Source organism: Novosphingobium sp. B1 (genome assembly GCF_900176395.1).
In the GTDB taxonomy this organism is placed as follows: Bacteria; Pseudomonadota; Alphaproteobacteria; order Sphingomonadales; family Sphingomonadaceae; genus Novosphingobium.
This window is the reverse complement of the sequence record NZ_FWXL01000006.1, coordinates 281,035-335,824: the sequence shown is the minus strand read 5'-3', so window position 1 is coordinate 335,824 and position 54,790 is coordinate 281,035. Positions and strand designations below refer to the sequence as shown.

General features: G+C 62.7%; 58 protein-coding genes, 2 tRNA genes and 2 pseudogenes (2 of these 62 running past the window's edge). 38 read left to right on the top strand and 24 right to left on the bottom strand.

The window, feature by feature from the left end; all coding sequences use genetic code 11:
• The 8 genes from B9A23_RS13365 to B9A23_RS13330 all read left to right on the top strand — a co-directional run.
• Positions 1-599, top strand: the 3' portion of a protein-coding gene (locus B9A23_RS13365; protein WP_139797461.1) for a hypothetical protein. 718 nt of this gene lie to the left of the window's left edge; 599 of the gene's 1,317 nt are visible here — the last part of the coding sequence; its start codon lies off the left edge, out of view; the stop codon is at positions 597-599.
• A 57-nt stretch (positions 600-656) separates the two neighbouring features.
• Positions 657-1,460 (top strand): hypothetical protein, encoded by an 804-nt coding sequence (locus B9A23_RS13360; RefSeq protein ID WP_084279536.1) that lies wholly within the window; start codon positions 657-659, stop codon positions 1,458-1,460.
• Positions 1,461-1,660: 200 nt separating this feature from the next.
• Positions 1,661-1,966, top strand: a complete 306-nt coding sequence (locus tag B9A23_RS22815; RefSeq protein ID WP_176217983.1) for a hypothetical protein — start codon at positions 1,661-1,663, stop codon at positions 1,964-1,966.
• Between the two features lie 377 nt (positions 1,967-2,343).
• Complete coding sequence (locus tag B9A23_RS13345) at positions 2,344-2,856, top strand: hypothetical protein (protein ID WP_139797459.1); 513 nt, start codon at positions 2,344-2,346, stop codon at positions 2,854-2,856.
• Complete coding sequence (locus B9A23_RS13340) at positions 2,856-3,365, top strand: hypothetical protein (protein WP_084279532.1); 510 nt, start codon at positions 2,856-2,858, stop codon at positions 3,363-3,365. Before B9A23_RS13345 ends, B9A23_RS13340 begins: the two co-directional genes overlap by 1 nt.
• A gap of 120 nt (positions 3,366-3,485) precedes the next feature.
• Entirely contained in the window at positions 3,486-4,256 is a 771-nt protein-coding gene (locus tag B9A23_RS22285; protein ID WP_139797457.1) for a MerR family transcriptional regulator, read from the top strand.
• Positions 4,253-4,435, top strand: a complete 183-nt coding sequence (locus B9A23_RS13335; RefSeq protein ID WP_084279531.1) for a hypothetical protein — start codon at positions 4,253-4,255, stop codon at positions 4,433-4,435. The genes B9A23_RS22285 and B9A23_RS13335 overlap by 4 nt, the downstream gene beginning before the upstream one ends.
• Positions 4,432-5,598, top strand: coding sequence for a tyrosine-type recombinase/integrase (locus B9A23_RS13330; RefSeq protein WP_084279530.1), 1,167 nt, complete (start codon positions 4,432-4,434; stop codon positions 5,596-5,598). Before B9A23_RS13335 ends, B9A23_RS13330 begins: the two co-directional genes overlap by 4 nt.
• Before the next feature lie 11 nt (positions 5,599-5,609).
• Here the strand turns inward: B9A23_RS13330 and B9A23_RS13325 are convergent.
• From B9A23_RS13325 to B9A23_RS13310, 4 genes are all read right to left on the bottom strand, one after another.
• A tRNA-Cys gene (locus B9A23_RS13325) sits at positions 5,610-5,683 on the bottom strand.
• A gap of 75 nt (positions 5,684-5,758) precedes the next feature.
• The gene (locus tag B9A23_RS13320; RefSeq protein ID WP_084279529.1) at positions 5,759-7,147 is read right to left on the bottom strand and encodes an RNB domain-containing ribonuclease; all 1,389 of its coding nucleotides are present in this window, start codon (positions 7,145-7,147) and stop codon (positions 5,759-5,761) included.
• A 21-nt stretch (positions 7,148-7,168) separates the two neighbouring features.
• A complete protein-coding gene (locus B9A23_RS13315; protein WP_084279528.1) occupies positions 7,169-7,975 on the bottom strand; it encodes a crotonase/enoyl-CoA hydratase family protein in 807 nt (268 codons plus the stop codon).
• 139 nt (positions 7,976-8,114) lie between these two features.
• Positions 8,115-9,314 (bottom strand): LL-diaminopimelate aminotransferase, encoded by a 1,200-nt coding sequence (locus B9A23_RS13310; protein ID WP_084279527.1) that lies wholly within the window; start codon positions 9,312-9,314, stop codon positions 8,115-8,117.
• A gap of 195 nt (positions 9,315-9,509) precedes the next feature.
• Here B9A23_RS13310 and B9A23_RS13305 point away from each other — a divergent pair, with 195 nt between their 5' ends.
• The 3 genes from B9A23_RS13305 to clpS all read left to right on the top strand — a co-directional run bounded on the left by B9A23_RS13305 (position 9,510) and on the right by clpS (position 13,010).
• Positions 9,510-11,393 (top strand): PHA/PHB synthase family protein, encoded by a 1,884-nt coding sequence (locus B9A23_RS13305; protein WP_084279526.1) that lies wholly within the window; start codon positions 9,510-9,512, stop codon positions 11,391-11,393.
• Between the two features lie 149 nt (positions 11,394-11,542).
• The gene (locus B9A23_RS23450) at positions 11,543-12,451 is read left to right on the top strand and encodes a phasin family protein (protein WP_084279525.1); all 909 of its coding nucleotides are present in this window, start codon (positions 11,543-11,545) and stop codon (positions 12,449-12,451) included.
• Positions 12,452-12,623: 172 nt separating this feature from the next.
• Positions 12,624-13,010 (top strand): ATP-dependent Clp protease adapter ClpS, encoded by a 387-nt coding sequence (gene clpS, locus B9A23_RS13295; protein WP_254895105.1) that lies wholly within the window; start codon positions 12,624-12,626, stop codon positions 13,008-13,010.
• Between the two features lie 71 nt (positions 13,011-13,081).
• On the opposite strand, the gene B9A23_RS13290 is transcribed toward clpS, so the two are convergent.
• Positions 13,082-13,528, bottom strand: a complete 447-nt coding sequence (locus tag B9A23_RS13290) for a hypothetical protein (protein WP_139797456.1) — start codon at positions 13,526-13,528, stop codon at positions 13,082-13,084.
• A 225-nt stretch (positions 13,529-13,753) separates the two neighbouring features.
• Between B9A23_RS13290 and lptF the strand changes: the two genes are divergently transcribed.
• The 3 genes from lptF to B9A23_RS13275 are packed head-to-tail and all read left to right on the top strand — an operon-like array spanning position 13,754 to position 16,727.
• Positions 13,754-14,998: an LPS export ABC transporter permease LptF gene (lptF, locus tag B9A23_RS13285; RefSeq protein ID WP_084279523.1), complete on the top strand. Its 1,245-nt coding sequence runs from the start codon at positions 13,754-13,756 to the stop codon at positions 14,996-14,998.
• A complete protein-coding gene (gene lptG, locus B9A23_RS13280) occupies positions 14,988-16,088 on the top strand; it encodes an LPS export ABC transporter permease LptG (RefSeq protein ID WP_084279591.1) in 1,101 nt (366 codons plus the stop codon). The genes lptF and lptG overlap by 11 nt, the downstream gene beginning before the upstream one ends.
• A 48-nt stretch (positions 16,089-16,136) precedes the next feature.
• Positions 16,137-16,727, top strand: coding sequence for a rhodanese-like domain-containing protein (locus B9A23_RS13275; protein ID WP_368655939.1), 591 nt, complete (start codon positions 16,137-16,139; stop codon positions 16,725-16,727).
• Here the strand turns inward: B9A23_RS13275 and B9A23_RS13270 are convergent.
• The gene (locus B9A23_RS13270) at positions 16,667-17,785 is read right to left on the bottom strand and encodes a fatty acid desaturase family protein (protein ID WP_084279522.1); all 1,119 of its coding nucleotides are present in this window, start codon (positions 17,783-17,785) and stop codon (positions 16,667-16,669) included. The two genes, B9A23_RS13275 and B9A23_RS13270, sit on opposite strands and share 61 nt — an antisense overlap.
• A gap of 171 nt (positions 17,786-17,956) precedes the next feature.
• On the opposite strand from B9A23_RS13270, the gene B9A23_RS13265 reads away from it, so the two are divergent.
• Positions 17,957-19,114 (top strand): N-acetyltransferase, encoded by a 1,158-nt coding sequence (locus B9A23_RS13265; RefSeq protein ID WP_084279521.1) that lies wholly within the window; start codon positions 17,957-17,959, stop codon positions 19,112-19,114.
• Between the two features lie 82 nt (positions 19,115-19,196).
• The gene (locus B9A23_RS13260; RefSeq protein ID WP_084279520.1) at positions 19,197-19,649 is read left to right on the top strand and encodes a response regulator; all 453 of its coding nucleotides are present in this window, start codon (positions 19,197-19,199) and stop codon (positions 19,647-19,649) included.
• A 243-nt stretch (positions 19,650-19,892) separates the two neighbouring features.
• Here B9A23_RS13260 and B9A23_RS13255 read toward each other — a convergent pair whose 3' ends face one another.
• Entirely contained in the window at positions 19,893-20,687 is a 795-nt protein-coding gene (locus B9A23_RS13255) for a Crp/Fnr family transcriptional regulator (protein WP_084279519.1), read from the bottom strand.
• A gap of 126 nt (positions 20,688-20,813) precedes the next feature.
• Between B9A23_RS13255 and B9A23_RS13250 the strand changes: the two genes are divergently transcribed.
• A complete protein-coding gene (locus tag B9A23_RS13250; RefSeq protein WP_084279518.1) occupies positions 20,814-21,215 on the top strand; it encodes a response regulator in 402 nt (133 codons plus the stop codon).
• Positions 21,216-21,262: 47 nt separating this feature from the next.
• Positions 21,263-22,057, top strand: a complete 795-nt coding sequence (locus B9A23_RS13245) for a response regulator (RefSeq protein WP_084279517.1) — start codon at positions 21,263-21,265, stop codon at positions 22,055-22,057.
• Between the two features lie 127 nt (positions 22,058-22,184).
• Here the strand turns inward: B9A23_RS13245 and B9A23_RS13240 are convergent, their stop codons facing one another.
• Positions 22,185-23,852: a CHASE domain-containing protein gene (locus tag B9A23_RS13240; protein ID WP_084279516.1), complete on the bottom strand. Its 1,668-nt coding sequence runs from the start codon at positions 23,850-23,852 to the stop codon at positions 22,185-22,187.
• Positions 23,853-24,158: 306 nt separating this feature from the next.
• Between B9A23_RS13240 and B9A23_RS13235 the strand changes: the two genes are divergently transcribed.
• The 3 genes from B9A23_RS13235 to B9A23_RS13225 all read left to right on the top strand — a co-directional run bounded on the left by B9A23_RS13235 (position 24,159) and on the right by B9A23_RS13225 (position 26,360).
• Positions 24,159-24,404, top strand: a complete 246-nt coding sequence (locus B9A23_RS13235; protein ID WP_084279515.1) for a NepR family anti-sigma factor — start codon at positions 24,159-24,161, stop codon at positions 24,402-24,404.
• Complete coding sequence (locus B9A23_RS13230; RefSeq protein ID WP_084279514.1) at positions 24,397-25,026, top strand: sigma-70 family RNA polymerase sigma factor; 630 nt, start codon at positions 24,397-24,399, stop codon at positions 25,024-25,026. Before B9A23_RS13235 ends, B9A23_RS13230 begins: the two co-directional genes overlap by 8 nt.
• 152 nt (positions 25,027-25,178) lie before the next feature.
• Positions 25,179-26,360: an AI-2E family transporter gene (locus B9A23_RS13225; RefSeq protein ID WP_254895104.1), complete on the top strand. Its 1,182-nt coding sequence runs from the start codon at positions 25,179-25,181 to the stop codon at positions 26,358-26,360.
• Here the strand turns inward: B9A23_RS13225 and B9A23_RS13220 are convergent.
• Positions 26,348-26,962, bottom strand: coding sequence for a superoxide dismutase (locus B9A23_RS13220; RefSeq protein WP_084279513.1), 615 nt, complete (start codon positions 26,960-26,962; stop codon positions 26,348-26,350). The genes B9A23_RS13225 and B9A23_RS13220 overlap by 13 nt on opposite strands.
• Before the next feature lie 127 nt (positions 26,963-27,089).
• Positions 27,090-28,376, bottom strand: a complete 1,287-nt coding sequence (locus B9A23_RS13215) for a dicarboxylate/amino acid:cation symporter (RefSeq protein ID WP_084279512.1) — start codon at positions 28,374-28,376, stop codon at positions 27,090-27,092.
• 86 nt (positions 28,377-28,462) lie between these two features.
• Between B9A23_RS13215 and glmM the strand changes: the two genes are divergently transcribed.
• The 3 genes from glmM to thiD are packed head-to-tail and all read left to right on the top strand — an operon-like array spanning position 28,463 to position 30,767.
• Positions 28,463-29,800: a phosphoglucosamine mutase gene (gene glmM / locus B9A23_RS13210; protein ID WP_084279511.1), complete on the top strand. Its 1,338-nt coding sequence runs from the start codon at positions 28,463-28,465 to the stop codon at positions 29,798-29,800.
• Entirely contained in the window at positions 29,800-30,024 is a 225-nt protein-coding gene (locus tag B9A23_RS13205) for a DUF1272 domain-containing protein (RefSeq protein WP_084279510.1), read from the top strand. The genes glmM and B9A23_RS13205 overlap by 1 nt, the downstream gene beginning before the upstream one ends.
• Positions 30,021-30,767: a bifunctional hydroxymethylpyrimidine kinase/phosphomethylpyrimidine kinase gene (thiD, locus tag B9A23_RS13200; protein ID WP_084279509.1), complete on the top strand. Its 747-nt coding sequence runs from the start codon at positions 30,021-30,023 to the stop codon at positions 30,765-30,767. Before B9A23_RS13205 ends, thiD begins: the two co-directional genes overlap by 4 nt.
• On the opposite strand, the gene B9A23_RS13195 is transcribed toward thiD, so the two are convergent.
• Both B9A23_RS13195 and B9A23_RS13190 read right to left on the bottom strand, forming a co-directional pair.
• Entirely contained in the window at positions 30,752-31,267 is a 516-nt protein-coding gene (locus B9A23_RS13195; protein WP_084279508.1) for a GNAT family N-acetyltransferase, read from the bottom strand. The two genes, thiD and B9A23_RS13195, sit on opposite strands and share 16 nt — an antisense overlap.
• A 4-nt stretch (positions 31,268-31,271) precedes the next feature.
• Positions 31,272-32,150, bottom strand: coding sequence for an LOG family protein (locus tag B9A23_RS13190; RefSeq protein ID WP_084279589.1), 879 nt, complete (start codon positions 32,148-32,150; stop codon positions 31,272-31,274).
• Between the two features lie 163 nt (positions 32,151-32,313).
• Here B9A23_RS13190 and B9A23_RS13185 point away from each other — a divergent pair, with 163 nt between their 5' ends.
• Positions 32,314-32,829: a hypothetical protein gene (locus B9A23_RS13185; RefSeq protein ID WP_139797455.1), complete on the top strand. Its 516-nt coding sequence runs from the start codon at positions 32,314-32,316 to the stop codon at positions 32,827-32,829.
• 6 nt (positions 32,830-32,835) lie between these two features.
• Here B9A23_RS13185 and B9A23_RS13180 read toward each other — a convergent pair whose 3' ends face one another.
• From B9A23_RS13180 to B9A23_RS13170, 3 genes are read right to left on the bottom strand one after another with little or no spacing between them, the layout of a single operon-like run.
• Entirely contained in the window at positions 32,836-35,028 is a 2,193-nt protein-coding gene (locus B9A23_RS13180; protein WP_084279506.1) for a CHASE2 domain-containing protein, read from the bottom strand.
• A 2-nt stretch (positions 35,029-35,030) separates the two neighbouring features.
• Positions 35,031-36,374: a FecR family protein gene (locus B9A23_RS13175; protein WP_084279505.1), complete on the bottom strand. Its 1,344-nt coding sequence runs from the start codon at positions 36,372-36,374 to the stop codon at positions 35,031-35,033.
• Complete coding sequence (locus B9A23_RS13170) at positions 36,371-37,057, bottom strand: response regulator transcription factor (protein ID WP_084279504.1); 687 nt, start codon at positions 37,055-37,057, stop codon at positions 36,371-36,373. The genes B9A23_RS13175 and B9A23_RS13170 overlap by 4 nt, the downstream gene beginning before the upstream one ends.
• A gap of 465 nt (positions 37,058-37,522) precedes the next feature.
• On the opposite strand from B9A23_RS13170, the gene B9A23_RS13165 reads away from it, so the two are divergent.
• Positions 37,523-37,930, top strand: a complete 408-nt coding sequence (locus B9A23_RS13165) for a winged helix DNA-binding protein (protein ID WP_084279503.1) — start codon at positions 37,523-37,525, stop codon at positions 37,928-37,930.
• A 93-nt stretch (positions 37,931-38,023) separates the two neighbouring features.
• Positions 38,024-38,236, top strand: coding sequence for a hypothetical protein (locus B9A23_RS13160; protein ID WP_084279502.1), 213 nt, complete (start codon positions 38,024-38,026; stop codon positions 38,234-38,236).
• 172 nt (positions 38,237-38,408) lie between these two features.
• Here the strand turns inward: B9A23_RS13160 and B9A23_RS13155 are convergent.
• A tRNA-Gln gene (locus B9A23_RS13155) sits at positions 38,409-38,482 on the bottom strand.
• Between the two features lie 158 nt (positions 38,483-38,640).
• Here B9A23_RS13155 and B9A23_RS13150 point away from each other — a divergent pair.
• From B9A23_RS13150 to B9A23_RS13140, 3 genes are all read left to right on the top strand, one after another.
• Entirely contained in the window at positions 38,641-39,936 is a 1,296-nt protein-coding gene (locus tag B9A23_RS13150; protein WP_084279501.1) for a Ppx/GppA phosphatase family protein, read from the top strand.
• Positions 39,933-40,622: an RlmE family RNA methyltransferase gene (locus B9A23_RS13145; RefSeq protein ID WP_084279500.1), complete on the top strand. Its 690-nt coding sequence runs from the start codon at positions 39,933-39,935 to the stop codon at positions 40,620-40,622. The genes B9A23_RS13150 and B9A23_RS13145 overlap by 4 nt, the downstream gene beginning before the upstream one ends.
• 99 nt (positions 40,623-40,721) lie before the next feature.
• Complete coding sequence (locus B9A23_RS13140; protein WP_084279499.1) at positions 40,722-41,162, top strand: surface-adhesin E family protein; 441 nt, start codon at positions 40,722-40,724, stop codon at positions 41,160-41,162.
• A 3-nt stretch (positions 41,163-41,165) separates the two neighbouring features.
• Here B9A23_RS13140 and B9A23_RS13135 read toward each other — a convergent pair whose 3' ends face one another.
• From B9A23_RS13135 to B9A23_RS23305, 3 genes and pseudogenes are all read right to left on the bottom strand, one after another.
• Positions 41,166-41,525: a hypothetical protein gene (locus tag B9A23_RS13135; protein WP_139797454.1), complete on the bottom strand. Its 360-nt coding sequence runs from the start codon at positions 41,523-41,525 to the stop codon at positions 41,166-41,168.
• Between the two features lie 120 nt (positions 41,526-41,645).
• A pseudogene (locus tag B9A23_RS23310) lies at positions 41,646-41,936 on the bottom strand (cytochrome c family protein); the annotation flags it as partial.
• A gap of 45 nt (positions 41,937-41,981) precedes the next feature.
• Positions 41,982-42,545, bottom strand: a pseudogene (locus tag B9A23_RS23305) (cytochrome c family protein); the annotation flags it as partial.
• Positions 42,546-42,702: 157 nt separating this feature from the next.
• On the opposite strand from B9A23_RS23305, the gene B9A23_RS13125 reads away from it, so the two are divergent.
• From B9A23_RS13125 to B9A23_RS13095, 7 genes are read left to right on the top strand one after another with little or no spacing between them, the layout of a single operon-like run.
• A complete protein-coding gene (locus B9A23_RS13125) occupies positions 42,703-43,596 on the top strand; it encodes a prephenate dehydratase (protein ID WP_084279497.1) in 894 nt (297 codons plus the stop codon).
• Between the two features lie 42 nt (positions 43,597-43,638).
• A complete protein-coding gene (locus B9A23_RS13120) occupies positions 43,639-44,301 on the top strand; it encodes a DUF4129 domain-containing protein (protein WP_254895103.1) in 663 nt (220 codons plus the stop codon).
• Entirely contained in the window at positions 44,298-45,584 is a 1,287-nt protein-coding gene (locus B9A23_RS13115) for a hypothetical protein (RefSeq protein ID WP_084279496.1), read from the top strand. The genes B9A23_RS13120 and B9A23_RS13115 overlap by 4 nt, the downstream gene beginning before the upstream one ends.
• Before the next feature lie 17 nt (positions 45,585-45,601).
• On the top strand, positions 45,602-46,558 hold the full coding sequence (locus B9A23_RS13110) for an AAA family ATPase (protein ID WP_084279586.1): 957 nt from the start codon (positions 45,602-45,604) through the stop codon (positions 46,556-46,558).
• Positions 46,559-46,599: 41 nt separating this feature from the next.
• Positions 46,600-47,883 (top strand): DUF58 domain-containing protein, encoded by a 1,284-nt coding sequence (locus B9A23_RS13105; protein ID WP_084279585.1) that lies wholly within the window; start codon positions 46,600-46,602, stop codon positions 47,881-47,883.
• On the top strand, positions 47,880-48,959 hold the full coding sequence (locus B9A23_RS13100; RefSeq protein WP_084279495.1) for a stage II sporulation protein M: 1,080 nt from the start codon (positions 47,880-47,882) through the stop codon (positions 48,957-48,959). Before B9A23_RS13105 ends, B9A23_RS13100 begins: the two co-directional genes overlap by 4 nt.
• Positions 48,959-49,933 (top strand): RDD family protein, encoded by a 975-nt coding sequence (locus B9A23_RS13095; protein ID WP_084279494.1) that lies wholly within the window; start codon positions 48,959-48,961, stop codon positions 49,931-49,933. Before B9A23_RS13100 ends, B9A23_RS13095 begins: the two co-directional genes overlap by 1 nt.
• A 39-nt stretch (positions 49,934-49,972) precedes the next feature.
• On the opposite strand, the gene B9A23_RS13090 is transcribed toward B9A23_RS13095, so the two are convergent.
• Positions 49,973-50,401 carry a hypothetical protein gene (locus B9A23_RS13090; protein WP_084279493.1) on the bottom strand — a complete coding sequence of 143 codons (429 nt, stop codon included), beginning with the start codon at positions 50,399-50,401 and terminating at the stop codon, positions 49,973-49,975.
• Between the two features lie 198 nt (positions 50,402-50,599).
• On the opposite strand from B9A23_RS13090, the gene B9A23_RS13085 reads away from it, so the two are divergent.
• Positions 50,600-51,079, top strand: coding sequence for a GNAT family N-acetyltransferase (locus B9A23_RS13085; RefSeq protein ID WP_084279492.1), 480 nt, complete (start codon positions 50,600-50,602; stop codon positions 51,077-51,079).
• Here B9A23_RS13085 and B9A23_RS13080 read toward each other — a convergent pair.
• The 4 genes from B9A23_RS13080 to sucC form a co-directional block, all read right to left on the bottom strand.
• A complete protein-coding gene (locus B9A23_RS13080) occupies positions 51,048-52,127 on the bottom strand; it encodes an energy transducer TonB (protein WP_139797453.1) in 1,080 nt (359 codons plus the stop codon). The genes B9A23_RS13085 and B9A23_RS13080 overlap by 32 nt on opposite strands.
• 36 nt (positions 52,128-52,163) lie before the next feature.
• Complete coding sequence (locus tag B9A23_RS13075) at positions 52,164-53,096, bottom strand: electron transfer flavoprotein subunit alpha/FixB family protein (protein ID WP_084279490.1); 933 nt, start codon at positions 53,094-53,096, stop codon at positions 52,164-52,166.
• Positions 53,096-53,848 (bottom strand): electron transfer flavoprotein subunit beta/FixA family protein, encoded by a 753-nt coding sequence (locus B9A23_RS13070; protein WP_084279443.1) that lies wholly within the window; start codon positions 53,846-53,848, stop codon positions 53,096-53,098. Before B9A23_RS13070 ends, B9A23_RS13075 begins: the two co-directional genes overlap by 1 nt.
• Positions 53,849-54,014: 166 nt before the next feature.
• A protein-coding gene (gene sucC / locus B9A23_RS13065) for an ADP-forming succinate--CoA ligase subunit beta (protein ID WP_084279489.1) crosses the window boundary here: on the bottom strand, positions 54,015-54,790 show its 3' portion. 424 nt of this gene lie beyond the right edge of the window; the window shows 776 of its 1,200 coding nt (coding positions 425-1,200); the start codon falls outside the window, past its right edge; the stop codon is at positions 54,015-54,017.

The following is a 54,790-nucleotide window of genomic DNA, read 5'->3' as shown; positions in this document are numbered from 1 at the left end:
CCGGTGAGATGGGCAAGGCCCTGACGATGTTCTATTCGTTCCAGTCGGCGAACTATCAGCGGTTTCTCGAATTCGCTTGGGACGCCGGAGAGGCCGTCCGCAGTCGCAATGGGAAGATGTTGCCGGAACTCGCCATGCGCGGCCTGTTGCTGGCCGTGGTGGCTCCTATCCTGCCTGCGCTGCTGTCTGGGCAAGGGCCTGACGATGACAACGAGGAAAGCTGGACCGAATGGGCGGCAAAGACTTCGGTGTATGGTCTGGCCGCTCCTATCCCGTTGGCGCGCGACATCGTGCCTGTGGTGGGCCGCAAGCTCGCGGGCGATCGTTCTTACGGCTATCGCTTCTCGCCCATTCAAGGCCTGGGGGAATCGCTTGAGCGAGTCGCTGGTGACGTTCGGAAGGTCGCTGAAGGCAAGGAGACCAAGAGGGCAACCCGCAACACTCTGGAAGCCGCTGGCTACATGACAGGGCTTGTGCCGGGTCAAGGCGCGGCATCGGCACAGTTCCTTGTCGACGTGCTGTCAGGCGATGCTCAGCCGCAAGACATGGGCGACTGGTGGGAAGGCGTGCGGACGGGGAAGTTGGATCAAGAGGGGTGACTCATTATTTCAAATTGCTAGCTTGTGCCTAACATTCCTTCGCAGATTCGGCGGTCCATGCAGCAGTTAAACGCTAAGCCATTTCTTGAGGTGGCTACAGAGCTTCGTTCCCTCCAACATTTGATCAATCAATACGAACATAAAGTTCAACTGATCGGTAATGCTGATACTGCCATCATACAGGATCATCTCGTACGTCTTTTAGATGCAATCGGAACTATTGGAGCCAACCTCGCAGAGAAATCGGTCAACCGGTTGCGCGACGCATTGGAAACTAACACCATAAATTACGACCAACTTTCATATTTTTTGCGGGAGATAGAAGGAAGATTTGTCGATCACATAGAAGACGTTCATCTGTTTATTGTGGCAGATGGGGATAAGAAGTTTTTGCTTGAGGCAAGCGATCTTTACGACTGGGAGGTTGGCTTTAATTTTCCAACAGCAATGTTTGAAATCGAAGAAGCGGCGAAATGCCTAGCGTTGGGTCGTTACACCGCTTCAGCTTTCCACTCGATACGTATCCTTGAGATCGGCATCCGTGGAGTTGCAAAGCACCTAGAAATTGACCTTTTCGCCAATGGGAATACCAAAAATTGGGGCACCATTCTCAGCGAGATCAAGCGGGGAAATGACGCAAAGTACCCCAAGTCAAACATAGCTACGATCGGCCAGCGCACTTTTTTCGAGAGCGTTCACGCTTCTCTCGATGCGGTGCGCAATCCGTGGCGAAATGCGACAATGCATGTTGAGACGATCTATGCGGCCCATGAAGCGGAACACATCTTCAACTGCGTAAAATTCTTCATGGAAAAGTTGGCGACCAGGATTGATGAGGATGGTCATCCACTAGTCACCTAGTAAACGACCACGCAGTCCCACGCCGACACGATGGCATTGGCTTCGCGGATGATGGCGTCGTGGTCGCTCTCAGGCTCAAGGACAGACTTAATGTCTACAACCTTGGGCTTGAGCGCGCGGCGCACTGTGTCATCGCTTAGACCGGTTGCTTCCGCCACCTGTGTCGTGATGCTTTTAGGCCTGCCTCGCTGGACAGATATTTGTTCCGCATTTTGCGGGACAATTCGGTCGGCCCGTTTTTGCAGCAATTCAGCATAGCGCCGGATATGCTCGTCACGCTGTTCCTTTGTCAGGTCGCAGCGGTGATGTTCAGCGTGGTTCTAGGACAGGAAGCCCATGCCATCCACTTGGATGTGAAATGGCACGATATATCTTGCCGTTTTTCATCTCATAATCTGCAAGGCCGCTCCAACCCAAAGGATGAGAAACGGTTCGATACAACCTCCCATCCCGTATCTCGTAATCGGGCAATCCGCTCCAACCCTGAGGATGGCTTACTGTCCTGAATAACTTGCCGTTCTTTACTTCATAGTCTGGAAGGCCACCCCAACCCTCAGGGTTCGAAACGGAACGATAAAGTTTCATGCTTGTTGGCTCCGGTTGCGCACGCACTAAGTTACCAACGCCGATATAATGCGTCTTACAGCTTCGGGTCTGGAGGGCTTATCGGGCTGAGCCGAAATCCAGCCATCTAGCTTTCCCAGCAGTTCTGGCGGGATGCGCACTGTAACGGGAGTGGCATTTACTGCCGGGCGTCCGCGCGCAGCTTTTCTGACATCGACAATTGACATGGCAATTTGATGATGTCAGAAATGACGAGCCGATGCAAGGATTAGGCCCCTCGCACCGGCTCTAACCAACAACGTCTGTAGTGGAGACGAAAATGGCTGACCTGTCCCTAGTGGCGGACTCTGTCCGCGACAATCCCTCGTGCTTTGAACGCGCAATGCAGCGCTATCTGTACGCCTTCAATCGGCTCCACACCGAAGCGGACGATAGTGACGAAATGAGCGGGCTTCTTACTGACGCGTTGTGTCAGGCAGAGGATGCCGTCATGTTTGAACCTGCCAGCAACATCGCAGAGCTTCGCGCTAAGGCTGACATCATCTGGTGTGACGTGGACTCGCTCCCGAAGGATCGGCACGTCCTGGCCTTCTTTGACGACCTTATCCGCCTGACCGGCAACGCGGTTTCGCCCGTATTTGACGCTGGACGCTGGCTGGCGCGGTTCGAACGCTGCGGCGGCGGATGGGTGGTGCAGGATGGCAAGGCTTGGCTGATGTGGCCTGAAAACGACCGCATCGAAGATTGCCTTGCCGAACTAAAGATGCGCGGCGGTAAACCTGCTGTCATCGAACTGATCCACGCGAGTCATGCGGCGAAGGGGGCGGCGTGATGGCGGAACTTCACACTCTCATTCCCGCCGCCGTGGTAATCCCGCTGGCTGAGTTCACCATGATCGCGGATGCCGTTGCAAGCCTTCATCAGGCAGTCGCTAACCTTTCGGCGATGCTTGTCGATCGTATCGATGCTGCCGAGCCCGACCCAGACTTGGAGGACAATGGCGACAGCGAGCCGAGTGGAGACGAGCGCGATATCTCTGCGCCTGAGTGGCACACACGCCATCACAGGCACCGCAAGGCCGGTTATGAGATGGCGGCAACAGGGGGTGGCCTTTTCGGCATGTCGGAGGACGACGAAGAGGATGACCCTGCCGGCCAGTGCGATGAGGACGGTGTAAACACCACGCTGCACGTTCTGCATGATCGTAGGGCTGGCTGCATCATCTCAGACGATGACTACGAAGACGGTGGCTTCATACCGTCATTCGGGATCGATCAGCGGGTGATGCTTAATCAGCCTAGCGACCAAGCTTATGACCCCGCGCCTGAAATGATGCCGTGACGAAGCAGAAGGGTCTTTGCCCCCGCCGCGAGTTTGAGGAGGACCGATCGTCCTACTCTCGCCGGAAATAGGTTCTTTAGACCTATTGACAAATGCTCCCCACTTAGGTCTATAGCACCTATGTTGAAAGTCTCCCCTCGCTACCCAGCTAGCCGTCTTTTCAGTCGCCAAGATTTGCAGGCGGCAACTGGCATCTCCGATGATGTGCTTGGTTACTGGTTCAAGGAAGGACTGCTAGCTGCAGTGCCCGCGAGTAATCGCAGCCACAGGCGTTTCCAATTTGACCAAGCAAATATTGCTGTCGTTCTAGAGGCAATGCGACGACTTGGTGCCAACATAGGTGTTCTTCGCAAATTTGCTGAAATTCTACAGCATGGAAAGGCAGTTGCCAGCGAGGCTAACGAACTTGACCACATGGTGGCCCGGCTTTGTGGCGATTTAGCCAGAATCCTTGGGAGATTTGACGATGGTCACACTGTCGAAATCTACAACGAAGAATGGTTGAAGTCTGCACGGGATGGGAATCATGATTTAGACATTCCGAGTCTTCGCCCCGCTAAAAGTCGACAAGAAATCATAGACGATTGGTTGTATATCAATGCTCGGGAAGGTGACGTGAAGGCGGCGCTGCCATTTGCAACTTCACTCACTTCCTACGACGCATTTTGTTTTGACGCCTACATAGATCTTATTAATCCCGAAATTGTCGGAGAACGCCTGCCTGATTGGAATTGGGTGTGGCTTACTTGGATTGATCAGTCTGGCAAGGCGCGAATTTATAGCGGTGAAGATGCGTCACCTTCGCTGGTAACCGATATGCCGGTAAGCGCTTTCTACATCTCGGTATCTCGCCTTATTCGCCCACTTTGGGTCAAAGAGGCAACAGCATGACAAACTCGGCCCGATTCAAGCAGGCCGACGTCACGAGAGCTCTCAAGGCTGCAACAGCCGCGGGACTTAAGCCGTGCGGCTGCAAGATTGATCCAACGGGCGCAATCATCGTGATGATAGGCAATGGCACCGGCAAACAAGACAGCGCCAATCCTTGGGACGAGGAGCTTGCCCAATGACCCGCAAGCGGTTGCGCTCTAATCGGTTTCTGCCCGAATACGTTTCCCGGTTTAAGGATCGGCACGGCAAGGAACGATTTCGCTTTCGGCGCAAGGGCTACCCTGATCGCTACTTTACGGCAACACTGGGCACTGAGGCATTCCGAGAGGAATACGCGCGGTTCAACAGCCTTGTCGCAGTACACGAGGGTATAGAAGAGTCTCGCGCGGCTCGAATGGTTCCCGGCAGCGTTGCAGACTTGATATGGCGCTATGCTGCGAATCCTGATCGCCTGGGACCGACGGAAACGACGCAAAAAAAGGTCCGGCGCATCTTAGAGCGATTCGCTGAAGGCAGAGAAACACGGCCCGTCAAAGGCATCCGTTTCGAGCACATTGACGCCATCATCACTAAGGCCAGGGCTAAAGCGCTCGATGAAAAAGGGCGCGAGGTGGGCGGCGTGGAAGCGGCTCGGAAGCTGCGCAAGGAATTGCGGCGTATGTTCGCCTTTGCGGTCAAGCTCGATTGGATTCAGTCCAACCCGGTAGACCTGTCCGAAAGGATCAAGGTCGCGCCTGCAGAGCGCTCCACTGGCTTCTACAGTTGGTCTGAGGATGACATAGCGCAGTATCGCGCCAAGTGGGCGCTGGGCACCAAGCAGCGGCTTGCCATGGAGCTGATGCTTTGGACCGACCAGCGCAAGGTTGATACAATCCACTTAGGCCCGCAGCACGTTCGCGGCGGCAAATTTGTGATTCGGCAGACCAAAACCGGCAAGGTTCTGCGACTGCCAATCGCCCCTCAACTGCTGACGGCGATTAACGCAATGCCCCCAAGCGATGGGCTTTGTTTCATCCTGACCGAGTGGGGCAAGCCCTTTACCGTAAAGGGCTTCGGCAATTGGTTCCGCGATCAATGCAATGCGGCGGGCCTACCTCGATGCACGGCACACGGTCTGCGCAAAGCGACCATGCGCCGCATGGCTGAGCAACAGATGCCGAACGCTACTATGAAAGCGGTTAGCGGGCATTCGAAGGATGATGAGGTAGCGCGCTACACCCAAGCAGCGAACCAAGAGCGGCTTGCCGAGGGCGCAATCCTGCAACTTTCAGACTGGGAAAAGTCTAACCTTAATCCGGAGTTAGACACCAAGTCAGCGCAAAGGGCTGAAAATGGCCAATAATCCGACAGCGGTGGAGGCCCGAGCCGGAATCGAACCGGCGTAAACGGATTTGCAATCCGGTGCGTAACCACTCCGCCATCGGGCCTCGATCGCAGGAACTGCGTGGTTCGGCGCGGTTAGCCGGAAGATCGCGCTGCCGCAAGCGGTTCTTGCGCAGACATCAGTCCGACGGGGCAAACTGCAGACGGCGCTGATTGCTGTCGATTCCGGTGAGCTTCAGGCTTACGCGCTGCCCAGGGGCGGCACCTGCAATGCGGGCGCGGGCAACGATCGGCAGATCGATCAATTGCACGCGCGCCGAATCGCCATCGGCATCGGTCACGCAGGCGCGAAACGTTTCGCCTTCCCGACCATGGAGCATGACAGTTTCGGCAAGGTCGATCACGGCGCGCTCGATCTGGCCGGACAAGGCATCGGCCTTGGCCATGACGGCGGGCAGGCGCTGGAACGCGGCGTCGACTTCCGGCGCGACGGGCTTGCCGTTGGCAACGGCCAGCGTCGCGCGAATCACATAGCGGTCAGCCAAGCGGCGCAAGGGGGCGGTAGCGTGGGCATAGGTCGCCGAGATCGCTTCGTGCCAGGGCGTGACGCCGGCAATCCACGGGGCATAGCCAGCGCCCCCGCCCGCCCGGCGCAGCGCCAGCATGAATGCCGCGTGCGCGGGATTGCCCTGGTCGAGCGAGCGTTCAAGCGTCTTGAGTTCGGTACTCTCCGGCCAATCGAGACCGAGGCCGGCGGCGGTGCTGCGCAGGCGGGTCATGGCCGCGGCGGTCGGGCCTGCCATGACCCGGAAAAGACCTGTGCCCGCCTCGTGCAAGGCCTTGGCGATGGCGAGATTCGCGGCGAGCGAAAGTGTCGCGTTGGCGCGTTCCGAGGGCAGCAGCGGGCGGAATGACAAGGCATAACGTCCGTCGCCGAGAGCTTCGACTTCCTGCTCCGGAGGGTCGACGCGCGCGGCACCGCGGGCAGCCTCGGCAACGTTCATGCGCTCGGCAAAGCGAGCGAAATCGGCAGGCAACTGCTCGGGCCGCACGCTGTCGTAAGCTAGTTTGGCGCGGCTGCGGATCAGGGCCCGGCGCGCGGCGTCCAGACGCGCCTCTCCATCCGGGCCAAGACGCACGGAGAAGACAACGGCTGGGCGCGGGCCGTCAGGCAAGAGGCTGGCGGCATGTTCGGCCAGCGCTGGCGGATAGAGCCCGGCCTTGCCATCGGGCAGATAAAGCGTCTCACCGCGCTTCCATGCTTCGGCGTCTACAGGGTCGCCATCCTCCACGAACCAGGCGACGTCGGCGATGGCATAGTGCAGGATGAGATCCCTGCCCGAAGGCTGGATGTGGAAGGCTTGATCGAGGTCCGTCGATGTCGCGGGATCGAGCGTGACGAACGGTTCGTCGGTGCGATCTTCATGCTCTGGGCCCGGCTTCCTCGCGGCGGCGTGCTCGGCTGCGGCGAGGACTTCGGGAGGGAAACCCTCGGGCACCTGATACTGCTGGCGAATGGCGGCAAGGCCAGAGGCAAGCGCACCGGAGGGATCGTGAATGGCCTTCATCGCAGATGGTCTAGCAGGCTGTTACGGATCGACAAATTCTCCAGCACGCTTTTCCATTCCGGCCCGCACGGCTTCCTGCTGGTTCCTCGAATACATCAGCTCATGCTGGGCAACCGATTCGGCCATCAGCACCTCGTCGACGTTCATATCTGGCGTGCGGTTCGAAAGCGCCTTTGCGCCGCGCACGGCAGTCGGGCTTTTCGAGGCGATCGTCCGGGCGAGCGCCATCGCATCATCCAGCGGATCAGCGCTCAGGTGCGTGGCAAAGCCAAACTGAACCGCTTCCTCGCCGCTGAACTCGCGGTGGGTATAGGTCAACTCGCGCAGCACATCGTCGCGCACGTTGCCGCGCCACAGGGCATAACCGGCCATGTCCGGAACAAGGCCCCACTTCACTTCCATCACCGCCAGCCGGGCATCGGGCGCAATGAAGCGGATGTCGGCGCCGCTCGCGACCTGCAGCCCGCCGCCAAAGCATACGCCGTGTACCGCAGCGACCACCGGCATCGGCAGCTTGCGCCAGACCATGGCGGCCTGCTGCGCGCGGTTGGCGTTGCCATGGGTGCGTGCGGTAAGCCCGTCCCCTTCCCAGCGCCCGGTGTTGCCCATGCTCGACAGATCAAGCCCCGCACAGAACGAACGGCCCGAGCCCGAGAGAACCACCGCGCGCACGCCACGTTCATTATGCAAGTGGTGACCTGCGGCCACGATCGCCTCGAACATCGCATCGTCAAGCGCATTCATCTTGTCGGCGCGATCAAGCAGGACGTGGGCGACGTGATCCTCGATGGTGACGGTAACGCGGTCTTGGAAGTTCATTGCGGGCATCCGTTGTCTGATTATCGGAAAGCAAATTGCCCGAGCGGTCGGCTCCGGTCCAGCTTCCTCATTTGACGGATCGCGCAAACGGCAACGGCCCTCCCCGCGCGGGCGGAGAGGGCCGTCGTTCAAACTTGTTGGTGCAGCGTCAGGCAGCCGAAGCGTTGACGCCCATCGACTGCAGATAACGTCTGATGTTGCGCGCGGCCTGGCGGAGGCGCTGTTCGTTCTCGACCATCGCGATACGCACGAAGCCTTCGCCGTCCTCGCCATAGCCAACGCCGGGAGCGACCGCCACTTCGGCATGGGTGAGGAGCTGCTTCGAGAACTCCAGACTGCCAAGATGCTTCAGCGCCGGCGGCAGCGGGGCCCATGCGAACATCGAGGCCTTGGGGCTCGGTATTTCCCACCCGGCGCGTCCGAAGGCTTCAACCATCACGTCGCGGCGCTTCTGGTAAAGTTCGCGGTTCTTGACGACGATGTCCTGCGGGCCGTTCAGCGCAGCGCAGGTTGCTGCCTGGATCGGCGTGAACGCGCCATAATCGAGATAGGATTTCACGCGCTTCAGGGCCGCGATCAGGCGGGCGTTGCCAACGGCAAAGCCGACGCGCCAGCCCGCCATCGAGAAGGTCTTGGACATCGAGGTGAATTCCACCGCCACCTCCTTCGCGCCGGGCACCTCGAGGATCGAGCGGGTCGGGTTGCCGTCGTAGTAGAGCTCGGAATAGGCAAGGTCGGACAGGATCCAGACCTTGTTCTCCTTGGCCCAGGCAACGAGCCGCTCGTAAAAGGCGAGGTCTACCGTTTCCGCCGTCGGATTCGAGGGATAGTTGACGATCAGGATCGACGGGCGCGGCACCGAATACTTCATCGCGCGGTCAAGCGAATCCCAGTAGCGCTCGTCCGGAGTGGTGGGCACCGAGCGGATCGTCGCACCGGCAATGATGAAGCCGAAGGTGTGGATCGGGTAGCTCGGGTTGGGTGCGAGCACTACGTCGCCGGGCGCGGTGATGGCCGTCGCAAGGCTGGCAAGGCCTTCCTTCGATCCCATCGTCATGACCACTTCGGTTTCGGGATCGAGTTCGACGTTGAAGCGGCGGCCGTAATAATTGGCCTGTGCCTTGCGCACGCCGGGGATGCCTGACGAGGCCGAATAGCCGTGCGCATCGGGCTTGCGCGCCACTTCGCACAGCTTCTCGATCACGTGGTCGGGCGGCGGAAGATCGGGATTGCCCATGCCGAGGTCGATGATGTCCCTACCGGCCGCGCGCGCGGCGGCCCGCATGCCGTTGACTTCGGCAATGACGTAGGGCGGCAGGCGCTTCATGCGGTAGAATTCTTCGTCCACGGTTGAATACTCGTCGAAAAGACGCGGCAGGAGCGCCGCAGCGCTAGCCCTTACGCCAATTGACCGACTGTGGAAACCTTGCTGTCAACCCGGATGCGTTGGCATCGCAACGATGCAACTGCGGGCTAACAAGCTGTCCCGCGGCGTGTATAGTCCGGGCCAACAAGGCCATGACGTAACGGCAGGGAACGGGAAATGAAGAACAGGACAGTGGGTGACGCTGCGGGCGATTCGGTCGTGTTCGAGGATCTTGTCCGTCAGCAGGGCGAGGCAATGCGCGCGCTTTTTGCCCCCATGGTTCCCGGTGTCGAGATGATCCCGGCCGATCCATCCGAACTGCAGCACTGGGCCATGTCCGCGGCCAAGTTGCAGAAGATGTGGCTCGACTTCAGCGCCGAGCAGGCCGGCCACGTCGAGCCCATGATGAACCGCCTTGGCGACATCGGCAAATGGACCCAGACTTTCATGGCCATGGCCGGACAACTGCCGATCGCCCATGCCGAGACACAGGCCAAGATGTGGAGCGAAGGCGTCGCGCTGTGGTCGTCGATCATGGGCCAGTTCTCGCCTTCGGCGCAGCCCGTGCCCCAGGCGACGCCTGCCCTGCCCCGGCAAGATCGCCGCTTCAAGGACAAGCGCTGGCATGAACAGCCCGCTTTTGCCTTGATCCACCAGACGTATCTGTTCCTAGCTGAAAAGCTGCAACAGATGGCTGACGACGTGCAGGGCCTCTCGCCCGAACGCAAGGAACAGCTTCGCTTCGCCACGAAAGTGATGACCGACGCGCTTTCGCCCGCGAACTTCCCGTTCACCAACCCTGTGGTGATCGAAAAGACGATGGAAACGCGCGGCGAAAACCTCGTGAAGGGGGTCGAACACCTGCTCGAGGATCTGCGCAAGGGCCAGCTCACGCATACCGACCCGAATGCCTTCGAACTGGGGCGCAACATTGCACTGACCCCGGGCAAGGTCGTGCACGAGACACCGCTGTTTCAGCTGATCCAGTACTCGCCGACCACTGCCGATGTGCTGGAGACGCCGCTGGTGATCTTCCCACCGTGGATCAACCGGTTCTACATCCTCGATCTAAACCCGCAGAAGAGCTTCATCCGCTGGGCAGTAGCGCAGGGCGTGACAGTCTTCGTCGTGTCGTGGAAATCGGCGGATGCATCGATGGCCGATGTCGTCTGGGACGATTACATACTCAGCCAGATCGCGGCTATCGACCACGTGCGAGACCGTCTCAAGGTGCCATGCGTTCACACGATCGGCTACTGCGTTGCGGGGACCACGCTGGCAGCCACGCTTGCTGTGCTGGCCCGGCGTGGCGAAGGTGAAAAGGTGGCGAGCGCGACCTTCTTCACGGCGCAGGTCGATTTCGAGGATGCTGGCGAGCTTAAGAACTTCATCGACGACAACCAGCTCAAGATGCTCGAAAGCTTGTCTACCGATGGCTATCTCGACGGACGCTACATGGCCGCGACCTTCAACGCCCTGCGCGGGACCGACCTGATCTGGAATTATGTCGTAAACAACTACCTGTTGGGCGAGGAGTATCCGGCTTTCGACCTGCTGCACTGGAACGGCGATACGACCAATTTGCCCACGAAGTGGCACCAGAGCTACCTGTGCGATCTGTATCGCGACAACAAGCTGGTCGATCCCGACAAATTGACTGTCGATGGCACTCCTGTCGATCTGCGCCGCATTGCAACACCCTGCTATATCCAGGCGGGCCGCGAAGATCATATTGCGCCGGCGAGCAGTGTCTGGAAGCTCACTCGCCATTTGTCTGGTCCGTGGAAGTTCGTCCTTGCCGGCTCAGGCCATATCGCTGGCGTCGTGAACCCGCCAGAATCCGGCAAATATCAGTACTGGCTCAATCCTGATGCGATGGGCAGCCTCGACGAATTTGTGGCCGGAGCCGTTGAAACAAAAGGAAGTTGGTGGCCAGATTGGATCGAGTGGCTGCGCCTGCAGGCTCCAGCCGAGGTCGCGGCCAAAGGGAGGCGCGTGCTTGGCGGCCGGGGTGACAAGATCATTGAGGATGCGCCGGGCCGTTATGTGAAGAGCCGCTAAGCCGCGAGAATTACATCCGGAACGAAGGCGAAATGCCATTGTGCACCGCACAATAATCTTGACAAAGGCACCCCACCACCTATTTTGTGCACTGCAGCAAGAGCGCTGTTCAAAGACGACAAGCGCTCAGGCATGCAGGAGTCAGTGTGATGGTCGACGAAATCAAGGACAGCAACCAGGACGTATCTTCCCCAGTGGCAGATGCACCGGCTGCCGTGCCGGCCGTGACCCAAGCCGATGCCCCGGCGAAGCTTGCCGATCCGACTATCGATCATGTTCCGGCTGAAACGCCCGCGATCGACAAGCCGAAGGCAGGCCGTCCGCGCAAAGCAAAGGTCGAGAAGGCTGCTCAGCCGGCTCCCGGCAAGGTCGTTACACCTGCCAAGACTCCGGCACCGGTTGCCATTGCCCCGATCGCTGCAAAGGCTGCGGTGGCGAAGGCAAAGCCGGTAAAGCCTGCTCAAAAAGTTCGTCCGGTTCGGTCCGCCCCGGCTCGCATGCCGGCCGCACCTGCGCCGACGACAGCGGTGAAGCCCGCCATCAAGCGTCCTTTCGCCGCCTCCCCAAGCGTGAAGCAAAACAGCGCCGCCTCGACGCAGGCGCCCAGGAAGGAACTGTTTACAATGGCTACCACCACCGAAATGACCGACAAGATGACCGCCGCTTTCAAGGACGCCCAGGAAAAGGCCAAGGCCGCCATGGAAAAGAGCCAGGCCGCGCTTGGCGACGCCGGCGCGTTTGCCAAGGGCAACGTTGAAGCCATGGTCGAATCGACCAAGATTCTCGCCAGCGGCCTTCAGGAAATGACCAAGGGCTACGTCGAGGAAACCAAGTCGGCTCTCGAAACAATGACGGCCGACGTCAAGGAACTCACCACGGTCAAGTCGCCGACGGAGTTCTTCGAGAAGCAGACCGCTCTGATGCGCAAGAACTTCGATGCGGTTGTTGCTGCGAGCTCGAAGAACAGCGAAGCTATGCTGAAGCTCGCCAACGAAGCCTTCCAGCCGATCTCGACTCGCGTCAGCCTTGCCGTCGAAAAGATGAAGCAGGCCGCCTGATCCAGGTCACCCGCCCCCATCGGAGCGGGGATTTGATAAAGCAGCGGACCGGAGGGCTAAGCCTTCCGGTCCGCTTCGCTTTTCGAAGCGTCGCATTCTGCCTGAAGAGCGGTGCCCTTCCCCGATGGACCTCTTGTCGGACAGGCCGTCTAATGCGATATTGTTGCCGATCATGACGAAGACCAGCATCCCCTCAACGGCTTGGCCGGACAGCGTGCGTTGCGCCGATGACGGTGACGACGACGTCCGTGGCCCCGGCGGCACTGATTCTGTCGGCATCGCCACAAAGGCCAAGGCAAAGCCGAAGAAGCCCAGCCAGTTCAAGGTGCTGATGCTGAATGACGATTATACGCCGATGGAATTCGTCGTCATGGTCCTCAAGCGCTTTTTCAACATGGACCTTGAGCAGGCAACGCGGGTGATGCTCCACGTCCACCAGCGCGGTGTCGGGGTCTGCGGCGTATATCCTTATGAGATTGCCGAGACCAAGGTGAACCAGGTCATGGACTTCGCCCGGCAGAACCAGCATCCGTTGCAGTGCACGCTTGAGAAGGCTTGAACTTCCTGCCCGGTCGCTGACAGAAAAGCCGGGTCGCCCCGGCTTTTTCTTTTCATATCAAGATCGCGCGATCAGTGCGTTCTGGACGAAAGACCTTCAGCCGCCTGACGCGCAAGTGCGCGCAGCAATGCGGCCAGCCAAGCCATCGGCAGGCTTTGCGCCTCGCGGGAGTGCGCGCCCGCGCCACCGTCGAGAATGACCTGCGCGACGAACGATCCGTCCTTCAGCCGCCCACCGGTAAAGATGGCATCGCGCGGTATCATTGCCACGGCTGCGCTTTCGAACGCGCCAGAGTCCGACAGCAGCGTGATCCACTGGCTCGCAGCGTCCTTCAGGGCTGACTCTTCCGAGCGGTCGAATTCGGCCATTTCCCGCAAGACCCTGTCGAACCCGAGGCGTTGGTCGGTCGCCGCCAAGCCTTCACACCAGTTGGCGAGCGCTTCAAGCCGCGTGGGACTCGATTCCTGATCAGGCGAATGCGCCGTCCACCAGGATGAACCTATTTGTTCGTGGGACACGCTTATGAGCCTCCAAATATCATGCGACACTGGTGCATATAGAGAAAGTACAGGACATTCTATAACTTTCGTTAATATGCAGCCAGTCAATGCTTTTCGCTTTGCCGAAATCGTTGCAACCGCTAGTCCGATTGAACGTTTGGGGTTATCCAGCCCGGCCTGTCGGACAAGTTCTCCGATCGATATAGATCCGTAATGGAACCAGAGATTGCGTAGCGCACCCCCGTGAAACTACTTACCGCCACAGATCGCTACATTGCCCGGCTCGTCTTCGTGCCGATGGTTGCCGTGTTCGTGCTTGCCGCGTCGCTGCTCATTCTCGACAAGATGCTCAAGCTGTTCGACTTCGTGGCGACAGAGGGCGGTCCTGTCAGCGTCGTCTTCAAGATGCTGGCAAACCTCCTACCGGAATATGCCAGCCTGGCTATTCCGCTTGGCCTGATGCTCGGCATTCTCTTCGCCTTCCGTAAGCTGGCGGTGAGCTCCGAGCTTGACGTGATGCGCGCCGTTGGCCTGTCCTATACCCGGTTGCTGCGCGTGCCGTATCTGTTCGCCTTGGCGCTGGGTGCGCTCAACCTGCTGATCGTCAGCTACATCCAGCCGCTCTCGCGCTATTATTACGAGGAACTGCAGTTCGAACTGCGCTCGGGCGCGCTCGGCGCATCCATCAAGGTCGGGGAGTTCAACTCCCTCCAGGATCGTACCGCACTGCGTGTCGATTCGAGCCGCGACGAGGGGCGTGACCTGCGCGGCATCTTCGCCCGGATCCAGACCGGGAACGGCGACGTCATGGTGATCTCGGCGCGCGAAGGGCGCTTTTTCGCCAACCGCGAAAGCCCGGACACGATCATCCTGCGCCTTACCGATGGACAGATCGTGCAGGACGGTCCGAAGATCGCCTCGCCGCGCGTACTCACGTTCGCCAGTCACGATCTGCCGATCGACCTTCCCAAGATCGAACAGTTCCGCCAGCGCGGTGATGCCGACCAGGAGTACTTCCTGCCCGAATTGCTCAAGATCGGATGGAACAGCAACTACTCAGAGGACATCCGCAACCAGTCCAAGGCCAGCCTCAACTATCGCCTTGTCGAGGTGGTTATGATGTTCCTGCTGCCCCTGCTGGCCGTTGCGCTGGCCGTTCCGCCCAAGCGTTCGACATCGGCGCTGGGCGTGTTCCTGTCGATCGTGATGGTCGTCGCCTATCACAAGGTGAACCAGTATGGGCAGGACGTCGCCAGTCTCGGCCGCATCGACCCGGTGCTGGCCCTGTGGGGGCCTTTCGTCCTGTTCGCTGCGCTGATCGTCTGGATGTACTGGCGCATCGCCTACGTGCCCGGTGGCCAGCCGATCGGCGCGCTTGAAACCGCCTTTGCCAAGCTTGCCCGCATCGTGCGCAAGCTTTTCCAGCGCAAGCGCCTGCGTGACGAGCCTGCGCCTGCAGATGATCAGGATGCTGTCCATGCAGCTTGAGTTCTTCCCCTCGCGCACCTTGGCCGCCTACATCGCCAAGATGTTCGCGGTGCGGATCGTTGCCGTGCTGCTGATGCTGGTGCTGGTCCTGCAGATGCTCGATCTGCTCAGCGAGAGCGGCAAGGTACTGGCCGTTCCGGGCAACGGGCAAGGTGATCTGATTACCTACGTTTCGTTGCGCATGCCCCAGCTTGTCAGCCGGTTCCTGCCCTATTCCGTCCTGCTCGCCACGATCATCACGCTGATGACGCTGAACCAGAACAGCGAGGTCATCGCCATGAAAGCCGCCGGATTGTCGGCTCATCAGGTTCTGGCCCCGCTCTTCCTCGTTGCCGGTTTGACCTCGGCTGTCACCTTCGCCTTCAACGAGCGGATCGTCACGCGATCGACTGCAACGCTCAAGGCTTGGCAGAACGTGAAGTACGGCCCGATCCCGACCGAGTCCGGGATCAAGACCAACGTCTGGCTTCAGGATGGACCCAACATCCTGTTCGCCCGATCCGTTGTCGGAGAGGGGCCTGAAATGCGCATGGAGGGTGTGGCGTGGTATCGCCGCGATCCGACCGGGATGGTGACCGAGATCGTGACCTCCCCGGCAGCATCCTATGCCAATCCCGGCTGGAAGTTTCGCGGCCCGGTCATGTTCGACGTGCAGAGCGCGCGCAAGAGCCCTGTTGGCAGCGACCAGACCTATGCCAAGTCTGTTGAACCCGTGCAGGTGACCATCAGCCGGGTCGACGCTGACACCGAATCCCTCACGCAGCTCAAGGGCTCGCTCTCTGCAATCCGTGAAGCGGGCTTCCGGACAACCGAACTCGAAGGCAAGTGGTGGCACAAACTTTCGGGTCCGTTGTCGGCTTTGCTGATGCCCTTGCTGGGCGCCGTGGCCGCATTTGGCCTTGCCCGCTCGGGCCAGCTGTTCATTCGTGCCGTCATCGGCATGGCACTGGGCTTTGCCTATTTCGTCCTCGACAACGCAGCGCTCGCCATGGGCAACTTCGGTGCCTACCCCCCGTTCCTGGCGGCATGGGCACCGTTTGTCCTGTTCTTCCTGATCGGCGAGACCGTCCTGATCCGCACCGAGGAATGATGTTTAATTAGATATTGCTAATTTGATGGATTTCTAATATAGGGCGTTATGACGCTCCCCACCATCACGCCCGCCCAAACCCAAGTGCTTATCAATGATGGCGCCCGGCTTATCGACATTCGTGACCCTGACGAGCATCGTCGTCAGAGCATTCCCGGCGCAAGCAACATGCCGCTGGCCTCGCTGCAGCCGCTGACCGGACAATCGCCGGTGATCTGGCACTGCCGCTCGGGCATGCGCACGGCGGGCAATGCAGCGGTGCTTGCCGAAAACTCAGGCTGTCCGGCCTACCTGCTTGAAGGCGGCATCGAAGCGTGGCGCGCAGCGGGGCTTCCGGTTCGAACGAACTCCAAGGCTCCGCTCGAGATGATGCGGCAGGTACAGATTGCCGCCGGACTGCTCGTCCTGACAGGGATCATCCTGTCACTGACGGTCGCCCCCGGCTTCATCGCTCTGGCCGGCTTTGTCGGCGCAGGCCTGACGTTTGCAGGCGTGACGGATGGTGCGGCATGGCCCGACTGCTCGCGCACATGCCCTGGAACCGCCGCGCCGCCTGAGCGAAGCGCGGCGGCGGCATCTCAGCGCGGCATCATGGTGCTGCGCGCAAGCCTTCCCACCAACGGCAGCAATCCGTTGTAATTGGCCTTGTGATAAGTCGATGCCGTACCGAGCTGGGCGGCAAGGCGCCGGTGCGCCTCGGCCAGCGAATGGTAGGGCATCGACGGCAGCAGGTGATGCAGGGCGTGATAGCGCAAGCCCACAGGTGCCCAAAGCGCCGCTATCGGTCCTGGTGGAGGAACGTTGACGGAATCGAGATACTGCCCGGTCACAGTCATCGCTTCGCCCTCGTTCTCCCACAGATGCGCAACCAGCGTACGGATCTGGTTGAGTAGCGCGGTGACCGACACGATCGCCAGACCGATCAGCAGCGGTCGCCATGAATGCGTCGCGCTCCACCAGACCAGAAACAGCGCCCAGGCCGACGCGCCCAGTTCCTGCCAGAAGACCTGCCGCGCAAATTCGCCCTCGGGCGGACGACGGCGAAATTCGGGATTGATCGAAAGCGCCGAGGCCCGCTCCCACACCAGCTTGCGCAGCGGCGGAATGACAGCGCCCAGTGGCACAAGCAAAGCCGAGCGGATCAGCAGGCCGATCGGTAGCAACAACGCGACCAGCGCAAATACCGGCAAAGACCAAGGCTTCATCAGCGCCAGCGGCAGGTACTCTGGATCATCAACGGTGCCATAGCGCGTTCGCGCGTGATGCAGCGTGTGCACGCCTTCGTACATGAGCGATGGCGTCAGCATCGGGATTCCGACCAGCAGATTCCAGCCCAGTCGAAAGCCAGGCAGCGCATTCTTGTGGATATGCGTCAGCTCATGGATGAACAGCAGGGCACGATAAAGCGCCAGCGCCGAGAGCACGCCGGCAATTCCGGCCGCAAGAGGGTTTTCGATAAGGATCGCAGCGGCCATCAAGCCATAGCCGATTGCCGCGGAACCGATCATGTCGGGCCAGTAAATGGCCGGTCGCGCAACCGAGATGTCGCGCGTCAGGTCGACCGCCGCGCGCAGCATCTCCTTGTCGTCAGGCGTTCCGGCCAGTCCGCGTGGCAGCGCAGGCGCTGCTGTCCGCGGAGCGGACACGCCCGGCTTGCCTTCGCCGACATTGTTATCAAGTGTATCAGACGCAATCATGCCGCAAATTCCAATAAGACCCGTAAGGTCACCTGCGGCCGGTCTGGTCCGGTCCGGGTGCCACGGCTTAACTATCAAGGCGCACCCCAACCGCGCCTCACGCTTGACAACTTGCCGTTTCGAACCGCAGTTCGCCGGCACACCCGCTTACCCGCAAACAAAGGCAAGATCGTGGCTCAGGGCGAAGTAATCATCACTCCCGTTTCCGGCAAGGCTGACCGAAAGGCCTTCGTCGACATTGTCTACCGGCTCAATCGCGCCGATCCGAGCTGGGTCCCACCGCTGCGGATGGAAGCCGAAGAGCTGATCACGCCGGGCAAGAACCCGTTCTTCGGCCACGCCGAAGTGCAGCTTTTTCTTGCCCGCGTAGCCGGAAAAGTGGTCGGCCGCATCTCGGCACACATCGACCGCCTCGCCATCGCGATGGACGCTGAGCAGGGCATGGGGCACGGCACCGGCAATTGGGGCCTGCTCGAGGCCGAGGACGAGACAGTGGCGCATGCGCTCATCGCGCAGGCAGAAAGCTGGTTGCGCGAGCAGGGCATGACCCGGTGCCTTGCGCCCCTGTCGATGTCGATCTGGGAAGAACCGGGCCAGCTCGTCTCTGGCTTCGATCATCCCCCGACCGTGATGATGGGTCATCAGCCCAAGCGCTATGACGACTATATCAACGCCGTCGGCTATGTCCCGGCAAAGCGGCTGCTGACCTACGATCTCGACATCACGAAGCCGTTCCCGCCCCTGATCCAGCGCATCGTGCAGTCGGGTGAGAAGAACGCAAAGATCCGTATCCGCGATGTCGACAAGTCAAAGTTCGCAAGCGAAGCTGCACTGATTCTCGACATCCTCAACGATGCCTGGTCGGACAACTGGGGCTTCGTCCCCTTCACCGACGAGGAAATCCAGTACGCCGGCAAGAAGTTCAAGCCGATCGTGCGCGAGGACCTGATCCGGATTGCCGAATATGAAGGCGAACCGGTGGCGTTCATGATGACCCTGCCCGATCTCAACGAAGTGCTGAAGCCGATGGGTGGCTCGCTCCTGCCATTCAACTGGGCCAAGCTCCTCCTGTGGCTTCGCAATCCGCAAGTCGGCACGGTCCGGGTCCCGCTGATGGGAGTGCGCAAGCGGCTGCAATCGTCACGGCTGGCCAGCCAACTTGCCTTCATGATGATCGAGACCATCCGCCACAATGCCGTTACCCGCTATGGTGCGACGCGCGGCGAGATCGGCTGGATCCTTGAAGACAATCAGGGAATGAACTCGATCGCCGAAGCCATCGGCTCCAAGGTCAACAAGGAATACATGATCTACGAAAAGCCGCTCTAGTCGCGGCGGCTTGCCGGGAAGCCGCAGGGGAACCTGCTGCGAAGTCTGTCCGTTTGCGCATGGTTGACGATAGGAGCTGCAAGTGCCGGAAAAGCCTGAGCGGACAAAGACCGGTGCAGTGCGCAAGTTGCGGTCACTCGGGAGCGCCCTTGTCGTTGAAGACGATGCGCTGGTTGCGATGGATATCGCCGAAGCGCTTGAGGAAGCGGGTGCCAGGAATGTGCTGACCGTGCCCAGCGTTGCCCAGGCGATGGCCGAGCTCGAAGCGCGTGTGCCCGATATCATGATTCTCGACGTTCATCTGGCCGACCGGGATGACGGGTGGGCTCTGGCAGAACTTGCCACCCAGCTCGCAGAAGCACGACCGCTCATCCTGTTCACGACGGCCGCGCCAGCGACTATACCGCCCTCGGCCGCCAGCCTTGGGCACGTCCTGCCCAAGCCGTTCCGCGCGCAGGACCTGGTTGCTCTGGTTCATCGCGAGCGTCAGCCAGGACTTCTCGGTCGTATCCGCAACGTCCTTTCCGGAAACTGACAGCAGCAATCCGCTCCTGTTCTGCAGGACGCCTGCCTTCGCCTGCGTGCTGCCGGAACGGCACCGATCTCCGTTCGCGGACAAAAAAAGGTCCCCGACGTTTCCATCGGGGACCTTTCGGGATCGTATCACCAGCCGCTTGGACGGGAGGGGGGGGTCTCGGCGGTGACAAGCTATAAACGAGCGTCTTCTGAACCGGTTCCCTAGCGACAAAACTTTTTTAAATTCTGTTTTTTCAGATACTTATATATAGGGCCGCAAAGAATTTGGCGATTGGTCGATCTTGGCGAAGCTTCTCGCAGCCTCCAGATCGGGAACCCGGATGCCGGTAAGCGTCCAGTCGACCAGTCCCATACGGCGCAGCGCCTGGATCGTGCGGTTGGTATGCACCAGCGAAAGCCCGAGCATGTCCGCGATCTGCCCCTGCGTCACGGTCAACGGCAAAAGGCCGTCACTGGCCACGCCGGATTCCATGCCCCGCTGAACGAGGAACACGGCAAGGGCAGTCATGCGCTCGCGAGCATTGCGTTGCCCGAGCGAGACGATGTGTTCCTCGAGCGCAGCCTCCTCGTGTGCAGCCATCCATGTGAGGTCGAACGAAAGCTGCGGTTGCTGTGCGGCGAGATCGAAGAAGCGCTCGCGGTTGAACATGCACAGCACTGCGCCGGTCAGCGCCTCCACGGTATGGGTCATCTCACCGTCGAGCGCCGCCTGCAGACCGATGAAGTCGCCGGGAAACATGAAATTGATGATCTGCCGCCGCCCGTCTTCAAGCAGGCGCGTACGCATCAGCACACCAGACAGGATGGTGTAGAGATGCCTTGGCCGCGTTCCTTGCGAGAATACCAGATCGCCCCGCAGGAACCGCGCCTCGCCCTGACGGAACGCAGAGATCCACTGCAGAAGTTCTGGTGCGGGCTGCTTCAGCCCCTCACAGTCCGCCAGCGGGCAACTCGCACAGCGAAGCCCCCCGTTCAGTACGACCTGCGGCGCGTCAGCCAGACTGCGCCCTTGGCCTGCGTCATCGTCCCTTGCCATCTATTCCCCTCGTGTCGATCCATCAAGCACGCACCCCGGCGCAGGTGCTATGTCATATGACAGGGTTGGCGCAGCGATTGTAGCCTAGACGGCAACCGCCGGGCGTGGGGCCTGCGAGGAAATTGCGTGGACATCTATGATTCCGATGCACCACTTGTACTGGTTGTCGAAGACGGCCTGCTGGTGGCGATGGCGATCGAGGACGCACTGGCCGAGCGTGGACTGCAGGTTGTAGTCGCATCCACGCTCGAGGCAGCCGATCGGGTGCTCACGCAGCGCATGCCCGACGTTGCCCTGCTCGATCTGCAATTGCCCGATGGCCTGACGCTGAACCTGGCAAGCGTGCTCCACGGCGCTGGCTGCAAGGTCGCGCTGTGTTCGGGGCTCGATTCCGGTGCCGTGCCGGAAAGCCACAGCTTTGCGCTTCAGTTCCAAAAGCCCACTTCGCCGGACCTTCTTGCCGACTGGGTCGTTACAGTCCTTGCCCACCCCGAAGAAACCGCTTGTTCCCGGTCGGGAACCGGATGATTATGTCGCGCGTTTGAGCGCGTGTTACTTACCGGGAAGGGGTACGAATGTCTCTGGGTGCCAAGGTTGCCAATCAACTCCCATATCTGCGTCGCTATGCGCGCGCCCTGACAGGAAGTCAGGCCGCGGGCGATTCCTTTGTTCGTGCTACCCTTGAAGCTGCGCTTGCCGATGATGATCTTCGCGCAACGATCGGCGAGGGCCGTCCGCAGCTCTATCATGCATTCAACCGCGTCTGGGCGACTGCTTTCGTCGATACTGCTGATCGCTCGTCATCGGGGATCGGCCTGCACGAAGCTGCCGCTCAGGAACGTCTTGCGGCCATGACGCCGGCGAACCGCCAGGCTCTTCTGCTGACCACGCTGGAAGATTTCAGCATCGACGAAACGGCCTATATCATGGGCCGTGATCCGTCGGATGTCGAATTGCTGGTTCAGGATGCGATTGCCGAGATTGACGGGGAATCCGCCACCTCGGTCCTTATCATCGAGGACGAACCGCTGATCTCCATGCAGCTTGAGGATCTCGTGCGCTCGCTGGGCCATGACGTGTGCGGCATGGCTGCCACGCGGACCCAGGCGCTCGAAATCGTCGCACGCGAACAGCCCGGTCTGGTTCTTGCCGACATCCAGCTCGCCGATGGCAGCTCGGGTCTCGACGCCGTGGACGATATCCTCAAGATCGGTTCCGTTCCGGTAATCTTCATCACCGCCTACCCCGAACGCCTCCTGACCGGCGATCGGCCTGAGCCGACCTACCTGATCACCAAGCCGTTCCAGGAACAGACGGTTCGTACCGCGATCAGCCAGGCGCTCTTCTTCGGATCGAGCCGTCCTCTCTGACGTTCCGACAATGAGATAAAGGGCTGATGCGGTTTGACCGCGTCGGCCTTTTTTATGCCGGGTGCAAATCACGCCTGGAACCGGGCCCACATAGCAAGCGGGTTCGGCGTTCGCATCACTCGTTCGGTCAGCGGCCCTCGCGGATCGCGAAGTTGCCACGCCGGCGCACCGGGATCATCAGGACGCAACGCACGCCTTCGGGTTCGAACTTCAGTTCGACCGGGTGGCGCAGTTCGTGCGCAACGATCTTCTCTATGAGTTCGGTGCCGAAACCCCGCTTGCGCTGAAGTGTGGGACTGATTGCGGGGCCGCCGCGCTCTACCCACTCAATCCGCGCCACGTCTTCGCCAGCCATCGCCCAGTGAACGGTAACCCGACCGTCTTCGACGCTCAGCGCGCCATACTTGGCAGCGTTGGTGGCAAGTTCATGAATGGCAAGTCCGAGGGAAAGCGCGTCGTTCGGCGCCAGTTCCACATCAGGACCTTCGATATCGAGGTGTCGGTTCGTGTCTTGCGCATAAGGTGCAAGCTCGGCCCTGATGACCAGCGCGACCGGAGTCGTGCCCCAGTCGGACTGCGTCAGCAGGTCGTGGGTTGCCGACAGCGCGCGGATGCGTCCCTCCAGGCTGTCGGCGAATTCGCCAAGCGAGGTTGCGCGTCGGCGCGTAAGCGAAATGATCGAAAGCACGTTTGCCAGCGTGTTCTTGACGCGGTGGTTCAGTTCGCGGGTCAATGAATTGCGGATCGAGGACTGCTGCTCGAACCAGGCAAGAGCGATGCGGTCCTCCACGGCCTGCTGGGTCAGCAGACGGGCCAGGACAAGCAGAAGTGTCGCGCCGAGCAGGCCGAAAAGCAAGGTCATGACCGACATAATCGACAGCATCGGAGATGCAGGTCCGGTGACCTCGATCGTGAAGCGATGCCCGCTGATATCGATCGGCCGCTTCACCACACGCCCGGACCGGACTTCAGGTGCAACCGTCGCCAACACCGATCGCCCCACGCCATCTTCATCAAGCAGGCGCACGCCAGATCCCAGCAACTGCTCGCTACGGATCGAACTCTGCAAGAACTGCTGAGCATTGAAGGGCGAGAATACGAAACCCCGCAACCTGCTACTGTCCGCCGGTCCCGAAAGAGAAAATACCGGCATGTAGACAAGGAAGCCGGACTTGCCGGCGGCACGCCCTTCCTGTTGCAGTACGACGCGCCCTGTTGCAGTAGGCTGCCCGGTGCGCTCTGCCGATTTCATTGCGGCACGCCTGACCGGCTCGGACGACATGTCGTAGCCAATGGCACGACGATTGCGCTCCGAATCCGGCTCCAGGTACATCACCGGAACCACAAAAGCCTTGTCGCCTTCGGCTTGCGGGTAGACCTTGAAATCCTCGCTGCCCCCTGCCCGCATGATTGCTTCGACAGTAGCCACGTCGCCACGCCGGACGCGCATCGCCCAGCCGATGCCATCGGAACCGACAAACCGGCCATCAAGCTGAAGCTGGCGGATGAAAGTGCGAAACAGCGGTCCCTCGACCATCTGCTGCGTGGCGAAGAGTGCCGCGCTCGAACGAAGATAGGCTGCATTGGCATTGGCCCGACGCTCGATGCCCGAAGCCACGGTCTGGGCAACCTGGGCAACCTGGCCGGACTGGCGCTGGTCTTCGGCGCGCTCGATGGCAAAGACGCTTAACACCGTTACCGCCATCGTCATGCCGAAGATACCGACAGGCACTCCTCGCGGGAACCGCTCGTACCAGCGCGGCCCCAGCTTCTTCTGTGCGAGAAGCTTCTCCATTACGCGTCAGAACCCTTCCAACATTGACCCCGGCATGCCCCAATCGACCAAGGCGCCAGCGTTCGAATTGCACACGTGCACATCGCCTTCCGAACCCTGGCCAGGTACTGACATCGCCAACGCCCCATTTCCGCGATCCCTGCATCAAAGGGACCCGCGCCACAATCTGTGACGAAGTTTGCGATATCGATCCCGCAAGTGGGAACCGACAGCCCACCATATCGTTCCACAGCGAAAGCACCAATGCGCAGGTTGACGGCTGAGCCTTTTTGGCAAAGCTGTGGAGCACGGCGCCTGGTTTGTTGTATGCGCATCTGCCGCGCCCTTGCGGTCGTATTTTTTGGATTATCCCTGGAGGGGGAGGCGTTGTCAGAGCGAATGTCGAAAGAAAAACCGATGAATCCGGGTCAACAGCGGCGTAAGAGTGCAAAGGCGCGCCCGCCCGAATGGGCGGACGGTCTGAAGCGCCTCTATGATTCAGTCCTTGACGAGCCCCTGCCCGACACCTTTGCGCAGTTGCTCGACAAGCTGGACGACCAGTCACATGGCTGAGGCCGAGCAAGGCGCGCCGAACGAAGACAAATCGCCTCGTCCGGCCAGTGATCCAATCGCTTTCAAGCGCGATTTGACCGGTGTGATCCCACACCTGCGCGCATTCGCGCGTGGCTTGTGCGGCCGTCCCGATCTGGCGGACGACCTTGTGCAGGAGACCTTGCTGAAGGCCTGGGCTGCGCAGGAGCGGTTCGAGCCCGGCACCTCGATGCGAGCCTGGACCTTCGTGATCCTGCGCAACGCCTATCTTACAGATATGCGCCGGAACCGCTTCCGTGCCGACTATGACGAGACCGTAGCCGAGCGCATCCTCGTCGCGCCGGCTGCGCAGGAAGGTCCGATGCACCTGTCAGACATGCATCGCGCACTGCTGACGCTTCCGCCTGAGCGCCGCGAAGCTCTTCTGCTCGTGGGTGCGGGCGGCTTCAGCTACGAAGAGGCTGCAACGATTTGCGGTTGTGCCGTCGGCACGATCAAGAGCCGGGTCGGTCGCGCTCGTGCGGCCCTCTCGCAGATGATAGAGAACGGCCAGATCCCTCGGCGCAGCACCGAGGACGCGGTTGCGCACGCTGCGATCATGGGCGAACTTGAAAGCACTGTCCAAGGCACCTCGCGCGGCTGATTGTTGCATCTTTCGTCCCGCGCACACTCCAACGCGTGCACGGGACAAATTTTCGGTCAGAGGCTCGTAGCGGTCTTGCCACGTGACAGGTCCGGGTGGATGAACAGGCTCCTCGCTTGACGGACCTTCACGTGACAGACATGCAGCCCACGATGGCGAAGACGCCCGAGATCATTCACCCCGCAGAGCACGACGGTTTCGTCGACCGTCGCGCGCGTCTGCAGTCCGCTATCGTTCTGCTGCTGGGCTTGGGCCTGTTTCTTGCCCTGCCTTTCGTGCTCTCGATCGGTTCGGTGGTGTTTCTACCGCCGGTCACAGCGATCATCTTCACGATCGTGCTCTCACCGCTTGCCGATCGGCTGACCCGCATCGGTCTGCCCAACACGCTCGCCTCCTTCATCGCCATCCTCGCACTGATCGCAGTGGTGCTGGTCGCCCTGCTCCTGATCCTGCAACCCGCGTTCGTGATGGTCGATCAGGTGCCAACGCTCGTCCGCACCGTCACGCTTCGCTTTGCCGAACTGCGCGGAAACCTGTCGTGGATCGCCGATGTCAACCGTCAGCTCGCGCGCATCACCGGGCATTCCGCCTCGCGCGAGGTCGTGGTCGCCAGCCCTTCGGTGATCGAGCAGGTCGCCTTTGCAACGCCCAGCGTCATCCTCGAAACGCTGCTCACCTTGCTGATGACCTTCTTCATGATCGAATCGCGCATTCGCATGAAGCGCCGCATCCTGCTCGATCGCCAGTCGTTCGGAGCTTCGGTGCGGCTCGCCCGTGTGCTGCGCGATGTGCAGGAGCGGGTCGCCAGCTACATCCTCACAGTCGCTCAGGTGAACTTCGGCGTCGGCGTGATCGTGGCACTTGGCGCATGGAGCTTCGGCCTGACCGCACCGGTAATGTGGGGCGGCCTTGCCTTCGTGCTCAACTTCCTGCCCTATCTCGGCCCGCTCATGATGATGGGCCTGCTTGCCCTGGTCGGCCTCGGCACCGCTTCGACGGTGGCCATCGGCCTTCTGCCGGTCCTTGCCTATCTCGCGCTTCATGCAGTGGAATCGAACGTCGTCACGCCGTCGATCCTCGGTGCAAGGTTCACTGTGAACCCAGTCGCGATCCTGCTCGCGATCAGCTATTTTTCGTGGATATGGGGTGTTCTGGGCGCCCTGCTGTCAGTGCCGATCCTGCTGACGATCGCCGCCCTGCTCGACCATATCGGCCGCCCCAACCTTGTGGGTTTTCTCTTCGGAGAACCCCTGTTCGAACCGGCCCGTCTTGCCGGCCTCGATGAACTCGGCACGGAAGACGGGCAGGACGAAGCGGCAAATCAGCCCGGATAGGTCCAGGTACCGTCACGACCGAAATTCTCGGCCGCAAATTCCCAGTTCAGGTGCTTCTCGATCACCGCCTTGAGATACTCGGGGCGCAGGTTCTTGTGGTCGAGATAGTAGGCGTGCTCCCACAGGTCGATCACCAGCAACGGCTTGGCATCGCCGGTGGCGAAAGTCGCGGCATCGTGCGTCTGCTCGACCGCCAGCTTGTCCCCGCGCGCGACCAGCCAGACCCAACCCGAAGCGAAGTGCGCGGCGCCCTGTGCGCTGAGTTCCTCGCGCAGACGGTCGATGGAACCGAAGCTGCCCTCGATGGCAGCGGCCAGGTCGCCGGTCGGCTCGCTGGTGGCGGGCGTCAGGCTGTTCCAGTAGAACGCGTGGTTCCAGCTCTGCGCAGAATTGTTGAACAGGCCCTTGTCGCCCTTGCTCTCGGCCGCGGCGATGATGTCCTCAAGGCTCGCATCGGCCAGATCACCGCCCTCGATCGCCGCATTGGTCTTGTCGACATAGGCCTTGTGATGCTTGCCATGGTGCGTCTGCAGCGTGGTGGCCGAAATTGCCGGCTCCAGAGCGGTATCGGCATAGGGAAGCGGGGGAAGAGTAATTGCCATGGTGTTCTTGCGTCCTTGCTTTGCGGGCTGCGCGCAACTTTGCGTCGCAGACCAACGCACAAGGTAGGCATTGGTTGCGTCAGGACGTCAGCGGTTGCGGTTGAATTTATCGAAACGGCAATTGCACTTAACGCGCATGGTCTCCGTGTGCACGATCAACCGTGGCGGTTACTGCCACGTCCATCGTCACGTTGCCGAGCGTTCGCATCAGATCAGGCAACACTTCCACGGCCACCAGTAAGGCCAGCGGCTCGACCGGCAGACCCATCGCAATCGAGATCGGCCCGATCGAGGTCACGAAGCTGATCGCACCGGGCAGGCTGACCGCACCCAGGGTTGTAAGCGTCGCCACCACGAAGCCCGCAAACAGCATCGACGGGGTCAACGCGATGCCGAACCAGTGGGCGACATAGATCGCCACCGCAAGGTTCATCGCCGGCCCGGTTGCGCGGAACAAGGCCACCGCGAGCGGCATGACGAGGTCCGACGTCTGGTCCCTAACGCCCAGCTTGCGGCACACCGTCAGCATCGCCGGCAAGGTCGCCAGCGAAGATTGCGTTGACAATGCCAGTGCCTGTGCGGGCAGGACCGCGCGGGCGAACTCGCCCAACCCGCGCCGCGCGCCGAACACCGCCACGGCATAGGCGGCAAGGAAGATCACCGTCCCGGCCGAGGTCACCACCACGACGTAATGCGCCAGCGCGCCGATTGCCGAGGTGCCGCTCTGTGCCGCCACCGCCAGGCTCAGGCAGAACACCCCGATGGGCGCTGCCAGCAGGACCCAGCCGATCACCACCAGCATCGCGTTGGAAATCGCTTCGAAGAAGGTGGTGAGCGAGCGGCGCTGTCCGTCGGCAAGGCGCGTCGCTGCCAGCGCGAATACGGCGGTGAACAGGATTACCGGCAGGATCTGGTCTGCCGCAGCCGATTGCAGGACATTGGTCGGAACCAGTGATTGCAGGAAGGCACCAAAACCCGGAACCGTAGCCTTGTCGTGAATCTGCGCCACGCTGGCGCGCAACGCCTCGGCGGCCGCCGTCGGCATCGGGAAGACCGAAAGGATTGCCGGAACCAGCAACGCGGCCATGGCGCTGCCGCCGGCCAGGATCGCGAAGAACAGCAGCAGCGCCCTGCGCGCCAGCGCTCCTGCACGCGCTGCCGCCACTGTCTGCGCAATGCCCGTGAACAGCAGGGAGACCACCAGCGGCACGATCGTCGCACGCAAGGCATTGAGCCACAGCGTGCCGATCGGCTGCGCCACGACCAGTACCGGGTCGAGCATTGCGGGATCGATGAAGGCAAGCGCCAGCCCGAGGCCAAGGCCCCCGACCAGCGCGGCAAAAATCCAGCCGGCCCGGATCGTGGGAATGGGTGGCTGCGAGATGGACGAATTTTCAGAAGGCGGTAAGGTCATCTTGAGACAACATTAGCTAGGTTGCACGGCAAGGCAACGCAGGGCGCCCGGAAAAGGGTGCGGACAACAAAAGGACACGCCGTTTCATGGCACGCAAGTTCTTCGGCACCGACGGTATCCGGGGCCGGACCAACGCCGGAGTGATGACCGCCGCCACCGCAATGAAGGTGGGCCAGGCTGCCGGCACATATTTCCAGCGCGGAGATCATCGACATCGGGTCGTGATCGGCAAGGACACCCGCCTGTCGGGCTACATGATGGAAAGCGCGATGGTAGCGGGGTTCACGTCGGTCGGCATGGACGTGGTGCTGCTTGGTCCCATGCCCACGCCAGCCGTCGCCATGCTCACCCGCTCGATGCGCGCGGATCTTGGCGTAATGATCTCGGCCAGCCACAATCCGTTCGAGGACAACGGCATCAAGCTGTTCGGCCCCGATGGCTTCAAGCTTTCCGATGATGCCGAACTGGCGATCGAGGCGATGCTGGAACAGGATCTTTCCCTTGCCGACGCTACCGAAGTGGGTCGCGCCCGCCGGATCGAGGATGCCCGTGGCCGCTATATCCATGCGGTGAAGGCCAGCCTGCCCGATAACGTCCGCCTCGATGGCCTGCGCATCGTGCTCGATTGTGCCAATGGCGCGGCCTATCATGTCACCCCATCGGCGCTGTGGGAACTCGGCGCCGAGGTGATTGCCATGGGCGTCGAACCCAATGGCAAGAACATCAATGCCGGGGTCGGCTCCACCCATCTCGATGCGATCAAGGCGAAGGTGCGCGAAGTGCGCGCCGATATCGGCATTGCCCTTGATGGAGATGCCGATCGCCTGATCGTGGTCGATGAAAAGAGCCAGACCGTCGACGGTGATCAGATCATGGCCCTGATCGGCAGCCAGCTTGCCGCGCGGGGCGAATTGCGCGGCGGCGGCGTCGTTGCCACGGTCATGTCGAACCTCGGGCTTGAACGCTGCCTCAACGGACAGGGCCTCACCCTCGAACGCACCACAGTGGGGGACCGCTACGTGCTCGAACGGATGCGCAGTGGCGGCTTCAATGTGGGTGGCGAACAGTCCGGCCACATGATCCTTACCGATCATGCCACCACCGGCGATGGCACCGTAGCCGCGCTCCAGGTGCTGGCGGCGATGGTTGCGGGGGGCAAGCCCGCCAGCGAACTGCTCCACCAGTTCGATCCCGTGCCGCAACTGCTCAAGAACGTGCGCTTCGCCGGCGGCAAGCCTCTGGACGACAAGACCGTGAAGGAGGCGATTGCCGATGCCGAAGCCCGGCTTTCGGGCAAGGGTCGTCTCGTCATCCGGCCCTCGGGCACCGAACCAGTGATCCGCGTCATGGCCGAAGGCGACGATGCTGGCGAAGTCGAAGCCGTGGTCGACCAGATCTGCAACGCCGTCAGGAAGGCCGCCTGATGCTGGAAATGCGGCCCGATTGCGAACGCTGCGGCACGGACCTTCCGGCCGAGGCGCCCGGCGCATTCATCTGCTCGTTCGAATGTACCTGGTGTGCGGAATGCGCCGAGGAGCTGGATGATCGCTGCCCCAATTGCGGCGGCGAACTGATGGACCGTCCGACGCGTTCGAAGGCGCTTCAGGCGAAGCACCCGCCCTCGACGGAGCGCAAGTTCAAGGGATGAGCCCTCCCCGCGTTCTGTCGATTGCAGGCTCGGATTCCGGCGGCGGTGCCGGGATTCAGGCTGACATCAAGACCATAACCATGCTTGGCGGCTATGCCATGACCGCCATCTGCGCCCTGACCGCGCAGGATACGACTGGCGTGCACAGTGTGCTTCCGGTCGATCCTGCGATGGTTGCGGCGCAGATCGATGCCTGCGTGAACGACCTTGGCGTCGATGCGGTGAAGATCGGCATGCTCGGCTCTCCCGAAATCGCAGCAGTGGTCGCAGGCCGGCTGGAAAGGCTCGAAGTACCGATTGTCTTCGATCCGGTGATGATCGCCACGAGCGGTGCAGCCCTTGCCGATGCCGCAACGATTGCCGCCTTCGAACGCCTCATGGCCCTCGCCACGCTGACGACGCCCAACGTCCCCGAACTCGCAGCGCTCGGTGGCGACGAAGCGATGCGGGAACGCGGCATTGCCTATATCGCCAAGGGCGGCGATGCGGATGGGCCGGACGTGATCGACCGGCTGGTCGTGCCCGGAAAGGCGGAGCGGGTGTGGACGGCACCCCGCATTTTCACGCGCCATACCCATGGCACCGGCTGCACAATGTCGAGCGCCATCGCGACGCTTCTTGCCAAAGGTGCTTCGCTGGAAGACGCGGTGCAACACGCGCGCGAATTCGTCCGTGCCGCCCTGCTCGATGCCCCCGGCTTCGGCAAGGGCCACGGCCCGCTCGGCCATCAGGCGGTGCGCTGATCCCAGTCCTCGCGGGTCAGCGCAAAATAGACGCTGTCGCACCATTCATCGCCAACCAGCCAGGTCCGCGCCGCGCGATGCGTTTCGAAAAGGCCCAGCCGCTGGAGCAGGTTGATCGAAGCCTTGTTGCGCGGATCGACGTCAGCCTGGATGCGCGGCAGGTTATGAATGGCAAAGCCGCGATCGATCACCGCGCCGACGGCTTCGCGGGCAAAGCCCTGCCCCCACACCGCGGGATCGAACATGTAACCGAGGTCGGGAAAGCGATAGAAGCCGGCCTTCCCGATTACCCTTCCGCCGTACTCGACGATGAAATCCTCGCCCTCCAGCGCAGGGATCGCCGCCATGTTGGCGAGCCATTCGGCCGTCACGTCCTCGCTGTCGTGTGGCGGCGTTGACCAGTAGGCCATCGCGCGCGGCTGGCGCATGATCGCGTGCATTGCCGCAAGGTCTTGCCCTGGGCGCACGGGACGCAATACCAGCCGCGCGGTCTGGATCATGGCTTCAGCAGTCGAGGTCGTAGAACTTGACGATATGCTCCCACGCTTCCTCGGCGGTCTCCACCGGCGTGAACAGGTCAAGATCCTCGAAGTTGATCACGCCTTCCTCGGCCAGTGCGCGGAAGTTGATCACGCGGTTCCAGTAATCGCCGCCGAACAGCAGGATCGGGATCGGCTTCATCTTGCCGGTCTGGATCAGCGTGAGCAGTTCGAAGAATTCATCGAACGTGCCAAACCCGCCGGGGAACACCGCCACCGCACGCGCGCGCAGCAGGAAGTGCATCTTCCTCAGCGCGAAGTAGTGGAACTGGAACGACAGGTGCGGCGTGACATAGCCATTGGGCGCCTGTTCGTGGGGCAGCACGATGTTGAGGCCGATCGATTCCGCGCCTGCATCTTCCGCTCCGCGATTGGCCGCTTCCATGATCGACGGCCCGCCGCCCGAACAGATCACGAACTGGCGCTTGCCGTCTTCGACAAGTCCGCACTTGCTGGCGACATAGGCAAGCTTGCGTGCCTCTTCGTAATATTTCGCCTTGGCGACGAGGCTTTCGATCACGGCCTTGCGTTCCGGCGTGGTCGCCGTGGCGAGCGCCGCTTCGGCCATGTCGGGCGACGGGATGCGCGCCGATCCATAGACCACCAGCGTCGATCCGATGCCTGCTTCGTCGAGCAGCATGTCGGGCTTGAGCAGTTCCAGCTGGAAGCGCACCGGACGCAGTTCCTCGCGCAGGAGGAAGTCCGTATCGCGGAATGCCAGCCGATAGGCCGGGTCCTGCTGCTGGGCGGTGGTCTTGGGATGGTTCTCGACAAAGCCCGCTTCCTGCTCGGCCTTGTAGAACTTGCGCTTGGTCAGCTCGTGCTGCTTTTCTTCTTCAGTCATGCCGCCATAGGTCGGGCCAACCAACGAAAAGCGCAAGGGTGCTTGTGGCCGACCGGCAGGAATGCCAGGGCCAAACCAATCCTTTCGCCAAGGGGTTTGCACCGGCACAAGGCAGGGGGTAGGTGAGCCATAGGTCGGGCATAGGTCAGAGGGGGGATCGGCCATGTTGGCGCGCAGTGGCATGATGGTTTTGGCAGCTTTGGCACTGGCAGCATGCGCTGGCCTGGTCGAAACCCGCACCGGTGCCGATGCAGCGTCTCTCCCACCCAAGATGCCGGTCGAAGTGGTGCTGGCAGGTGTGCCCGACGCGCTATCCTCTGCCACCCGCGCCGCAATCGGTGCAGCGCTTGCCGACCATGGTTTCACGCCTGCGCCAGAGGGCGCGGCCCGGCTTACCGTCGCCTTGGCCGAGCGGCCAGCCGCGATGGCCGTGATCGCTGCCGATGGCCGCGATATCTCCCCGGCAAAGCGGCAGCGCCTGTTGCAGGACTGCGCGGACCGCACGCAGCGCCTGCTGCTGGTGCTGGAAATGCCGGGTGCAGCGCCAGTGCGCGCCTGGGCGGAAGAGGCGCATTGTCACGGCACGCTTGCGCAGAGCGTTGCCCCGCTCGCCACGCAGGCCGTTGCCGCGCTCGCGGGCAAGGCCTTGCCCGTCCACGTGCGCAGCGGCCGCGACTGAGCGCGGTCAGCGCGCCGCTTCCTCCTCGGTCTGGGCCAGCGGCAAGGCCAGGCTGAACAGGGCGATGCCGTCTTCATCGTCCCGCCCGCTGCCGAGATACTCGTAGCCTGTCCGGCCGCCGTGACGCGCGGCCACCGTCTGCACGAAAGCAAGACCGAGACCGAGACTGGCAGTACCGTCGGCGTCACGTCCTTGCGCATAGAGCGCAAACGGTGCTGCAGCCCGGCCCGGCGGCATCGCCGGCCCGGTCCCGCTGACCGACAGCACCGCACAATCGTGTTGCTGTGAAACCCCGAAGGTCACGCCGCTGCTATCCTGCGGGGCGAATTTCACCGCGTTCTCCAGCAGGTTGATCGCGGCGCGCAGGATCATGCTGCGGTCACCCATCACCCAGATCTCGCCGTCCTCGCAACGGTCGGTCACCTTGAGACCCTTGGCGTGGGCGCGGGGCCAGACCATGTCCGCAGCCTCGCGCGCCACGTCGCACAGGTCCAGTGCCTCGGGCTCCATCACTCGCCGCCGCGCGCGGGCCAGTTGCACGAAATCGTCGGCCAGCTTCAGCGCATGGCGGGCGTGGAGATGGATTGCCTCGAGCATCGCTGCAGGAGGCGCGGTGCCGCTGCGCCCGGCCAGGTTCTCGGTCTCCAGCAGGGTCACGATGGCAGCGTTGGGCGAGCGTATATCGTGCGACAGGAACTGCAGGATATCGTCGCGTTCCTCGGCGATGCGCTGCAGTTCGGTAACGTCGGCATAGGACAGGATGCGCAACCGGCCGGGCAGTTCGGCTTCGGCGGCAAGATGGAAGTTTCCCGCCCCATCGCGAAGCAGCCCGTGCTCGGCATCGGGAACAGCGGACAGGCTCTCGGCAAGCAGCGCTGCGGGCTGGCCCACGATACCCGGCCCGAACAGCCCGATCGCGGCGCGATTGGCCAGCACGATGCGCCTTTCGCCGTCGATCACGCAGATTGCCGCCGGAAGGTGGTCGATCGCCTCGCTGACAAAGCGGCGCAGCGTGAGCAGTTGCTCGATCAGGTCTTCGAGGCGGCTGGCATCGCGCCCGACGAGGTCGCCACCGTGTGCCGGGCTTGTGCCCAGCATGAGCCCCGGCTCGTCCTCGAGCGAGCGCACCCGCGCCACGACGAAACGCCCGATGATAGTGAGCCGGCGCCATCCCCACAGCACATAGGCCGCCGCAAGGCCCAGCAATGCTCCGGAAGGCGCGAACCACAACTGGAAACCAGCGAGCAGGACAAGACATGCAGCCACCAGGGCAAGCGCCAAGCCAGCCGCCAGCCATGAGCTTGCCGATGGCGACAGACGCAGGAACCCGCCCATCAGCAGCAGCGCCGGAAGCATCGCCAGCCACGCCATGACAGGCGAGGGCAACGCGCGGACACCGGCCTGCGAGAGCAGGGTGTTGAGCATGTTGGCTTCAACCTCGACACCCGAAAGCAGCCCGCCGGCATGGGACGGCACCGGCTGCTGGCTGGCAAGCCCGGCGGCGGTTGCACCGACCAGCAGAAGCTTGCGGCGCACCGATGCGGCCGGCACTTCTCCCGATGCCAATGCTGCAAAGGAAATGCGGCGGAAGCGGCCGGGCTGGGCGTAGGCGATCAACTGGCCCGATTGCTGCGCGTCCCGCAAGCCGCCTGCTCGCGCAAGCTGCCGGTACAGCGGCACCAGCGCGCCCGGCGCGTCCGTTGTTGGCGGGATCCGGCGTACGACCCCGTCTTCATCTGCCGCCAGATCGACCGAACCCAGCCCTGCTGCGGCAGAAGAAAGCTGTGGCGTCGGCAGTTGCATCGCGCCACCTGCACTCTCGGAATGGCCGTTTATGGCCGCCAGATAGACATTGCCTGCCCGATGCAGACTTCGCGCCAAGGCCTCGTCCTGCGGCGACGGGTCCAGGAACAGCACGCTATAGCCCACCGCCAGGGGACGGTTGCGTGCCAGGACATCGAGCAGCCGGGCATGATCGTCGCGCGGCCACGGCCAGCGCCCGAGCGCCTCGAGACTCGCCTCGTCGATCTCGACGATCAGGATGCGCTCATCGACCGGCGGGGCGACCAGTTGCGAGGCAAGGTCGAACAGGCGGTCATCGAATTGGGCTATGCGATCGTTGCCAGTGCCGAACCAGGCGACGGCTGCCGCAATCAGCATGACCACGATCCATTCGCCATAAAGGCGGCGACGCAACATCGTCAGTCAGGCGCTGCTACAGTGAGCTTCTCGAATGGAAGCCAGTTCTCGACCACCTCGCCATCGGTTTCCTGCCGCACGCCCACGCGCCAGCGATAGACCCCCGGGCCCAGCGCGCCGATGCGGATGCCTTGTCCGCCAAGGCCGGCCTCGTTCACGAGCAGCGGCGCGTCGCCCCTGGCTTCACCCAACTGGAAGCTGTAGCTGCGCGGCCCTGCGCCCTCGCCGCCCCAGTCGAACCGCATGGTATCGCCATCGACCTGCGCCGATGCATTCACCCCTGCCAGGATACGGCGCATCGCATACGTGCTGGGCAGGCCTTCGAGACCCGATGCCGCAACCGCGCTGACCCGGACAAACAGCCTGCCATTGGGAATGCCGGCAAAGGCAAAGGCTTCGCCGGGGTGCTGCTGTTCGGCGATGATCTTGGCAAAGCCCGCATCTTCGGCAATCTGCACATGGTATCCGCCGGCACCGGGCAGCGGCCTCAATACGAGACGCACTTCGGGATCGGTCTGCAAGCGGCCTGGATTGGCGAGATCGGGTTCAGGCAGAAGCGCTTCTGTCTCCAGTGCGCCGCTTGCTGCGATGACTGCGCCAAGACCGGGCGTGAGGCTTGCCGCCTGCCCCGAGGCCTGCGAACTGGCCGCGACCTTGCCCTCGATCACTTCGGCAAGAGATGTGGTCTCATCGAATCCCACCCGGAAGCGTGTGCCGCGCACTGCCGCGATGGCGCGGGGGGTGCGAATGCGAAAGCGGTTGTTGCGATCATCGCCGAGCGGGCTTGCCAGGGTCTCGACCTTGCCCCTGTCCACGGCGAGATCGTAATCCATGCTGCCGGTAAGAATGATGCGATGCAGGCGCACGATGCGCATGCGGGTCTGCGTGGGCATCGACGTGCGGGAGCCATTGGGCAATTGCAGCGTCACGAAGCCGTCGGGGCCGGTTGCAAGCGTTGCACCGGGCGCAAGGTCGATCCCTGTTCTTGCCTCGACCGGGCGATCCCCCTGGCTCAGCACCACCTTGCCGCGAAGAGCGACGATGCGCGCGGCAAGCGGTTCGCTGCGCAGGAGAGGCACAGGGATGCGGATCACGGTCCCCACCGGGATGCGATGGGGATCCGCGATCCGATTGAGCCGCTGCACACGGCGATAGTCATCCTGCCGCGCGAGCGCCTTGCGGGCGAGGCTGAACAGGTTTTCGCCCTTGGGCATCCGGTATTCGATCACGCCCTCGCCCGAGGCTTCAGCCGGGACGGGTATGCGGCCTCCTGCAGCCAGAGCCGCAGGCGCGGGCGCAACCATCAGCACGAACGACAAGGCGCCCAGCATTGCCGCAGCTTTCATCGGCAGTCCTCCAGACGGTAACCATAGTTGAACACGGTTTGCAGCCTGAAGCCGTTTTCCGACCGCAGGCGCAGCTTGGTCCTGATCCTCGACACGTGCATGTCGAGCGTCCGCGTGGTCAGGTCAGCCAGCGATTTCCACACCGCTTCCATCAGATACCCGCGCGAGAGCGGCTTGTGCTGGTTGCTGAAGAACAGGTAGGCCAGCGCGAATTCCTTGCTGGTCAACGTGATCGGCACCCCATCGAGCGTTACCGCCTCCTCGCTGCGATCGAAGACGTAGGTGCCGAAGCGTTCGTAGCGGTCGGGGCTGGTGCGCGGCGCAGTGCGGCGCATGACCGCACGCACCCGTGCCGCGATCACGATCGCCGATTCGGGTTTGACGATGTAGTCATCAGCGCCCGCATGAAGAGCGGCGGCGACATCGTCCTTGTCCGAACGGCTGGTCAGCATGATCACCTGGGGACAGGGCTGCAGGCGAGCTTGCACCCATTGCAGGATTTCCATGCCGCTCATGTCGGGCATGTTCCAGTCGAGTATGAGCAGATCGAAAGTTTCCCGGGCGAGCGCACTGACGAGATCACGCCCGCGCCGAAAGGAGGCGCAGCGAAAACCTTCAGATTCAAACAGTCGCGACACGAATTCGATCATCGTGTCGTCATCGTCAACGATGCCGATCTTCATGCCGCCCCGGTCGGGCCCCGCGCCCTGCAAGTAAATCCCTGCGTCCTCATACGCGAGCTTCTGCAGAAGTGACAGCAAAGTCGGCGAGTTTACATCTGTTTACAACGACCGCCCGTGATTTGCGCTAACGACAGGAACGGGAGTGCAATCGGGCGCTGGAGTGGGGACCGTGGCCATACCGCATCAAGTGCTGGCCGCTGCGGCGGGCCGAAGACCTGGCCTTGTCAGACTTGTGGCAGCACCGGCTATCAGTGTTCTGCTCTGGGCGCTCATTGCCGCTCTCGTCATCCTCGCCGGCTGACCTCCCGGTCTGCCCGCGGGCCGCATACAAGCCCGAGCTATCGGGTCGCAAGGCAGCCGGGCCGCCTGCTCCTCCAGTAGGTGGTCCGGCCACCATCGGCATCACGCGCCGGTGCATCAGGCCTGACCGATCGATTTGCTCGAACCTTCGAGGAGCCTGTTGCCATGTCCGTCGTCGTTCAACTTTCCACCGCCTCGTCGCATGCGATGCATGATGACGGCACCGGCCTGATCGACTTCGCCCGCGCCTTGCAGCGCCATGCGCACCGCAGCGCCGCCATCCTGCCCGACGTGCGCGTGCTGGGCAGCGACTGGCTGATGCTCCTCGAAATCTACATAGCGCTGCACGAGGGCCGCCGGCTTTCTGTCTCGGGCGTAAGCAGCGCCGCAGGCCTGCCCTCGACGACCGGCCTGCGCCATGTCGAGATGCTGACGCAGACCGGCCTGGTGCGGCGAAGCGCGGACTGGGATGACAAGCGCCGGACCTGGATAATGCTCACCGACAAGGGCGTGCTCGCGGTTGAACGCGTTATCGATGGGCTTGCCAACGCTCTCGGCCTGCGCAAGCACTGATCACGCAAGCCATGCCCAAGCAATCGCGGGGGAACCGGACCACGTCTCGGACGTAGTTGCTCTCTAGGGGCGAAAAGCCTTTCGGAGCATTCCATGGATACGACCTACCGCATCGTCGATCACGGGCACTATGTGGCCCTTCACGCCGTCGAACTCGATGGCTCCGGCAAGGTGGTACACTGTTCGAGCAAACCGATCGACTTTGCTTTCGACGCCGACAACGGTGCTGACAAGCTGCGGAGCGAATTGCAGGAAGCCCTGCGCGCAGCAGCCGAGGCACCGGTGATCGTTCTCGCCGACGCCTGAGCGCAAGAAAACGCGCAACAGCCCTCTGTGGCGCCCCCTGAAAGCAAGCCTTGTCGTAAAGCGGAACGCGAGCCTGTGTGCGGGCGGTCAACGCGCATGCCATCTCTTCGGAACCAATGGGGCCCCGGCTCTTGCTCGACGCCGCGCGCGCCGTTGCTTTGGTGGAAGGAGATGGATGCCCCGCGAGGATTCGAACCTCGATAGACGGAATCAGAATCCGTAGTCTTACCATTAGACGACGGGGCAGCGTGAGGCGCGCAACTAGGGGGCACTGGCGACCAAGTCAAGGGCGTCTTGGGGCATTTTTGGGGCCAGCCTTGCAGACAGGGCATCTGACCGCTAGCATTGCCCTCAAGTACCCGGCTGCATCAGGTGGCGCGGGAAAACATAAGCGAATACGAGTCATGGCGGGTTCCATTCCGCCGGCAAATGGGCAAGGCGCGCATCCCGAAGCCAGAGTGGCCAACGGAAAGACGGTCGGCGGCAAGAAGGGGCAAAGAAAAAAGCCCCGCCGGCCACGCGGCAAAGCGGGGAGCGGTGTCCCGCCCACATCTGCCGGCAATATTAGTCCGCCCGCAATGCGCGGCAGCGGCAACCACGAGGCCATCGCTTCGTCGGCATCGGATGCGTCCGTGCCCACTGCTGCAACACCGATCGCGGAACGCGCCGGTGGATGGCAAAAGCCGCTGCCCCATCATCGCCAGGCCTATGCCGCGATCGATCTGGGCACCAACAACTGCCGTCTCCTGATCGCGCGCCCCTCGGGCGAGCATTTCGTCGTGATCGATGCCTTCAGCCGCGTCGTCCGCCTGGGCGAAGGGCTGGCGCAAAGCGGACGGCTGTCCGACGAGGCCATGGACCGCGCGCTGGCGGCTCTGCACGTCTGCGCCGACAAGCTGCGCAAGCGCAACGTCCACCTCGCCCGCTCGGTTGCGACCGAAGCCTGCCGCCGTGCCAGCAACGGCCAGGCCTTCATCGATCGCGTGCGCGACGAAACGGGAATTCATCTCAACATCATCACGGCGCAGGAAGAAGCGCGGCTCGCCGTGCTGGGCTGCCATATCCTTCTTGAACAGGGCAACGGCCCGGCGATGATCTTCGACATCGGCGGCGGATCGACCGAGATGGTGCTGGTCGAGACCGGCGAGACAGTGCCGCGCATCCTCGATTGGCAATCGGTGCCGTGGGGCGTGGTATCGCTGACCGAGAGCATCGGCGCGATCGCCGATCACCCGGAAGCCCGCGCCACGGCCTATGCCGAGATGCGTCGCCGCGTGGACGAGGGTTTTGCCGACTTCACGGCGCGGGTCTCCCCCATCCGCCGCGTCGCGCAGAAGGAACGTGCGATCCGGCTGCTTGGTACGAGCGGCACGGTCACCACGCTCGCATCGCTACACCTCGAGTTGCCACAGTACGATCGCCGCGCGGTGGACGGGCTGGTCGTGCCGGCCGAATCGATGCGCGATATCTCGCGCCGCCTGTCGACCATGACCCCGGCAGAGCGCATTGCCCTGCCTTGCATCGGACGCGAACGCTCCGACCTCGTCGTGGCGGGGTGCGCCATTCTCGAATCGATTCTCGACATCTGGCCGGCCGACCGGCTGGGCATTGCCGATCGCGGCATCCGCGAAGGCATCCTGCGCAGCCTGATGGCAACCGGGGCGGTTTCTCGCAATTCCGGCAGGACACAAGCACAATGAGCCGCTCTGGCAAGAATCCCAACGAACGCCTCAAAAGCGCCAAGGGCCGCTCGGCCTCCTCGGTCCGCTGGCTCTCGCGCCAGCTGAACGACCCTTATGTGAAGCAGGCCAAGGCCGAAGGCTGGCGCAGCCGCGCCGCGTTCAAGCTGATCGACCTCGACGAGAAGTTCGGCCTGCTCAAGGGCTCGAAGCGCGTGGTCGACCTCGGCATAGCGCCCGGTGGCTGGAGCCAGGTCGTGCGCAAGAAATCGCCGGCGGCAGCCATCGTAGGCATCGATCTGCTGCCGACCGATCCGATCGAGGGCGTGACCATCTTCGAGATGGACTTCATGGACGACGCTGCACCGCAGGCGCTGACCGAAGCGCTCGACGGTCCGCCCGATCTGGTCATTTCCGACATGGCCGCCAACACCGTGGGCCACAAGCAGACCGATCACTTGCGCACGATGGGTCTTGTCGAAACCGCCGTCGATTTTGCCATCCAGACGCTGGCACCAGGCGGTGCGTTCGTTGCCAAGGTCTTTGCCGGCGGCACCGATGGTGAACTGCTGACGATCCTCAAGAAGAACTTCACGACTGTGAAGCACGCCAAGCCGCCATCGAGCCGCAAGGACTCTTCGGAGTGGTACGTGATTGCGCAAGGGTTCAAGGGCCGAGCCGAGGCGCCCGCATTAACTGACGACTGATGGGCTGTCGCATTGCGGGACTAAGGACAAACACCTAGCTGGCGCGCCGCCCCAGTCTGGTTATCAGGACGTTAACAGCCGCTTTTCGAAAGCCACCCGATGACCCCCGCCCGCAACCTGCTGCTTCCCTTTGCCATCCTCTGCTTCTCCGGCGGAGCCATGGCCGAGGAAATCGCGGCAAGAGGATGGTCTGCAGACTGGAAGGTCATCGGTGTGGCCGAGGATCGCACCGAGGTGCTGGTACGCCCCGAATCGGTGCGGGAGTTGCCGCCAAGCGCGTATCGCAATTTCACTGTACGCCAGGTCTGGGCAGGCTTCGATTTTGCCCCTGCCGCCGGCCTTGCCACCGGGCGCAAGGTCATCCTGTTCCGCTACGACTGCGCAGGCCGTCGCGTGCTGATCGCTGCCGCCACCGATTACGCCACGTCAGGGCAGATCGTATCGCGCAACGCGGTCGAGACGGACACGGGTGAACAGTATGCGCCGGTCGAGTCCGACACTCTCAACGCAGCTATCATGGCCGAGGCCTGCAGCCTCTGAGGCTCAACGCACGGCGTTCCAGTTGAACAGGAAATTGCGGCGTTCGGCCCAGGTCTGGCCTTCGATGTGGTCGTCCACAAGACACGCGGCTGTGTGATAGGGTCCGGCGCCATCGGTGGTGCGGAAGCTGACGCAAGTGCGCCCACGATCGGTCTTCCAGCGTCCGGCCAGAATCTCGCTCTCGTAGAAGCTGCCTTTTACCGTGCCATTGGCCTGCAACTGCAGGACCATGGGCTTCACGTAAGGTTCGTCCGGCTTGGCCGAAAGATCGACGGTCCAGTTGCCCTGGATCGCAGCCGGAGGTTCCGCCGCGTGCGCTGGGGTCATCAACAGAACGAGCGGCAGGGCAGCGATCAGGCGCATCGGCGTCTCCCAAAGCACGAAGGTGCACTTCCGGGCCGCAATCGGCAACCGGCACCAAAGACACGAAAAAGGCGCCCGGATCGCTCCGGACGCCCTTTCGAATTGCGCTGAAAGCGAAGCTTACTTCTTCGACTTCAGGTAGGCGATGACGTCGGCGCGCTGCTGCGGGTCCGAGATGCCGGCGAAGGTCATCTTGGTGCCCTGGGCGAACTTGGCAGGGCTGGTCAGCCACGAATCGAGCGTCGCGTCGTCCCAGTTGCCGCCGTGCGCCTTGAGCGCGTCGGAGAAGGCATAACCGCCACGGTCACCGGCAACAGCTTCGCCATGTACGCCGTAAAGGTTCGGGCCGATTCCGTTGGCGCCGCCCTGATCGATGGTGTGGCAAGCCTTGCACTTGGCGAAGACAGCCTCGCCCTTGGCGGCATCGCCGACCAGCGCCACCGCAGCACCGGCTGCAGGCGCGGCACCGGCAGCCGGGACGGCTTCAGGTGCGGGCAACGGCAGGTTCGAGCCGAGCGAGTTGAGATAGAGAATGACGTTGGCGCGGTCTTCGCCCTTGGGCAGGCCGGCGAACGACATCTTGGTGCCCGCAGCGAACGCCTTCGGGTTCTTCAGCCACTGATCAAGCGTGGCGAAATCCCAAGTGCCGCCGTGACCGGCAAGATCGGCGGAATAGGCAAAGCCAGCCGCGTGCTTGCCAACCGGCTTGCCGACGATGCCGTAGAGGTTCGGGCCGATACCGTTGGCACCGCCCTGATCGGCGTTATGGCAGGCCTTGCACTTGGCGAAGACCGCTTCGCCCTTGGCGACATCGCCAGCAGCAAGAAGATTGGCCAGCGGCAGTTCAGCGGCAGCGCCACCGGCGCCTTCTTCGACCACGCCTTCGATCGCATAGCCCATCTTTTCCGGGCGATGTTCCTTGTCGGCCATGAAGTAGTGCGCCGACAGGCTGGAAAGGCCCAGAGCCACGATGCCCCCGAACAAGGTCCATCCGGCGATGGTATTGAAACGATCGTCCATTTACGAGCCCCATTGGCGCAACGTCAGCACCTTGCCGACACCCGCGCGAGTTCGGGGTCCCTCTAGTCAGCGGCATGGCGCAGCGCAAGATGGTTTGAGGTCCTAAATTCGATGTCACTTGCCCGCAGGGTTCCAGCAGCCTAACGCGCGAGGCATCATGCAGAGCTATCCCGCGCCCGCCCTCGTCCTCGTCGAGCAGATGACCGCCGCCGCCGCTGCAGACCCCGCGCGCGCGGTTTCGTTCCAGGGCGCCCCCGGTGCAAACTCGCATCGCGCCGCGCTGGAGGCCATGCCCGATTGCCTGCCCCTGCCCTGCTTCTCGTTCGAAGATGCGCTCGATGCCGTGAAGGATGGACGCGCCGCTTGCGCCATCATTCCGATCGAGAATTCGCAGCACGGCCGCGTTGCCGACATTCACTTCCTGTTGCCAGAAAGCGGGCTTTCGATTGTCGGGGAGCATTTCCTCGAGATTCACGCGAGCCTGATGGCGCTGGGCGATGGCCCCTTCACCGCCGCCTACAGCCATCCGCAGGCGCTTGGCCAATCGCGCTTCTACCTGCGTGATCGTGGCATCGTGCCGATGAGCTATGCCGACACCGCCGGCGCTGCCGCCTTCGTCGCCGAGCTTGGCGATCCCGCCGTCGCCGCGCTGGCCCCGCGCATTGCCGCCGAACTCTATGGCCTCAAGGTCATCGAGGACAATGTCGAGGACGCGCACGACAACACCACCCGATTCGTCATCCTGTCAAAGACCGCGCGCGACGCATCGACCATCGCAGGACCGGCGATCACGACCTTCGTGTTCGAGGTGCGAAACATCCCCGCCGCGCTCTACAAGGCTTTGGGCGGCTTTGCCACGAACGGCGTCAACATGACCAAGCTGGAAAGCTACCAGCGTGGCGCAAGTTTCGCAGCGACCGAATTCTTCGCCGACATCGTGGGCAAGCCCGGCGACCGCGCGGTGGACCTCGCGTTCGAGGAACTTGGCTTCTTCGCCAAGGACCTGCGCATGCTGGGCACTTACCCGATGGAACGGATTCGCGGGCAATAAGGCCCCTTGCCCGCAGCAGTGTCGCGTGCAACCTTGGCTGGCGTGACGGCACCTGCGGCGGCAACTCCAGTACAAGGCGATCCCGCAGCGGCAGAGGCGGCATGGCGTTCCATGCGCGCATCGGCCGACATACAGTTCGCACCCGTGCCTCCAGATCCGCCTGCGGTTTCCCCCGAATGGCTCAAGGCTCTGGGCCGGTTTCTCGAATGGCTGCTGTCGCCGCTCGCCCGCCTGCTGGGATCGAGCTGGTCGACCATCGAGATCGTCCTGCTGATCGGTGCTGGCCTTGCCGGGGCCTGGCTGGCCTGGACCTTGCTCTGGCCGCTGTGGCAGGCGCGCAAGGCGAGTGCCGCGGCTGCGGCTGAAGGCTGGGTGCCCGAACGCGAGCCGGCACTTGCGCTTCTCGAGGACGCTGATCGTCTTGCCGCACAGGGCCTCTTTGCCGATGCCGTGCACCTGCTGCTTCGACGCAGCGTTGGCCAGATCGCGCAGGCGCGGCCCGACTGGCTCACCCCTTCCAGCACCGCGCGCGAGATCGGCGCCTTGCGCGACCTGCCCGAAGCGGCGCGCTCTGCCTTTGCCACGATTGCCGGGCTGGTCGAACGCGCTCGCTACGCCCTGCGCCCACTGGGCGGCGAAGACTGGCAAAAGGCACGCGACGCCTATGCCAGCTTCGCGATCGAGCCCCTTGGGGCGCAGGCTTGAGCGCCCAGCCCTCTCCCTTTCCGCGCAGCACCGTGATCGGCATGCTGCTGGTCGGCTTGCTCGCCTTCGTCGCCTTGCTGTGGTTCCTTGGCCACGATACCGGCGGTAGCGGCAACGACGGCGGTGCCCACGTCGGCGGCAAGGGGCTGACCGGTTACGCGGGCCTTGCGCAGATGCTCGAAGCCGAAGGGTTTGACGTGCAGCGCCAGCGCAACCGGTTGCAGCTCGAATCCGTCCCCGGACTGCTGGTGCTGACCCCGCCGGCCGAGGCCGATGGCAAGGCGATCGCCAAGCTGGTCGACGCCCGCCGCCTGATCGGACCGACGCTGGTGGTTGCGCCCAAATGGATGGCGGTGGGCCTCAATTCGCAGAAGGCCAAGCGCGGATGGGTGCAGGTCTTCGCCACCAGTGCGCCGAACTGGCCGGGCTTTGCCGACAACGTTTCCGTCGCGATCGGCGGGAAGGACAGCGCGCCCGCGCAGGGCTGGCGCACAGCCAGCGGCAGCGGCAGCGGCAAGCTGCCCGATGACCGGCAGGTCGAAAGCGGCTCTGGCAAGGGCCTGATGCCGCTGGTACGGAGCGGTGACGGTCGCATTCTTGCAGCGTGGATGGACGATGATGGCTACTATCCGGAACTCAACCGCCTGGCCGGGATCGATCCGGGTCACGGCGGCGACAACGCGGATATCTACCCGGTAGTTCTCGTCTTCGAACCGGACCTGCTCGACAACTGGGGCCTTGCCGACAGGGCCACCGCGCTGCTTGCTCGCAACATTGTGCTGGCCACGGCAGACGACAGGGCGCAACCGATCACGTTCGACATGACCTTCAACGGCTTTGGTGCGCAGCGAAACCTGTTGACGCTGGCCTTCGAACCACCGTTCCTTGCAGCGACAGTGGCCCTGTTCCTTGCCGCGATCGCGCTTGCCTGGCGAGCCTTCAACCGCTTCGGCCCGGCCATCGCACATATGCCGGAATACGCCCGCGGCAAGACCGCGCTGGTGGCCAATGCCGCCGGGCTTATCCGCCGCGCCGGCCGCGTGCACCTTGCCGCTGCGCCCTATGCCGACGCCTCGCGCGAACGCATCGCGCTGGCACTGGGCCTGCCCAAGGGGCTCGACCCCGGCCGCGTCGAACAGCTGATCGATGCCGCGCAGGAGCGCCGTGGCCTGGCCGGCCCCCGTTTTTCCGAAGCCGCGCGGAGCTTGCGCGCGAGCCGCAAACCCCATGACCTCACCCGCCGGGCACAGGCCCTGCAGGCGATCGAAAGGCAACTGACGTGACCGATACCCAACCCGAAATGTCCCTGGCAGATGTTGGCACGCTCGCCGCCGCGATCCGCGCCGAAGTGGCCAAGGCCGTGGTCGGGCAGGACGAGATTCTCGATCACCTGCTGGTTGCGCTGTTCGCAGGCGGACATGTCCTGCTTGAAGGCCCTCCGGGCACCGCCAAGACTTTCCTTGCGCAGACGTTCGCGACCACGCTCGGCCTCGATTTCGGACGCATCCAGTTCACGCCGGACCTGATGCCGGGCGACATCCTCGGCTCGAACCTGTTCAACTTCCAGACCAGCGCCTTCACGCTTACCCGCGGGCCGATCTTCCACGAACTGCTGCTGGCCGACGAGATCAACCGCACTCCGCCCAAGACGCAGGCCGCGCTGCTCGAAGCCATGCAGGAGCGCCGCGTCACGCTCGACGGCGAGGTCCACGCGCTGTCCGACCGCTTCATGGTCGTTGCCACGCAGAACCCGATCGAGAGCCAGGGCGTCTATCCCCTGCCTGAAGCCCAGCTTGACCGCTTCCTGTTCAAACTGCTCGTCGCCTACCCCTCGGCCGAGGAAGAAGCGAGGATCGTGGCTCGCTATGGCGAAGGACGCGGCGCGCCCAAGCCGGCTGACCTTGGCGTGAGAGCCGTGACCCACCCCGCACAGCTTGCCGCCGCGCAAGCCTCGCTGGCTCAGGTCACGCTGGCCGATACGATCGTTGACTATATCGTGCGGCTGGTGCGGGCCACGCGCGAGAGCGGCGATCTGGTTGTCGGCGCCAGCCCCCGCGCCGCCGTGCTGCTGGCCGGTGCCGCCCGCGCCCGCGCGGCGCTCGATGGCCGTGAATACGTGATCCCCGATGACGTGAAGGCGCTTGCCACCTCGGTCCTGCGTCATCGCCTGATGCTCAGCCCTGTAGCCGAGATTGAAGGCAAGCAGGTCGAGGCGATCGTTGCTGCCATGGTCGAGGGCACGGAAGCGCCGCGTTGATCCGAACGGCCGCCCTCTACCCTACGGCGCGAGCCGTGATCATGCTGGCAGCGCTTGCGCCGCTGGCGCTGCTGCTGGCCGCTGCCGTGCCTGCGGCGTGGATCGTCGCCCCGGCGCTGGGTGCGGCACTGCTTCTCCTCATCGCGCTCGACGGGCTGTTCGCAGGCAGGCTCGAGGACTTGCGCGTACTCGCCCCCGGCGATGCCAAAGTGGGCGAGACCGCAACACTGACGGTCCTTGCCGACATTGCCCGACCAGCCGCCTCTGCCCGGCCGCAAGCCGCGCTGGAGTGCGATCCGCGTCTGGCGGAAGGGGGGCGCATCACCCTGCCCCTCATGCCGAACGATGGCGCATGGAGCGGCACCGCGCCGCTCTTTCCGACCCGGCGCGGGACCGGGCGAATCGGCATGGCCTGGCTTCGCTGGAATGGCCCGCTCGGCCTCGCCCACCGGCAGGCACGCCACACGCTGGAGATTGACGTACGCGTCTGGCCCAACATCGCCCCGGTGCGCAGCCCGGCATTGCAGATCTTCCTGCGCGATGCCCAGTTTGGCCTGATCGCCCGGCGCATCCGCGGCGAAGGCGCCGAATTCGAAGCGCTCGCCGATTACGAACCCGGCATGGACCGCCGTCGCATCGACTGGAAAAGTTCGGCCCGTCATGCCCGCCTCTTTGCCAAGGAATATGAAGTCGAGCGCAACAACCAGATCGTCTTCGCCTTCGACTGCGGGCAGGCAATGTGCGAGCCGATCGAGGGGCTTCCCCGCATTGACCGCGCCGTTACCGCCGCGCTGACCACCGCCTACGTTGCTCTCAAGGCGCAGGACCGGGTCGCCCTGTTCGGCTTTGCCGCCCGTCCCGAAGTGGCCACACCCTTCGTGACCGATGCGCGCGAATTTGCCCGGCTGCAACGCGCAGCGGCGGGGCTCGATTATCACCCCGGCGAACCCAACTTCACGCTCGCCCTGTCAACGCTGGCCGCCCGCCTGCAGCGCCGTTCGCTGATCGTGCTGTTTTCCGATTTCACCGATCCCACCAGCGCCCAGCTCATGGTCGAGAGCGTCGGGCGGCTGGTGGACAAGCACCTCGTGCTGTTCGTCGTGATGGCCGACGCCGAACTCGCCGGCATCGCCACGGCGCCTGTCACCGACATGCAGTCGGTCGCTGCGGCCGTCACCGCCACGGGCCTCGCCCGCCAGCGCGCGCTGGTGCTGCAGCGGCTGCGCCACATGGGTGTGCGCGTGCTGGAAGCACCGCATGACCAGATCGGCACGCGGCTGCTCGATTCCTATCTTGCGATCAAGCGTGAAGGGCGGATCGGATGAACGCGGCCAGCTCTTCCATCGCCGGCCGCATCGCTGGCTGGTTCGACAAGCCTTCCGAAAAGGCCATCGCCGCCGAGGAAGCCGCGCTGCGCTCGGACCGCTTCCGGCTTGAACGCGAGGGCGACTGGAAACGACTGGAGAGTATTCTGCGCCGGATCGAATCCGGTCGCCTGCGCCGTCTCTCCGATGACGACCTGCTGGCCCTGCCGGTGCTCTATCGCACCGCCGCATCAAGCCTTGCGATCGCTCGCGAGACCTCGCTCGATGCCGCGCTGGTCGGCTACCTTGAGACTTTGACGCAGCGCGCCTGGTTTCAGGTCTACGGCCCGCGCGCCTCGCTGTGGTCGTGGCTCCGCGGCTTCCTCGGCGGCGGGTGGAGTGCCAGCGTGCGGGCGCTTGGCATGGACCTGCTGCTGGCCCTTGCCCTGATGATCGCAGGCACTGCGGTGGGCTGGCTGCTCGTTGCCCATGATCCTGAATGGTATCACGCCCTCGTGCCCGGCGGTTTCGCCGATGTGCGCGCGCCTGGCGCGAGCCGCGAGGTGCTCCGTGGCACCCTGTTCGGCAATCAGGACCAGAACGGCATGAGCGTCTTTGCCGCGCAGTTGTTCAGCAACAACGCGCAAGTCTCGATCATGTGCTTCGCGCTGGGCTTTGCCTTCGGCCTGCCGACAATGCTGCTGCTGGTGCACAACACCGCGTTGCTGGGCGCGATGCTCTGGCTCTATCACGGGCAGGGCCTGCTGGTTGACTTCATCGGCTGGCTTTCCATCCACGGAACGACCGAACTGTTCGCCATTCTGCTCGCAGGCGCGGCGGGCATCCATGTCGGCCGGTCGATGGCCTTTCCCGGCAACATGCCAATCCTCGAAGCGGCATCGGCTGCCGGTCGCCGCGCGGCACAGGTCATGACTGGGGTGGTGCTGATGCTGGTAGTCGCGGCGCTGCTTGAAGGGTTCGGCCGCCAGCTTGTCGATTCAACGCCCTCGCGCCTGGCCGTGGGCGGCTCGATGCTGGTGCTGTGGTGCGCCTATTTCTTCGCGTTCCGGCGCGATGGCCGGATGGCCGGGCGCTGATGGCTCGCTGGCGCAACCCTTTCCGTCGCAAGGTGCAGGCACAGCCCGCGCCGCGTGGCCTGCCAGACGAGCGCAGCCGCCGCATCGTCATCACGCCCGAAGGTGTCCCGCTGCCGTTTACGCTGGCTTCGCGTGGTTCACGTGCCGCCGCCCTGTTTCTGGATCTGGTGATGATTATTGGCGCAATCGTCGGCGCCACGGTGATTCTCGTCAAGCTGGCCGGAATCGTCGGCATCAATCTGGAAAGCAGCGCCTCGCCTGCCGGACACGCGGTGCAGGCACTGTCGGTGCTTTGGATCATCGTGCTGTTCCTGTTCCGCAACGCCTGGTTCCTGTTCTTCGAACTGGGACCGCGCGGGGCAACTCCGGGCAAGCGCATCACCGGCATCCGCGTCGCCGCGCGGGCGCGCGGGACCGAAGGCGGACGGCTGACGACCGAGGCGGTGATCGCGCGCAACCTCGTGCGCGATGTCGAACTGTTCCTGCCGCTGCTGTTCATTCTCGTCGCCAGCGTCGAGGGCGGCGATGTGGCCATGGCGAGCTGGGCGGGTCTTGTCTGGTTCCTGATCTTTGCGCTGTTCCCCTTCTTCAACCGCGATCGCCTGCGCTGCGGCGATCTCATCGCCGGCACCTGGGTGGTCGAAGCGCCCAGGCGCAAGCTTGAACAGGCACTTTCCGTCAGCGATGGCGCGCGTGGCCGGTCGGCCGAAACCGGGGCGAATTACCGCTTCAGCGATGCCGATCTTGCCGTCTACGGGGAATACGAACTGCAGGTGCTGGAACGCGTACTCCGCGAAGGCCGGGCCGACGCGCTGCGCGATGTGGCGCAGACGATCTGCGGCAAGATCGGCTGGAGCGCGGGCGCGGGCGATGAGCTCGCCTTCCTCGAAGCATATTACGCCCAGCTTCGTGCGCGGCTGGAAACAGGCATGCGCTTCGGAAGGCGCAAGGCCGACAAGCACAGCGGGGGATGATATAGCCACCCCCCGCCGCAACCTCGGCGACTGGCTCGATCAGTTGCGCCACTTCCACGCGCGCAGCAACATCGTGCCCATCAATGTGCGGTACTTGGCCCGCTCGCTCGATGCAGCCTGCATCTGCGCGGCAGTGGACTTCATGAAATCGGTGTAGGCCTTTTCGCGCATCTCTTCCTGCGCTGGGTCGGCGAACTTGGCGAAGCGGGTTACCAGGAAGAAGTCAGGCTCCCCCGGGCGCTTGTTTTCGTTGGTCTGGATCTCGTATCCGGTAATCCAGCCCTGTTTTACGGCGAAGTCCTGCCCCTTGCGCCACATGCCGGCAAGGTGATTGGCATATTCCAGATCGTGCCCGTCCTCGACGGAGATCATGCTGACGGTAATATAATCGCCGGGAATAACGGGATATTCCTGTGCCTGAACCGGCATGGCAGCGCAGAGCAGCGGCAGCAGAAAAAGCTTTTTCATGTCATCGTCCCCCAAGTAGCGCGAAGGCCTTTACTGGTCTCGCTTCAAGTTCTTGCGACGGGCGACTCTGTTATGACTCGGCTCAAGCAGGCGCAGACGTGCGCTTCATCTCGGTTACTGTCAACATACGGGCTGCAGCTAGGCATTGCCTTTTGTCATCGGACTGCGCGATAAGTGCTGCTCGGAGGAGGCGACCCTATGGAGATAGTTGAGGACGATCTGTCCCGTGAAGAAGTCAGGTCATTGATTGCACTGCACCTTTCAGGAATGCATGCCAATTCTCCGGCCTGCAAGGTTCACGCCCTGCCGCTTGAGAAGCTGCGCGAACCTGGCGTCACTTTTTTCACGGCATGGGTTGATGGCAAGCTCGGCGGCATGGGCGCCATCCGCGAACTCGATGCAAGGCATGGCGAACTCAAATCCATGCGCGCCGCGCCCGAATGGCTGGGCAAGGGTGTCGGCGAAGCGATCCTGCTGCATCTTCTGGCAGTCGCTGCGGCGCGCGGATACGAACGCGTCAGCCTCGAAACCGGTCAGGGCCCCGCCTTCGCGCCCGCGCTCGGCCTCTATCGCAAGCACGGCTTCGTCAACTGCGAGGCTTTTGCCGACTACGTGCTCGACGATTTCAGCCAGTGCCTGACAAGGCCTATTGCGGTACGACCCATCGCACGGAATTGATGTAGTAACCCGGCACTGGTCTCCCGGCGGCATTTACCGCCGGAGCGAATTTGGCTCGTTGCGTCATCAGATTGCATGTAACTTGCGAGAGCTTTTCATTCTGCGTGGCTTCCTGAATCTTGCAGGCCGTCACGCGCCCTACTTCATTTACCATCAGCCGGAAATTGACGATGGCGTTGGTGCTGGTGCGCAGATCGCTCGATGGAAAGTCCGACGAGTTGACCCAAGTGCCGGGACTTGTTTGCGGCACTGGCAGAATGGCGGGCGCAAGAGCGGGATCGTCAACCTTGATACCCCACGATTGCACAAGATCCCTGTTGCAAGCTTGCAGTGCCGCATAGGGTTGCGTCATGCTGCCCGTCATCAACCGCACGGTCCTGCCGCGCGGGACCGAAATCTGCAGCCACATTGCCGATCCTTCAGGCAGTGGCGTCCCGGGTTCGACGCGGGTGATTTTCTTTTCTTCCGCACTCTGCGGTGCGGGCTTTGCAGAAATCCCGACAGTATCGGTGATCAAGGCAGGCGTAGGATCGTTGGATCCCGATGTTTGAACCAGCGCCGCTAATGGATATGCCGTTTGTTCCTCTCCTGCAGGACCAAACTGATAGAGAAACTTCGACTTGCGTTCGTCCTCCTCTTTCGCGCCAAGATAGCGGCGCTTGGGATTTTCGCTGTCCTCGATCATGATCGGCCCCTTCAATTCAAAGGGCTGTCCGATCGTGGTCAACCGAAACCCGGCAGTCATCCCATAGGATTGAAGTTGCAGCAAAACTTGATCGGAACCTGTTCCGAAGACTCTCGCAAGCTGGCAGACATCGGTGCCGTAATTTATGTTCCATTGACCGGATGGCGCCAACGACAAGGTATCGGGTGTTCTTGCCGTCACTAAAGGGACAGAAAATCCTGACGAAACAATCGCCAAAATGCAGTAAAGGTGCCAACTTGCTTTCATGGCAATACGGTTGCCGAAGGCCATCGCAAAATCAAGCGCGATCGTGTGAGCATTCAGCTCATGATGGAGTGCTTCTCCTGAGAGGCACTCCATCATGATATTCTTTTTTGCGATTGTACGGCTCTTGCCCTCTTACAGCTTCCCGGTGAGTTCTGGGACCAAGGTGAAGAGGTCACCGACGAGGCCGATGTCGGCGACCTGGAAGATCGGGGCGTCTTCGTCCTTGTTGATGGCGATGATGGTCTTGGAGTCCTTCATGCCGGCAAGGTGCTGGATCGCGCCCGAGATGCCCACGGCGATGTAGACTTCCGGTGCCACGATCTTGCCGGTCTGGCCGACCTGGTAGTCATTGGGCACGTAGCCTGCGTCAACCGCGGCACGGCTGGCGCCGATGCCGGCGTTCAGCTTGTCAGCCAGCGGGGTGATGACCTGCTCGAACGTGGCCGCATCCTTGAGGGCGCGGCCGCCCGAGACGATGATCTTGGCCGAGGTGAGTTCCGGGCGCTCGGACTTGGCGATCTCGGCGCTTACGAAAGTGCTGAGGCCGCTGTCGCCGCTGGCGCTGACGGCTTCGACGCTCGCCGATCCGCCGGTCGCGGCAGCCTTGGCAAAGGCGGTGCCGCGCACGGTGATGACCAGCTTGGCGTCGCAGCTTTCGACCGTGGCGATGGCGTTGCCGGCGTAGATCGGACGGGTGAAGGTCTTGGGGCCTTCGACCGAGAGGATGTCCGAGACCTGCATGACATCGAGCAGTGCGGCAACGCGCGGGGCGACGTTCTTGCCCGTGGTCGTGGCAGGGGCGACGAAGGCGTCATAGTCCGCCATCAGGCCAGCGACGAGCGGCGCGACATTTTCAGCCAGCGCATTGGCAAGCGATGCGTCGTCGGCCTTCAGGACCTTGGCGACGCCGGCGATCTGCGCGGCGGCAGTTGCGGCGCCGTCGCAGTCCGATCCGGCGACCAGTGCGGTCACTTCGCCAAGCTGGCCGGCAGCGGTGACGGCGGCGAGCGTGGCGTCCTTGACGGAAGCGTTGTCGTGTTCGACGAGAACGAGAACCTTGGACATCAGGCTACTCCCATTTCCTTGAGCTTGGCGACCAGCGTGTCGACATCGGGCACCTTGATGCCGGCCGAGCGCACCGGCGGTTCACTGACCTTGAGCGTCTTGAGGCGCGCGGCAACGTCGACGCCGTAGTCAGCCGGCGTCTTGTTGGCCAAGGGCTTGGACTTGGCCTTCATGATGTTGGGCAGCGAGGCATAGCGCGGCTCGTTGAGGCGCAGGTCGGTGGTGACCACCGCCGGCAGCGCCAGGCGCACCGTCTGCAGGCCGCCGTCGATCTCGCGCTTCACGACGACCGCATCGCCCTCGACCGAAACCTCGTTGGCGAACGTCCCCTGGGGACGGCCGAGCAGCGCGGCGACCATCTGGCCGACCTGGTTGCTGTCATCGTCGATCGCCTGCTTGCCGGTGATGATCAGCGCCGGCTGCTCTTCATCGGCAATCCCCTTGATGATCTTGGCCACGGCCAGCGGCTCGACCTCGGTGCCGTCCTCGACCTGCACCAGCACCGCCCGGTCCGCGCCCATCGCCAGCGCCGTGCGCAGCGTTTCCTGGCTCTTGGCCACACCCACCGACACCGCCACGATCTCGGTCACCACGCCCTTCTCCTTCAGGCGAATGGCCTCCTCGACCGCGATCTCGTCAAACGGGTTCATGCTCATCTTCACGTTCGCAAGATCAACACCCGAACCATCCGCCTTCACACGAGGCTTCACGTTGTAGTCAATCACGCGCTTCACGCAGACCAGGGCTTTCATGGGCCTTAGCGTCCTTTCCTTGATTCCTCGCCAGACGGTCTAATTCGCGCTTACGTAAACGTCAACTCTGCCTGTCCGTCCGGACAGGCAGTCCGTCCCGCGCTGCATAAACGAAAAGGGCGCCGGTTGCCCGACGCCCTTTCGTGATGCCTATTGGCGCAGTTCGTCAGGCGACGTTGCGGACCTCGGCAACGATCTTCTTGGCAGCATCGCCCAGATCGTTGGCGGGGACGATCGGCAGGCCCGAGTTGGCCAGGATGTCCTTGCCCTGCTGCACGTTGGTGCCTTCCAAACGCACGACGAGGGGAACCGAAAGGTTCACTTCCTTGGCCGCGGCAACGATGCCCTCGGCGATGATGTCGCACTTCATGATGCCGCCGAAGATGTTGACGAGAATGCCCTTCACCGCCGGATCGCGCAGGATGATCTTGAATGCCGCGGTGACCTTCTCGGTCGTCGCGCCGCCGCCCACGTCAAGGAAGTTGGCGGGGAATTCACCGTTCAGCTTGATGATGTCCATCGTCGCCATGGCAAGGCCAGCACCGTTGACCATGCAGCCGATGTTGCCGTCGAGCTTGATGTAGGCGAGGTCGTACTTCGACGCCTCGATCTCGGCCGGGTCTTCCTCGGTCTCGTCGCGCAGCGTAACGACATCGGGGTGGCGGTAGAGCGAGTTCGAATCGAAGCTCATCTTGGTGTCGAGCACCAGGAGATTACCGTCCTTGGTTTCGACCAGCGGGTTGATCTCCAGCATGTCGCAATCCAGCGCGGTGAACGCGTTGTAGAGCTGCTCGGCGATCTTGCCGGCCTGCTTGTTGAGATCGCCCGTCAGCTTGAGCGCATAGCCGACAGCGCGGCCGTGGTGCGGCATGAAGCCTTCTGCGGGATCGATGGTGATCGTGGCGATCTTTTCCGGGGTCGAGTGAGCGACTTCTTCGATGT

Excerpts from the sequence above, each read along its gene's own strand:
- B9A23_RS13360 (WP_084279536.1), top strand. The coding sequence starts at position 657 with ATGCAGCAGTTAAACGCTAAGCCATTTCTTGAGGTGGCTACAGAGCTT.
- B9A23_RS13345 (WP_139797459.1), top strand. The coding sequence starts at position 2,344 with ATGGCTGACCTGTCCCTAGTGGCGGACTCTGTCCGCGACAATCCCTCG.
- B9A23_RS13340 (WP_084279532.1), top strand. The coding sequence starts at position 2,856 with ATGGCGGAACTTCACACTCTCATTCCCGCCGCCGTGGTAATCCCGCTG.
- B9A23_RS22285 (WP_139797457.1), top strand. The coding sequence starts at position 3,486 with ATGTTGAAAGTCTCCCCTCGCTACCCAGCTAGCCGTCTTTTCAGTCGC.
- B9A23_RS13335 (WP_084279531.1), top strand. The coding sequence starts at position 4,253 with ATGACAAACTCGGCCCGATTCAAGCAGGCCGACGTCACGAGAGCTCTC.
- B9A23_RS13330 (WP_084279530.1), top strand. The coding sequence starts at position 4,432 with ATGACCCGCAAGCGGTTGCGCTCTAATCGGTTTCTGCCCGAATACGTT.
- B9A23_RS13320 (WP_084279529.1), bottom strand. The coding sequence starts at position 7,147 with ATGAAGGCCATTCACGATCCCTCCGGTGCGCTTGCCTCTGGCCTTGCC.
- B9A23_RS13315 (WP_084279528.1), bottom strand. The coding sequence starts at position 7,975 with ATGCCCGCAATGAACTTCCAAGACCGCGTTACCGTCACCATCGAGGAT.
- B9A23_RS13305 (WP_084279526.1), top strand. The coding sequence starts at position 9,510 with ATGAAGAACAGGACAGTGGGTGACGCTGCGGGCGATTCGGTCGTGTTC.
- B9A23_RS23450 (WP_084279525.1), top strand. The coding sequence starts at position 11,543 with ATGGTCGACGAAATCAAGGACAGCAACCAGGACGTATCTTCCCCAGTG.
- clpS (WP_254895105.1), top strand. The coding sequence starts at position 12,624 with ATGACGAAGACCAGCATCCCCTCAACGGCTTGGCCGGACAGCGTGCGT.
- lptG (WP_084279591.1), top strand. The coding sequence starts at position 14,988 with ATGCAGCTTGAGTTCTTCCCCTCGCGCACCTTGGCCGCCTACATCGCC.
- B9A23_RS13275 (WP_368655939.1), top strand. The coding sequence starts at position 16,137 with ATGACGCTCCCCACCATCACGCCCGCCCAAACCCAAGTGCTTATCAAT.
- B9A23_RS13270 (WP_084279522.1), bottom strand. The coding sequence starts at position 17,785 with ATGATTGCGTCTGATACACTTGATAACAATGTCGGCGAAGGCAAGCCG.
- B9A23_RS13255 (WP_084279519.1), bottom strand. The coding sequence starts at position 20,687 with ATGGCAAGGGACGATGACGCAGGCCAAGGGCGCAGTCTGGCTGACGCG.
- B9A23_RS13245 (WP_084279517.1), top strand. The coding sequence starts at position 21,263 with ATGTCTCTGGGTGCCAAGGTTGCCAATCAACTCCCATATCTGCGTCGC.
- B9A23_RS13240 (WP_084279516.1), bottom strand. The coding sequence starts at position 23,852 with ATGGAGAAGCTTCTCGCACAGAAGAAGCTGGGGCCGCGCTGGTACGAG.
- B9A23_RS13235 (WP_084279515.1), top strand. The coding sequence starts at position 24,159 with ATGCGCATCTGCCGCGCCCTTGCGGTCGTATTTTTTGGATTATCCCTG.
- B9A23_RS13230 (WP_084279514.1), top strand. The coding sequence starts at position 24,397 with ATGGCTGAGGCCGAGCAAGGCGCGCCGAACGAAGACAAATCGCCTCGT.
- B9A23_RS13225 (WP_254895104.1), top strand. The coding sequence starts at position 25,179 with ATGGCGAAGACGCCCGAGATCATTCACCCCGCAGAGCACGACGGTTTC.
- B9A23_RS13220 (WP_084279513.1), bottom strand. The coding sequence starts at position 26,962 with ATGGCAATTACTCTTCCCCCGCTTCCCTATGCCGATACCGCTCTGGAG.
- B9A23_RS13215 (WP_084279512.1), bottom strand. The coding sequence starts at position 28,376 with ATGACCTTACCGCCTTCTGAAAATTCGTCCATCTCGCAGCCACCCATT.
- glmM (WP_084279511.1), top strand. The coding sequence starts at position 28,463 with ATGGCACGCAAGTTCTTCGGCACCGACGGTATCCGGGGCCGGACCAAC.
- B9A23_RS13205 (WP_084279510.1), top strand. The coding sequence starts at position 29,800 with ATGCTGGAAATGCGGCCCGATTGCGAACGCTGCGGCACGGACCTTCCG.
- thiD (WP_084279509.1), top strand. The coding sequence starts at position 30,021 with ATGAGCCCTCCCCGCGTTCTGTCGATTGCAGGCTCGGATTCCGGCGGC.
- B9A23_RS13195 (WP_084279508.1), bottom strand. The coding sequence starts at position 31,267 with ATGATCCAGACCGCGCGGCTGGTATTGCGTCCCGTGCGCCCAGGGCAA.
- B9A23_RS13190 (WP_084279589.1), bottom strand. The coding sequence starts at position 32,150 with ATGACTGAAGAAGAAAAGCAGCACGAGCTGACCAAGCGCAAGTTCTAC.
- B9A23_RS13185 (WP_139797455.1), top strand. The coding sequence starts at position 32,314 with ATGTTGGCGCGCAGTGGCATGATGGTTTTGGCAGCTTTGGCACTGGCA.
- B9A23_RS13180 (WP_084279506.1), bottom strand. The coding sequence starts at position 35,028 with ATGTTGCGTCGCCGCCTTTATGGCGAATGGATCGTGGTCATGCTGATT.
- B9A23_RS13175 (WP_084279505.1), bottom strand. The coding sequence starts at position 36,374 with ATGAAAGCTGCGGCAATGCTGGGCGCCTTGTCGTTCGTGCTGATGGTT.
- B9A23_RS13170 (WP_084279504.1), bottom strand. The coding sequence starts at position 37,057 with ATGAAGATCGGCATCGTTGACGATGACGACACGATGATCGAATTCGTG.
- B9A23_RS13165 (WP_084279503.1), top strand. The coding sequence starts at position 37,523 with ATGTCCGTCGTCGTTCAACTTTCCACCGCCTCGTCGCATGCGATGCAT.
- B9A23_RS13160 (WP_084279502.1), top strand. The coding sequence starts at position 38,024 with ATGGATACGACCTACCGCATCGTCGATCACGGGCACTATGTGGCCCTT.
- B9A23_RS13150 (WP_084279501.1), top strand. The coding sequence starts at position 38,641 with ATGGCGGGTTCCATTCCGCCGGCAAATGGGCAAGGCGCGCATCCCGAA.
- B9A23_RS13145 (WP_084279500.1), top strand. The coding sequence starts at position 39,933 with ATGAGCCGCTCTGGCAAGAATCCCAACGAACGCCTCAAAAGCGCCAAG.
- B9A23_RS13140 (WP_084279499.1), top strand. The coding sequence starts at position 40,722 with ATGACCCCCGCCCGCAACCTGCTGCTTCCCTTTGCCATCCTCTGCTTC.
- B9A23_RS13135 (WP_139797454.1), bottom strand. The coding sequence starts at position 41,525 with ATGCGCCTGATCGCTGCCCTGCCGCTCGTTCTGTTGATGACCCCAGCG.
- B9A23_RS13125 (WP_084279497.1), top strand. The coding sequence starts at position 42,703 with ATGCAGAGCTATCCCGCGCCCGCCCTCGTCCTCGTCGAGCAGATGACC.
- B9A23_RS13110 (WP_084279586.1), top strand. The coding sequence starts at position 45,602 with ATGTCCCTGGCAGATGTTGGCACGCTCGCCGCCGCGATCCGCGCCGAA.
- B9A23_RS13105 (WP_084279585.1), top strand. The coding sequence starts at position 46,600 with ATGCTGGCAGCGCTTGCGCCGCTGGCGCTGCTGCTGGCCGCTGCCGTG.
- B9A23_RS13100 (WP_084279495.1), top strand. The coding sequence starts at position 47,880 with ATGAACGCGGCCAGCTCTTCCATCGCCGGCCGCATCGCTGGCTGGTTC.
- B9A23_RS13095 (WP_084279494.1), top strand. The coding sequence starts at position 48,959 with ATGGCTCGCTGGCGCAACCCTTTCCGTCGCAAGGTGCAGGCACAGCCC.
- B9A23_RS13090 (WP_084279493.1), bottom strand. The coding sequence starts at position 50,401 with ATGAAAAAGCTTTTTCTGCTGCCGCTGCTCTGCGCTGCCATGCCGGTT.
- B9A23_RS13085 (WP_084279492.1), top strand. The coding sequence starts at position 50,600 with ATGGAGATAGTTGAGGACGATCTGTCCCGTGAAGAAGTCAGGTCATTG.
- B9A23_RS13080 (WP_139797453.1), bottom strand. The coding sequence starts at position 52,127 with ATGATGGAGTGCCTCTCAGGAGAAGCACTCCATCATGAGCTGAATGCT.
- B9A23_RS13075 (WP_084279490.1), bottom strand. The coding sequence starts at position 53,096 with ATGTCCAAGGTTCTCGTTCTCGTCGAACACGACAACGCTTCCGTCAAG.
- B9A23_RS13070 (WP_084279443.1), bottom strand. The coding sequence starts at position 53,848 with ATGAAAGCCCTGGTCTGCGTGAAGCGCGTGATTGACTACAACGTGAAG.